Annotated in this window: 38 protein-coding genes, 3 tRNA genes and 1 pseudogene; 18 read left to right on the top strand and 24 right to left on the bottom strand. The window is 67.4% G+C overall.

The genetic code is table 11. The features are described from left to right. Window positions 1–113 precede the first annotated feature (113 nt). From HMPREF3113_RS15295 to HMPREF3113_RS15285, 3 genes are all read right to left on the bottom strand, one after another. A tRNA-His gene (locus tag HMPREF3113_RS15295) sits at window positions 114–190 on the bottom strand. A 35-nt stretch (window positions 191–225) separates the two neighbouring features. After that, a tRNA-Arg gene (locus tag HMPREF3113_RS15290) sits at window positions 226–302 on the bottom strand. A 45-nt stretch (window positions 303–347) separates the two neighbouring features. Next, window positions 348–424: transfer RNA gene (locus HMPREF3113_RS15285), tRNA-Pro, on the bottom strand. A gap of 179 nt (window positions 425–603) precedes the next feature. On the opposite strand from HMPREF3113_RS15285, the gene HMPREF3113_RS15280 reads away from it, so the two are divergent. Further along, window positions 604–1,362, top strand: a complete 759-nt coding sequence (locus tag HMPREF3113_RS15280; RefSeq protein ID WP_070426714.1) for a Bax inhibitor-1/YccA family protein — start codon at window positions 604–606, stop codon at window positions 1,360–1,362. Between the two features lie 98 nt (window positions 1,363–1,460). Here the strand turns inward: HMPREF3113_RS15280 and HMPREF3113_RS15275 are convergent, their stop codons facing one another. The 6 genes from HMPREF3113_RS15275 to grxC all read right to left on the bottom strand — a co-directional run bounded on the left by HMPREF3113_RS15275 (window position 1,461) and on the right by grxC (window position 5,993). Continuing rightward, window positions 1,461–2,369 (bottom strand): LysR family transcriptional regulator, encoded by a 909-nt coding sequence (locus HMPREF3113_RS15275; RefSeq protein WP_070473760.1) that lies wholly within the window; start codon window positions 2,367–2,369, stop codon window positions 1,461–1,463. A gap of 57 nt (window positions 2,370–2,426) precedes the next feature. Then, the gene (locus HMPREF3113_RS15270; protein WP_019185809.1) at window positions 2,427–3,170 is read right to left on the bottom strand and encodes a cysteine hydrolase family protein; all 744 of its coding nucleotides are present in this window, start codon (window positions 3,168–3,170) and stop codon (window positions 2,427–2,429) included. A gap of 159 nt (window positions 3,171–3,329) precedes the next feature. Continuing rightward, a complete protein-coding gene (locus tag HMPREF3113_RS15265) occupies window positions 3,330–3,758 on the bottom strand; it encodes a hypothetical protein (RefSeq protein ID WP_070473758.1) in 429 nt (142 codons plus the stop codon). 132 nt (window positions 3,759–3,890) lie between these two features. Beyond that, the gene (locus HMPREF3113_RS15260; RefSeq protein ID WP_019185811.1) at window positions 3,891–4,898 is read right to left on the bottom strand and encodes an isocitrate dehydrogenase; all 1,008 of its coding nucleotides are present in this window, start codon (window positions 4,896–4,898) and stop codon (window positions 3,891–3,893) included. A gap of 406 nt (window positions 4,899–5,304) precedes the next feature. Next, window positions 5,305–5,697, bottom strand: coding sequence for a carboxymuconolactone decarboxylase family protein (locus tag HMPREF3113_RS15255; RefSeq protein WP_019185812.1), 393 nt, complete (start codon window positions 5,695–5,697; stop codon window positions 5,305–5,307). Then, window positions 5,694–5,993, bottom strand: a complete 300-nt coding sequence (gene grxC / locus HMPREF3113_RS15250; protein WP_070473756.1) for a glutaredoxin 3 — start codon at window positions 5,991–5,993, stop codon at window positions 5,694–5,696. The genes HMPREF3113_RS15255 and grxC overlap by 4 nt, the downstream gene beginning before the upstream one ends. Window positions 5,994–6,134: 141 nt before the next feature. Here grxC and HMPREF3113_RS15245 point away from each other — a divergent pair. From HMPREF3113_RS15245 to HMPREF3113_RS15200, 10 genes and pseudogenes are all read left to right on the top strand, one after another. Further along, window positions 6,135–7,775 (top strand): annotated as a pseudogene (locus HMPREF3113_RS15245) (M48 family metalloprotease). A gap of 132 nt (window positions 7,776–7,907) precedes the next feature. Next, on the top strand, window positions 7,908–8,597 hold the full coding sequence (gene phoB, locus HMPREF3113_RS15240; protein ID WP_019185815.1) for a phosphate regulon transcriptional regulator PhoB: 690 nt from the start codon (window positions 7,908–7,910) through the stop codon (window positions 8,595–8,597). 98 nt (window positions 8,598–8,695) lie between these two features. After that, complete coding sequence (gene phoR, locus HMPREF3113_RS15235) at window positions 8,696–10,036, top strand: phosphate regulon sensor histidine kinase PhoR (RefSeq protein WP_070473754.1); 1,341 nt, start codon at window positions 8,696–8,698, stop codon at window positions 10,034–10,036. Next, window positions 10,033–12,114: a polyphosphate kinase 1 gene (gene ppk1, locus HMPREF3113_RS15230; protein ID WP_019185817.1), complete on the top strand. Its 2,082-nt coding sequence runs from the start codon at window positions 10,033–10,035 to the stop codon at window positions 12,112–12,114. Before phoR ends, ppk1 begins: the two co-directional genes overlap by 4 nt. A gap of 122 nt (window positions 12,115–12,236) precedes the next feature. Continuing rightward, window positions 12,237–13,763, top strand: coding sequence for an exopolyphosphatase (ppx, locus tag HMPREF3113_RS15225; RefSeq protein WP_070473752.1), 1,527 nt, complete (start codon window positions 12,237–12,239; stop codon window positions 13,761–13,763). Window positions 13,764–13,993: 230 nt separating this feature from the next. Beyond that, complete coding sequence (locus HMPREF3113_RS15220; RefSeq protein ID WP_070473750.1) at window positions 13,994–16,903, top strand: TonB-dependent receptor plug domain-containing protein; 2,910 nt, start codon at window positions 13,994–13,996, stop codon at window positions 16,901–16,903. A 147-nt stretch (window positions 16,904–17,050) separates the two neighbouring features. Further along, entirely contained in the window at window positions 17,051–18,190 is a 1,140-nt protein-coding gene (locus HMPREF3113_RS15215; protein WP_019185820.1) for a glycosyltransferase family 4 protein, read from the top strand. Beyond that, window positions 18,171–18,704: a phosphatase PAP2 family protein gene (locus HMPREF3113_RS15210; RefSeq protein ID WP_019185821.1), complete on the top strand. Its 534-nt coding sequence runs from the start codon at window positions 18,171–18,173 to the stop codon at window positions 18,702–18,704. The genes HMPREF3113_RS15215 and HMPREF3113_RS15210 overlap by 20 nt, the downstream gene beginning before the upstream one ends. A gap of 85 nt (window positions 18,705–18,789) precedes the next feature. After that, a complete protein-coding gene (gene lpxH, locus HMPREF3113_RS15205) occupies window positions 18,790–19,533 on the top strand; it encodes a UDP-2,3-diacylglucosamine diphosphatase (RefSeq protein WP_046272389.1) in 744 nt (247 codons plus the stop codon). Between the two features lie 87 nt (window positions 19,534–19,620). Then, window positions 19,621–21,108 carry a phospholipase effector Tle1 domain-containing protein gene (locus HMPREF3113_RS15200; RefSeq protein WP_070473747.1) on the top strand — a complete coding sequence of 496 codons (1,488 nt, stop codon included), beginning with the start codon at window positions 19,621–19,623 and terminating at the stop codon, window positions 21,106–21,108. Here the strand turns inward: HMPREF3113_RS15200 and HMPREF3113_RS15195 are convergent. The 7 genes from HMPREF3113_RS15195 to HMPREF3113_RS15165 all read right to left on the bottom strand — a co-directional run bounded on the left by HMPREF3113_RS15195 (window position 21,081) and on the right by HMPREF3113_RS15165 (window position 29,777). Continuing rightward, on the bottom strand, window positions 21,081–21,941 hold the full coding sequence (locus HMPREF3113_RS15195; RefSeq protein WP_046272391.1) for a ferritin-like domain-containing protein: 861 nt from the start codon (window positions 21,939–21,941) through the stop codon (window positions 21,081–21,083). The genes HMPREF3113_RS15200 and HMPREF3113_RS15195 overlap by 28 nt on opposite strands. Before the next feature lie 9 nt (window positions 21,942–21,950). Continuing rightward, the gene (gene purF / locus HMPREF3113_RS15190) at window positions 21,951–23,417 is read right to left on the bottom strand and encodes an amidophosphoribosyltransferase (RefSeq protein WP_019185825.1); all 1,467 of its coding nucleotides are present in this window, start codon (window positions 23,415–23,417) and stop codon (window positions 21,951–21,953) included. Between the two features lie 30 nt (window positions 23,418–23,447). Next, window positions 23,448–24,179, bottom strand: a complete 732-nt coding sequence (locus HMPREF3113_RS15185) for a CvpA family protein (protein WP_019185826.1) — start codon at window positions 24,177–24,179, stop codon at window positions 23,448–23,450. Window positions 24,180–24,237: 58 nt separating this feature from the next. Next, window positions 24,238–25,266: an SPOR domain-containing protein gene (locus HMPREF3113_RS15180; protein ID WP_019185827.1), complete on the bottom strand. Its 1,029-nt coding sequence runs from the start codon at window positions 25,264–25,266 to the stop codon at window positions 24,238–24,240. Window positions 25,267–25,364: 98 nt separating this feature from the next. After that, the gene (gene folC / locus HMPREF3113_RS15175; RefSeq protein WP_070473745.1) at window positions 25,365–26,642 is read right to left on the bottom strand and encodes a bifunctional tetrahydrofolate synthase/dihydrofolate synthase; all 1,278 of its coding nucleotides are present in this window, start codon (window positions 26,640–26,642) and stop codon (window positions 25,365–25,367) included. Window positions 26,643–26,693: 51 nt separating this feature from the next. Next, window positions 26,694–27,338: a histidine phosphatase family protein gene (locus HMPREF3113_RS15170; protein ID WP_019185829.1), complete on the bottom strand. Its 645-nt coding sequence runs from the start codon at window positions 27,336–27,338 to the stop codon at window positions 26,694–26,696. Between the two features lie 276 nt (window positions 27,339–27,614). Further along, entirely contained in the window at window positions 27,615–29,777 is a 2,163-nt protein-coding gene (locus HMPREF3113_RS15165) for a S46 family peptidase (RefSeq protein ID WP_070473743.1), read from the bottom strand. Window positions 29,778–29,997: 220 nt separating this feature from the next. Here HMPREF3113_RS15165 and tdh point away from each other — a divergent pair, with 220 nt between their 5' ends. Next, the gene (gene tdh, locus HMPREF3113_RS15160; RefSeq protein WP_026070190.1) at window positions 29,998–31,020 is read left to right on the top strand and encodes an L-threonine 3-dehydrogenase; all 1,023 of its coding nucleotides are present in this window, start codon (window positions 29,998–30,000) and stop codon (window positions 31,018–31,020) included. 187 nt (window positions 31,021–31,207) lie between these two features. Here tdh and HMPREF3113_RS15155 read toward each other — a convergent pair whose 3' ends face one another. Beyond that, window positions 31,208–31,909 (bottom strand): TorF family putative porin, encoded by a 702-nt coding sequence (locus HMPREF3113_RS15155; RefSeq protein WP_019185832.1) that lies wholly within the window; start codon window positions 31,907–31,909, stop codon window positions 31,208–31,210. A gap of 193 nt (window positions 31,910–32,102) precedes the next feature. On the opposite strand from HMPREF3113_RS15155, the gene kbl reads away from it, so the two are divergent. Further along, the gene (gene kbl / locus HMPREF3113_RS15150; protein ID WP_070473741.1) at window positions 32,103–33,314 is read left to right on the top strand and encodes a glycine C-acetyltransferase; all 1,212 of its coding nucleotides are present in this window, start codon (window positions 32,103–32,105) and stop codon (window positions 33,312–33,314) included. 250 nt (window positions 33,315–33,564) lie between these two features. On the opposite strand, the gene HMPREF3113_RS15145 is transcribed toward kbl, so the two are convergent. The 4 genes from HMPREF3113_RS15145 to HMPREF3113_RS15130 form a co-directional block, all read right to left on the bottom strand. Next, complete coding sequence (locus HMPREF3113_RS15145) at window positions 33,565–33,909, bottom strand: hypothetical protein (RefSeq protein WP_019185834.1); 345 nt, start codon at window positions 33,907–33,909, stop codon at window positions 33,565–33,567. Window positions 33,910–34,000: 91 nt separating this feature from the next. Next, the gene (locus tag HMPREF3113_RS15140; protein ID WP_070473739.1) at window positions 34,001–34,852 is read right to left on the bottom strand and encodes a pseudouridine synthase; all 852 of its coding nucleotides are present in this window, start codon (window positions 34,850–34,852) and stop codon (window positions 34,001–34,003) included. Between the two features lie 19 nt (window positions 34,853–34,871). Next, window positions 34,872–35,381 carry a hypothetical protein gene (locus tag HMPREF3113_RS15135; protein ID WP_019185836.1) on the bottom strand — a complete coding sequence of 170 codons (510 nt, stop codon included), beginning with the start codon at window positions 35,379–35,381 and terminating at the stop codon, window positions 34,872–34,874. A 190-nt stretch (window positions 35,382–35,571) separates the two neighbouring features. Then, window positions 35,572–36,663 (bottom strand): OmpA family protein, encoded by a 1,092-nt coding sequence (locus HMPREF3113_RS15130; RefSeq protein WP_019185837.1) that lies wholly within the window; start codon window positions 36,661–36,663, stop codon window positions 35,572–35,574. Between the two features lie 372 nt (window positions 36,664–37,035). On the opposite strand from HMPREF3113_RS15130, the gene HMPREF3113_RS15125 reads away from it, so the two are divergent. The 5 genes from HMPREF3113_RS15125 (at window position 37,036) to HMPREF3113_RS15105 (ending at window position 42,385) form a co-directional block, all read left to right on the top strand. Next, window positions 37,036–38,061, top strand: a complete 1,026-nt coding sequence (locus tag HMPREF3113_RS15125) for a zinc-binding alcohol dehydrogenase family protein (RefSeq protein WP_019185839.1) — start codon at window positions 37,036–37,038, stop codon at window positions 38,059–38,061. Window positions 38,062–38,159: 98 nt separating this feature from the next. Continuing rightward, complete coding sequence (locus HMPREF3113_RS15120; RefSeq protein WP_070473737.1) at window positions 38,160–38,771, top strand: membrane protein YczE; 612 nt, start codon at window positions 38,160–38,162, stop codon at window positions 38,769–38,771. Between the two features lie 105 nt (window positions 38,772–38,876). Then, window positions 38,877–40,910, top strand: a complete 2,034-nt coding sequence (locus HMPREF3113_RS15115; RefSeq protein WP_070473735.1) for an NADPH-dependent 2,4-dienoyl-CoA reductase — start codon at window positions 38,877–38,879, stop codon at window positions 40,908–40,910. A gap of 315 nt (window positions 40,911–41,225) precedes the next feature. Next, window positions 41,226–41,684 carry a cell wall hydrolase gene (locus HMPREF3113_RS15110; protein ID WP_070473733.1) on the top strand — a complete coding sequence of 153 codons (459 nt, stop codon included), beginning with the start codon at window positions 41,226–41,228 and terminating at the stop codon, window positions 41,682–41,684. 89 nt (window positions 41,685–41,773) lie between these two features. Then, window positions 41,774–42,385, top strand: coding sequence for a glutathione S-transferase family protein (locus HMPREF3113_RS15105; RefSeq protein ID WP_070473731.1), 612 nt, complete (start codon window positions 41,774–41,776; stop codon window positions 42,383–42,385). A 79-nt stretch (window positions 42,386–42,464) separates the two neighbouring features. On the opposite strand, the gene HMPREF3113_RS15100 is transcribed toward HMPREF3113_RS15105, so the two are convergent. The 3 genes from HMPREF3113_RS15100 to prpE all read right to left on the bottom strand — a co-directional run bounded on the left by HMPREF3113_RS15100 (window position 42,465) and on the right by prpE (window position 46,276). Then, window positions 42,465–43,526 (bottom strand): suppressor of fused domain protein, encoded by a 1,062-nt coding sequence (locus HMPREF3113_RS15100; RefSeq protein WP_070473729.1) that lies wholly within the window; start codon window positions 43,524–43,526, stop codon window positions 42,465–42,467. 72 nt (window positions 43,527–43,598) lie between these two features. After that, a complete protein-coding gene (locus HMPREF3113_RS15095) occupies window positions 43,599–44,093 on the bottom strand; it encodes a hypothetical protein (protein WP_070473727.1) in 495 nt (164 codons plus the stop codon). A gap of 305 nt (window positions 44,094–44,398) precedes the next feature. After that, window positions 44,399–46,276, bottom strand: a complete 1,878-nt coding sequence (gene prpE / locus HMPREF3113_RS15090; protein ID WP_070473725.1) for a propionate--CoA ligase — start codon at window positions 46,274–46,276, stop codon at window positions 44,399–44,401. Window positions 46,277–46,391 lie beyond the last annotated feature (115 nt).

The following is a 46,391-nucleotide window of genomic DNA, read 5'->3' as shown; positions in this document are numbered from 1 at the left end:
GTCAACTGCTCTACCAACTGAGCTAACAGCCCTGAAAAACTCAGGCGCACATTGTAGCGTGTGTGCTGCCTTTTGCAACCCTGATTCACTTTCGATGAACCAGTTTTAATCAGTGGGGTGGCTGAGGGGACTCGAACCCCCGACCACCGGAATCACAATCCGGAACTCTAACCAACTGAGCTACAGCCACCACTGAAAACCTTGCTTCCTACCGCTTGCACCGAATGGCGCGCCCGACAGGAATCGAACCTGTAACCGCCGGCTTAGAAGGCCGGTGCTCTATCCAGTTGAGCTACGGGCGCTCGATCCGGATTGTCGCATTCCAATCCCGGTTTGAGCAGCGGGCTTGGTCGGGGTAGAGGGATTCGAACCCCCGACATCCTGCTCCCAAAGCAGGCGCGCTACCAGACTGCGCTATACCCCGGCGGTTTGTTTCCCTCCGGGGTTCCCCCCGAAAGAGCCGCCTATTGTGGGAATCGGCGTGGCATCTGTCAACGGTTTTCACACATCAATTCACCTGTCGCCATTGGCGAGGGTCGCTTCGGCTATGCTCGGGTCAGTGGCCGGATGGCCAGCCCCCCTACCCCATCAAGGAGATTGGCAATGCGCAGCGGCAATCCCGCACTTTCCGAGTCGACCTTCCTCGACCTGGCCAGCGGCTCGGTCGTGGCCCGCCCCGACCAGGCGATGACCATCAACGGCACCGTCAACAAGACCGGCATCCTGTTGCTGCTCACCGTGCTGACGGCCGCGTTCGCGTGGAGCCAGTCGGTCGATGCCTATGGGCAGGTGTCCTCCAGCGCGATGATGTACACCATCGGCGGCGCGGTGGGCGGGCTGATCCTGGCACTCGTCACCGTGTTCAAGAAGGAATGGTCGCCCGTCACTGCGCCGATGTATGCCCTGGTGGAAGGCTTCTTCCTCGGTGCGATCTCGGCCGTGTTCAACATGAAGTTCCCAGGCATCGTGTTCCAGGCGGTGCTGCTGACCTTCGGCACCCTGTTCGCGCTGCTGATGCTGTACCGCAGTGGCGTGATCAAGGTCACCGAGAAGTTCAAGATGGGCGTGTTCGCCGCCACCGGTGGCATCGCGCTGGTGTACCTGGCCTCCTTCGTGCTGAGCTTCTTCAACATCAACGTGCCGGTGATCCACGATGCCAGCCTGCTGGGCATCGCCTTCAGCCTGTTCGTGGTGGCGGTGGCCGCGCTGAACCTGGTGCTGGATTTCGACTTCATCGAAACCGGTGCCGCCGCACACGCCCCGAAGTACATGGAGTGGTACGGCGCGTTCGGCCTGATGGTCACGCTGGTGTGGTTGTACGTGGAATTCCTGCGCCTGCTCTCCAAGATCCAGCAGCGCTGAGCCACTGGCCAGGCAAGCATCAGGGGCGCCTTCGGGCGCCCTTTTTCATGCGCCCGCATGGCGCCCGGCAAGCTCCGGCCGGAGCGCCTGGCAGGGTACTAGGCCGCCGCGCCGGCTTGCCCTGCGTAATGCGCAGCCAGATGCTCCACCAGCGCGCGCACCTTTGGCGCCAGCGAACGTGCGTGCGGATACAGCGCGAAGTAGCGGCGCTGCCCGGCATGCCAGCCGGGCAACACATGGATCAGGCGACCGGCGCGCAGATCGTCCTGCACGGTCAACGCGGTGAACAGGCTGATGCCCATGCCGGCCCGCACTGCGGCATAGAGGGCGGGCGTGGCGTCCACGCGCAGCCGTTGGCCGGCCTCCACGCTGGCCTGCGCGCCCCGCGGGCCCTGCAGGTGCCAAGCGGTACTGGCCGCGCCGGGCTGGAACGCCAGCAGCGTGTGCGCCGGAAGGTCCGCCACCTGGCGCGGCAGGGCGTGCCGGGCCAGGTAAGCCGGTGCGGCCACCAGGATGCGCGGGCAGCACGCCAGCTCGCGGGCCACCAGTTGGCTGTCAGGCAGGCTGGCGGCAATGCGAAGCGCCATGTCGAAGCCACCCCCGACCACGTCCACCAGCTGGTCGTTGGCCGACAGATCCAGGCTTACCTGCGGATAGCGGGCCAGGAACCCCGGCAGCCACTGCGGCAATTCCTGGCTGGCCACCACCTGCGGCACGCTGATGCGCAGGCGCCCGCTCGGCGCTGCCTGGCCCGCGCGGGCGCGGTCGTCGGCCAGCTCCAGCCGCTCAAGCAGGGCTACGGCATCGCGGTAATAGTCGCGCCCGGCCTCGGTCAGCGACAGCCGCCGGGTGGTGCGATCGAGCAACCGGACCTGCAGGTGCTCTTCCAGCTGCCGCAGTTGCCGCGACAGGGAGGAGTGGGTGGTTCCCTGCCGCTCTGCGGCCGCACTGAAGCTGCCGGCCTCGACGATGGCGCGCAGCGCGCGCAGGGCGGCGAAGTGATCCATCGGCAGTCAGCTCCAGGCGAGTGGCAGGACCCGCCGGATGCGGGCCTGCCCAGCTTATCAAGCGCCCTCGCCCGCCTCGCGGACCGGCAGGGCCAGGATCGCGTCGGTGGCCATGACATCGCCGAATGCATCCTCGATCTGCGCCAGGGACGCCTCGTGCAGTGCGCGGTGGCCGATGCGCGTGCCGTCGGCCAGGTCGAGGTCGCGACTGGCGCTGGCATCGGACGCCACGAGGACACGGTAGCCGCGCGGCGCGGCAGCCGCGTCGCGGGCGGCCCCGACGACGCAGGCATGGGTCTGCAGGCCGGTGATGATCAACGTGTCGATGCCGGCCTGCTTGAGCACCGTATCCAGCGCCGCAGCCGAGGCGCCGGCGAACACACTGACGTTGTCCTTCTGGATGACGGTTTCGCCACTGCGCGGCTGCATGTCGCGATGGAAGGCGACGTTGACACTCCCCTGCGCGAACAGCGGCGCGCCCGCCGGCAGCACATGCTGCACGTGGATGACGCGGATGCCGTGGGCATCGGCGAAGTCGACCACGCGGCGGGTCTGGCGCAGTGCGGCCATGCCGTCGGGAATGACCATGCGGCCGCCGGCGAAACCTGGCGCGGCACGGGCATCGAAGTATTCGTTCTGGAAGTCGATCACCAGCACCGCGGTCTTCGCTGCGTCGAGCGAGGCGGGCACCGGGGCACCCGCCATGTGGCGGATGGTGGGATGGGACGGTTCAGCGGCAACAACCGGAGCGGTGGCAGCCATGCCGATCAGGCTGGCCAGGCCGAAGGCCGTGAGGTTCATGGGACGACTCCTGTGCGATGGAAAGTGGGCACAGGATGCGAGGCGGATGGCGCACGAACCAGCCATGGATTGACACATGATCTGTGCAGATTTCGAACCGACCGTTCGTGTGGAGTCGCGCCAGGCGCGACTGCTTTTCGTTGGGGCGCCCGTAAACGATCAGCCGCGCAGGGCTCGACTCGACGACGCCAGCGTGACGCCATTGAGCCGCACGATCACCGCGTCCTTTCGCCCTGGCACCACGTCGGCAGCGTTGCTGCCAGCGCGCACGGCACGTTCCAGGCCCGCCGGGTACTTCACCGGCACCCCTGCGAGGGTCTGCACATGCGCTGCCCCATCCTTGCCCCTGATGATGAACTCCGCGCAGGCGCCCTCCAGCCGGTACACCGGCGCCCCCGCCGGATATTCGATCAACTGCAGCGCGCGCGCTTCGCTGTGCCGCAGGTTGCGGATGGAGACCCCATGCGTCCGCAGGCGACGCAACGCGCGCTGCGAACGGGACCAGGGCCAGCAGAAGACGAAGTAGATGCCTACGCCAATCGCATAGACGGCAACAGCCGCCACCACCCACACAGCCGCATCAGGCATCTGCAAAAATCCTGTCGGTGAAAAGCCGCACTTTAAAACGCAGACGGGCCGTACAAGGACGGCCCGTCTTCAACAATGCGCAGCGTTGCCTGGCTACCGCCTGGGACAGCATCCAGCAAGAGCGCCGGCCGCTTACAGGCGGCTGGCGATGGCCTGGGCGAAGCCCATGGTGTTGCCGGTGCCACCCAGGTCGCCGGTCAGCGAATCCTTGGCTTCCAGCGTGGCCACGATGGCCTTGCGCAGGCGCTCGGCGTTTTCGACCTGGCCGACATGGTCCAGCATCTGTGCGGCGGCCAGCAGCAGCGCGCACGGATTGGCCTTGCCCTGGCCGGCGATGTCCGGCGCGGTGCCGTGCACGGCTTCGAAGATCGCCGCGTTCTCACCGATGTTGGCGCCCGGGGCCAGGCCCAGGCCGCCGACCAGACCGGCACACAGGTCGGAGATGATGTCGCCGAACAGGTTGGTGGTCACGATCACATCGAACTGTTCCGGACGCATCACCAGCTGCATGCAGCAGTTGTCGACGATCATTTCTTGGAACTCGATGTCCGGGTACTTGGCGGCCACTTCACGCGCCACGGCCAGGAACAGGCCCGAGGTCGACTTGATGATGTTGGCCTTGTGCACGGCGGTGACCTTCTTGCGGCCGGTGCTGCGGGCCAGCTCGAAGGCGTAGCGCACGATGCGCTCGGAGCCCTTGCGGGTGATGCGGGTGCCGGAGAAGGCGGTCTCGCCATCGGCCGACACTTCCTGGCCTTCGGCCAGGTACGCGCCTTCGGTGTTCTCACGGACGGTGATCAGGTCCACGCCGTCGCCGAAACGCGACTTGGTGTTCGGGAAGGACACCGCCGGACGCACGTTGGCGTACAGGTCGAAGTGGCGACGCAGGCTGACGTTGATCGAGGTGAAGCCACCACCGACCGGCGTGGTCAGCGGGCTCTTCAGCGCGATCTTGTTGCGTGCGATCGATTCCAGCGTGGCCGCCGGCATCAGATCGCCGTGCTTCTCCAGCGCGACCAGGCCCGCGTCGGCGTCTTCATATTCAAAGCCGGTGTCCAGCTTGCCGAGCACGAACAGGGTAGCGTCCATGATCTCCGGGCCGATGCCGTCACCGCGGATGACCGTGATTTTCTGCGTCATTGATGTGTATTCCGAACCGAGGGGGGAGCGCCATCCGTGAGGTGCGCGAAGCGCGGGCGCAAGGGAAGTTTCATCGGCAATTATGCCTTACCCGCCCGATGGACCCCAAATGGGCCATTGGTCTTAGGCGGGCAAGGCAGCATTGCCCGCGCATTCCCCCTCCCCCCGCGCCGTTGGCGCGCCGCCATCAACCGAAGGGGGCTGTGCTCAAGACACGCGATCGGTAGTGCCGGCCGCTGGCCGGCAACCAGGGGTGGGCTGAACGACGGGGTAGCCACCGACCGTTGGTCGGTGGAACGGGATCTAGAACATGAACAGCGCACTGCCGGGCGCCGATATCGTCGGGGCGCCCAAGCAGCCGACCAACGGTCGGCTCTACCTCGGTGGGGCCGGGTCGGCCCCGACCTCAATGCTCGTGAACGGCCGGCGCTTCGGCGCCGCCTTCGAGCTGGTCCAGGAAATCGACCGCGCGGCGCAGGTGCGGGATCACGATCGAGCCGCCGACCACCAGGCCGACCGAGAAGGTCTCGAAGAACTCCTCACGGGTCACGCCGGCGTCCTTGCACTGGGCCACGTGGTAGCTGATGCAGTCATCGCAGCGCAGCACCATCGAGGCGACCAGGCCCAGCAGCTCCTTGGTCTTCACATCCAGCGCGCCGGCCTGGTAGGTCTGGGTGTCCAGCGCGAAGAAGCGGCGCACGACCTGGTTGGGTTCGCCCAGGATGCGCTGATTCATGCGCTGGCGGAACTCGGTGAATTCGGCGATACGGTCCTTGCTGCCGTCGTCGGCCGCGCTCATGCCGGGTCCTGCCCGGCCAGCAACGGCTCCAGCTTGCCAGCACCGTGCAGCGCCATCATGTCGTCGTAGCCGCCCACATGGACCTCGCCGACGAAGATCTGCGGCACGCTGGTGCGGCGGGTCTTGGCCATCATCTTCTCGCGCTCGACAGGGTCCAGGTCGATCCGGACCTCCGTCCAGTCGCGGCCCTTGCTCTTCAGGAAGTTCTTGGCGGCCACGCAGTACGGGCACACCGCGGTCGAGTAGATGGTGATGGCGGGAGCGCCACCGGGGGTGGAAACAGCATCTTGGCTCACGGGAAACTCCACAGCGGAACGTTGGTCTGTATATGGTAGCGGTCCGCTGGATTTTCCACGTCACCGTCGCAACACTGTGGTTTAACTGCAGGTTGCACTGGCCCTGTCACGCTGTCGTCCGCCTTCCCCCAGGAGCTCCGTTTGCGCCCTCTGCTGCTCTCTGCCGCCTTGACCCTGGCCCTGGCCGTACCGCTGGCCGGGGCCCAGGAAAGCAAGCTGCCGGACATCGGTTCTTCGGCCGGCGAGCTGCTGACCCCGGCACGGCAGGCCGAATACGGCGGGATGATGCTGCGCGAACTGCGCAACTATGGGTACCTGCTCGATGACCCGCTGGTCGATGACTGGCTGCAGACCATGGGCGCCCGGCTGGGCTCCAACAGCGCCCAGCCACGCCAGTCCTACACCTTCTTCATGCTCAAGGACCGGCAGATCAATGCCTTCGCGACCCTGGGCGGTTACATCGGGGTCAATGCGGGCCTGGTACTGACCGCCGAGCGCGAGGACGAGGTCGCCGCGGTGCTGTCCCACGAAATCGCCCACGTCACCCAGCAGCACGTGCTGCGCGGCGTCGAGCGCGCACAGCGCGACCAGATCCCGATCCTGCTCGGCATGCTTGCCGCGATCGTGGCCGCGCAGCAGGCCGGCGGCAACTCCTCCGGTGACGCCACCATGGCCGCGATCACTTCGGGCATGGGGCTGATGCAGCAGCGCCAGATCAATTACACCCGCTCCAACGAATCCGAGGCCGACCGCCTGGGCATCCGCACCCTGGCCCGCAGCGGCTATGACGTGGATGCCATGGCCGGCTTCTTCGAGCGCATGTCCGCCTCGATGCGTGGCAACCAGGGGGGCTACAGCGTCCCGGACTTCCTGCAGACCCACCCGGTCACCACCACCCGCATCAGCGAGGCCAAGGCCCGCGCCGAACAGATGAAGAAAGACACGGTGCTGCTGACCACCGAGGTGCCCGGCGGCGTCCGGCAGGAACGGGTGAACCCGTCCGACCCGGCGTTGTCCGATCCGCTGGTGCGGCGGAGCAACCCGTTGCTGCCGGCCTCGATGCAGATTTCGGTCAACTCGCTCAGCCGCGGCAGCACCGGTCAGTTCGAATAGGCGCGCGAGCGGCTGCGGGTGCTCAGCGCCGACACCCCGGGCGATGTCATCCGCGAATACGAAAGCCTGCAGCGCGCGCAGAAGAACGGGCTGACCGAACCACAGCGCTACGGGCTGGCCCTGGGCCGGCTGCGCAACAGTGCCGCCGCGCAGGCCAGCCGCGACCTGGCCGAGCTGCTGCGCGACCACCCGGACAACGTCTGGGTGGCACTGGCGCTGGGCGAGGCGGAGTCGCGCAGCGGCCAGCAGGCCCAGGCCAACGCCCGTTTCGAGACCCTGATGCGCCAGCACCCCGGCAGCCGCCCGGTCGCGTTGACCTACGCCACCATCCTCAATGAACAGGGCGGGCGCGAGGCCGGCCAGCGCGCGCAGGCGATGCTGCGCCCGATGCTGTCGCAAAGCGGCAATGATCCGGTCTTCCAGCAGCGCTTCGCCCGCGCCAGCGAATTGGCCGGGGATACCACCCGGGCCAGCGAGGCCTATGCCGAGGCGGCCTTCCTCAGCGGCCGGCCGGAGCAGGCCCTGATCCAGCTGCAGGCCCTGAAGCGGCAACCGGATCTGGACTACGTGGGCCGGGCCCGGGTCGATGCCCGGATCGAGAGCATCACCCCGACCGTGCTGGAAATGCGCCGCCAAGGCATCGACGACCCGGAACTGGACCGCCGCTGAGGCGCCGTTCAAGGGGTCGGGATGACGGTGGGATGGCGGTCAACGACGGGAACGGCCCCCTCGTCACAAACCTGTCATGAAACCGTAGTCTACTGGGCTCAATCCCGATCTGATGAGCAATACGGTGGGCACGTGCAGAAACGCATCCTGATCGTCGATGACGAACCCGCGATCCGCGAAATGGTCGCCTTTGCCCTGCGCAAGGGCGACTATGACCCGATCCATGCCGGCGACGCCCGCGAGGCGCAGACCGCCATCGCCGACCGCGTTCCGGACCTGATCCTGCTGGACTGGATGCTTCCGGGCACCAGCGGCCTGGACCTGGCCCGGCGCTGGCGCAAAGAAGCCCTCACCCGCGAGGTGCCGATCATCATGCTGACCGCGCGCGGGGAAGAGAACGACCGCGTCGGTGGCCTGGAGGCCGGTGTCGACGACTACGTGGTCAAGCCGTTCTCGGCGCGCGAACTGCTGGCCCGCATCCGTGCGGTCATGCGCCGTGCCCGCGACGATGACGAAGACGGCAGCGTGGCGGTCGGCACGATCCGCATCGACGGCGCCGCGCACCGCGTCTTCGCCGGCGACCAGCCGGTGCCGATCGGTCCGACCGAATACCGGCTGCTGCATTTCTTCATGACCCACCCTGAGCGCGTGTACACCCGTGCCCAGCTGCTGGATCACGTGTGGGGCGGCAGCGTGTACGTGGAGGAGCGCACCATCGATGTGCACATCCGCCGCCTGCGCAAGACGCTGGAGCCGTTCGGCGCGGAGAACATGGTGCAGACCGTGCGCGGCGCCGGCTACCGGTTCTCGACCTCGACCTGAGTCTCGTCGGGCCGGGACCTGGCGCGCATGCCTGGTTCCGGCCACTCCTGCTATAACCTTGGATCGAGTCCGAGGACCGCACCTTCTGCGAGACCGCAATGCCGCGCCACATCCGTTCTGCCTGGTTGAAAACGCTGGCCACCCTCGCCGCCCTGCTGCTCGCGGCCGGCTTGCTGGGCCTGGCAGTGGGACATGTGTGGATGTGCATCGCACTGGCCTCCATCGGCGCGCTGGCCTGGCATTACTGGCGCCTGCGCCGGGTGCTGCGTGGGCTCACCGCGCGCCATCGCTGGGACATGGGCGACGGCACCGGCGTGTGGAACGAGCTGGACCGCCTGCTCTACCGCAATCAGTGGGAAATGCGCACACGCAAGCGCCGCCTGCTCGACATGCTGCGCAGTTATCGCGCCGCCGCCGCGGCACTGCCCGATGCCGTGGTGGTGGTGGACCGCAACAGCCAGCGCGTGCAGTGGTTCAACGAAGCGGCCACCTCGCTGCTCGGCCTGCATCATCCAGGCGATCTCGGCGAGGCGCTGGTCGAACGCCTGCAGCCGATGCCGCTGGCCCACTGGCTGGCCGGTGGCCGCAATGCCGAACCCATCCTGGACGTGCCCTCGCCGGTCGATCCGGCGATCCGCCTCAACCTGCGCCTGATTCCCTACTCGCCGGACTACTGGCTGCTGATCGCGCGAGACGTCAGCAAGCTGCTGCGGCTGGAACAGGTCCGCCGCGACTTCGTGGCCAACGTTTCGCATGAACTGCGCACGCCACTGACCGTGGTGCATGGCTACCTGGACATGATGGACCCGGAGGACTTCCCCGGCACCGGCCCGATGCTGGAGGAAATGCGCAAGCAGTCCCAGCGCATGGCGCAGCTGGTCGAAGACCTGCTCACCCTGTCGCGGCTGGAATCGCAGGAGCACACCGAAGCTGAGGCCGTGGCGATGACGCCGATGCTGGCCACGCTGCGCCGTGAAGCCGAAGCGCACAGCCAGGGCCGCCACCAGATCAGCATCATCGATACGGCCGGAGTGGACCTGCAGGGCTCCAACAAGGAACTGCACAGCGCGTTCTCCAACCTGGTCACCAATGCCGTGCGCTACACCCCGGCCGGTGGCCGCGTGGAAGTGGAGTTCGCCCGCGAAGGGGATGGCGTGGTGCTGTCGGTGCGTGACACCGGCTACGGCATCCCGGCCAACCATCTGCCGCGCCTGACCGAACGCTTCTACCGGGTGTCCAGCAGCCGCTCGCGCGAGAGCGGCGGCACCGGCCTGGGGCTGTCGATCGTCAAACACATTCTGGGGCTGCACCATGCCCGCCTGGACATCCAGAGCGAAGTCGGCAAGGGCAGCACGTTCTCCTGCCATTTCGATGCCGACCAGGTGCGTGCGCGCTCCGAGGTCGCCTCCCTTCCTTCCGCCGAAGACTTTTCCGCATGAGTACTCCTGTTCCCGTCGCCGTACCCGTGGACGGCGATCTGCTGCGCGACCCGGCGCTGTACATCAACCGTGAACTGTCGCAGCTGGATTTCAATTTCCGCGTGCTGGCCCAGGCCATGGACCCGCAGGTGCCGCTGCTGGAGCGCCTGCGCTTCATGTGCATCTCCTGCACCAACCTGGACGAGTTCTTCGAGATCCGCGCCGCCGCCGTGCGCCATGCGCAGGAGTTCGGCCTGCCGCCGGCGCCGGATGGCATGACGCCGCAGGCGATCCTCAATGCGATCCACGACCGCGCCGCACAGCTGGTGGACCAGCAGTACCGCTGCTGGAACGAAACGCTGCGCCCGGCGCTGCACGAGGCAGGCATCGACGTACTCGGCCGGCACTCCTGGAACCACCGGCAGAAACGCTGGCTGCGCGCGTATTTCCGCAACGAGATCATGCCGGTGCTGTCCCCGCTCGGCCTGGATCCCTCGCACCCGTTCCCGAAGATCCTCAACAAATCGCTAAACATCGTGGTGGTGCTCAAGGGCACCGACGCGTTTGGCCGCGCCGGGCACCTGGCGATCGTGCGTGCACCGCGCTCGCTGCCACGCATCATCCAGCTGCCGGAGCAACTCGGCGGCCCGCAGACCTTCGTGTTCCTGTCCTCGGTGCTGTCGACCTTCGTCGATGAGATGTTCCCGGGCATGGAAGTCCAGGGGGCCTACCAGTTCCGCGTGACCCGCAATTCCGAGCTGGTGGTGGACGAGGAAGAGGTCGAGAACCTCGCCCTGGCGTTGCGCGATGAACTGGTCGACCGTGGCTACCGCCCGGCAGTCCGGCTGGAGATCGCGCAGGACTGCCCGCGCGACATCGTGCGCACCCTGCTGCAGAACTTCGGGCTGACCGAAAACGCGGTCTACCGTATCGACGGCCCGGTCAACCTCAACCGCGTGATCCAGCTGTACGACGTGATCCAGCGGCCGGAACTGAAGTACCCCGCCCTGAGCCCGCGCACGCTGCGCGACAGCGACGGGATCTTCGAGATCGTCGCGCGCCGGGACGTGCTGCTGCACCACCCCTTCGATGCGTTCACCGCCGTGCTGGATGTGATCAAGCAGGCCGCGGTCGACCCCAACGTGCTGGCGATCAAGCAGACCCTGTACCGCACCGGCAAGGATTCGCTGATCGTCGATGCGCTGATCCAGGCCGCACGCAACGGCAAGGACGTCACCGTGGTGGTCGAACTGCGCGCGCGCTTCGACGAAGAAGCCAACCTTGGCCTCGCCGACCGCCTGCAGGAAGCCGGCGTGCAGGTCGTCTACGGCGTGGTCGGGTTCAAGACCCATGCCAAGATGCTGCTGATCGTGCGTCGCGAAGGCCGCAAGCTGCGCCGTTACGTGCACCTGGGCACCGGCAACTACCACAGCGGCACCGCACGCGCGTACACCGACCTGAGCCTGATCACCGCCGATGCGGACATCGGCAACGATGTGCATCTGCTGTTCCAGCAGTTGTCCGGGCTGGCGCCGCGGATGAAGCTCAAGCGCCTGCTGCAGTCGCCCTTCACCCTGCACCCGGGCCTGCTGCAGCGGATCGAGCGCGAAACGCGGCTGGCTGCGAGCGGGCGCCCCGGGCGGATCATCGCCAAGATGAACGCCCTCAACGAACCGCAGATGATCCGCGCGCTGTATGCCGCTTCGCAGGCCGGCGTGCAGATCGACCTGATCGTGCGCGGCGCCTGCACCCTGCGCCCCGGGGTGCCCGGCGTCTCGGACAACATCCGGGTGCGCTCGATCGTAGGCCGTTTCCTGGAGCACAGCCGGGTCTACTGGTTCGGCAATGACGGCGCCTCGGAGCTGTTCTGCGCCAGCGCGGACTGGCTGGAACGCAACCTGCTGCGCCGGGTCGAGACCTGTTTCCCGATCCTGGACCCGGAGCTGGCGCGCAAGGTCTACCGCGATGTGCTGCAGAACTACCTCGACGACAACCTCAACGCCTGGGAGCTGCAGGCCGACGGCGGCTACATCAAGTGCACGCCGGGCCATGACGAGCCGCCGCATGCGGCGCAGATGGCCTTGCTGCAGGGTCTGTAGGTACCGACCGTTGGTCGGTACGCGGTCATTGCCTGCCCCTTCGATGCGACCGGTCGTCGCAGCCTGCCCATGTGAAGGGCGCGCGGTGACTTCGCGACCCACCGTTCGGCTAACATTCGCAAATGCCGCATACCTCCACGACACCGCCCGCCCTGCAGGATGGCGACCTGCTCGCCGCCATCGACCTGGGATCCAACAGCTTCCACATGGTCATCGCGCGATACACCCTCGGGCAGTTGCGGGTGGTCGACCGCCTGCGCGAGACCGTACGCATGGCCGACGGCCTGGATGGCAAGGGCGGCCTGTCCGCCGAAGCCCGCCAGCGCGCGCTGGAATGCCTGGCCCGGTTCGGCCAGCGCATCCGCGCGATCCCCTCGGTGCGGGTCCGCGCCCTGGCCACCAATACGGTCCGCCAGCTGCGCTCGCCGCAGGCCTTCCTGATGCCGGCCGAAACCGCGCTCGGGCATGCCATCGAAGTGGTCAGCGGCCGCGAGGAGGCGCGCCTGATCTACCTGGGCGTGGCCCATGCGCAGCCGCCCAAGCCGGACCAGCGCCGGCTGGTGATCGACATCGGTGGCGGCTCCACGGAGTTCATCATCGGCCAGGGCATGCAGACCCTGGAGCGCGAAAGCCTGCAGGCCGGCTGCATCGCCAGCACGCGGCGCTTCTTCCCCGGCGGCAAGCTGAGCAAGAAGCGCTGGAAGGACGCACTGACCGAGATCGGCGCGGAGTTCCAGCAGTTCGCCAACAAGTACCGCGCGCTGGGCTGGCACGAAGCGCTGGGCTCGTCGGGCACGCACAAGGCGATCAGCGAAATCTGCGCCACCATGAAGCTCAGCAAGGGCGCGATCACCGCCGAGGCTTTGCCGCAGCTGCGTGATGAGCTGCTCAAGGCCAAGCGCATCGAGGACATCAATCTGCCGGGGCTGTCCGCCGATCGCCGCCCGATCATCGCCGGCGGCATCCTGGTGCTCGAGGCGGCCTTCCAGGCGCTGGGGCTGCAGAAGCTGCTGGTGAGCAAGGCGGCGATGCGCGAAGGCATCCTGTACGACATCCTCGGCCGCGCCAGCGAGAACGACCTGCGCGACGAGTCGGTCGCGGCCCTGACCCAGCGCTACGGCATCGATACCGTCCAGGCCGATCGCGTGGAGAACACCGCGATGAACCTGCTGGCCCAGGTCGAGGAAAGCTGGCAGCTGGACCCGGACGATGCGCGCATGCTCGGCTGGTCCGCGCGCCTGCACGAGCTTGGCCTGATGATCGCGCACAGCGGTTACCACGTGCATGGCAGCTACGTGCTGGAGAACTCGGACATCGCCGGCTTCTCGCGGCAGGAACAGCAGCTGCTCGCCGCGCTCGTGCGCAGCCATCGCCGCAATATTTCCAAGTCCGCCTTCGATGCGCTGCCCGAGCGTCTGCTGCAACCGGCACGGCGCATGACCGCCCTGTTGCGCCTGGCAGTGCTGCTCAACCGCGCGCACGAAGACACGGCGATGCCGAAGCTGGAATTGACCGCCGAGGACGCGCGCCTGTCGTTGATCCTGCCGCAGGCGTACATCGATGCGCGTCCGCTGCTGCGTGCGGACCTGATCGGGGAAACCGAAGGCATGGCCGGGCTCGGTGTGCAGTTCCGCCCCTTTGTTGCCTGACGCTTTCTACCCGCTTCCAAACGTGCGTCTGCAGCAATTCGTGGACTGAATTCGCAGAACGCACGGCCCATGACGTATTTGTGAGAACGCCCTCACATGTCCTTCATGAACGCTTAACGAATCGATCTACTCTCGGGACACCGGCCTTCATTGGGCTGGATTTTTGAAGAAGGCGGTACTTGGGTCCGCCGACTTCTTGGACGTCGTTCCGATTAGAGAGAGAGTCGATCATGTCTTCATCCACTACCCCGCTGGGGCAGGCGATCCGCCTGGCCCTGGTCGCCGGCACCGCTGGCCTGGCTTCCACCGCCGTCCTCGCCCAGGACGCCACCCCGACCACCCTGGATCGCATCGAGATCACCGGCTCGCGCATCCGCCAGGTCGATGTCGAGTCCGCCCAGCCGGTGCTCGCGATCAGCCGCGCCGACATCGAGCGGCAGGGCTTCAGTTCAGTTGCCGACATCCTGCAGAACCTGACCGCGGTCGGCAGCCCGGCGCTGAGCCGCTCCAACGTGCTCGCTGCCGGCGAAAATGCCGGCGGCACCTACATCGACATGCGCAACCTGGGCGCGCAACGCACTCTGGTGCTGATCAACGGCAAGCGTCTGGGCATCAATACCGGCGGCTACCAGGACATCTCCAGCGTGCCGGTCTCGGCGATCGAACGCATGGAGGTGCTGAAGGATGGCGCCTCGGCGATCTATGGCTCGGACGCGATGGCCGGCGTGATCAACATCATCACCCGCAGCAACGTCAGCGGCGTGACCGCCAACGTCTACCAGGGCCAGTACAGCCAAGGCGATGGCGCGCGCACCAGTGTCGATGTGGTGGCCGGCTGGTCCAACGACCGCGCCTCGCTGACCTTCTCGGCCGAGCACACCGAAGAGAAGGGCGTCTGGGCACGCAACCGCTGGTTCAGCGAATTCCCGAACACCACCCGCCACCCCGGCGACAACTGGACCCAGCTCAGCCAGTGGGGCCAGATCACTGGCCTGAGGGGCCCGGGCTGCACCGCCGCGGCGGGCTGCAATTATTCGCTGGATCGCGGCGCCGACCCGACCAACCCGGCCAACTACCATCTCAGCGATCTGACCCCGTTCACCGGTGATGTCAGCAACGCACAGGAGCAGATGCACCTGATCTCGCCGCTCAAGCGCGATTCGCTGTTCCTCGATGGCCGCCTGGACCTGACCGATGACATCCGCCTGACCACCCAGCTGGGCTACAACAAGCGCACATCCACGCGCCAGGTGGCCGGCTATCCGCTGCAGTCCGCCACCGCCGGTATCGGGCGGATGTCGGCCGACAGCTGGTTCAATCCGTTCGGCAACCACCACGGCTATGACACCCCCACCGACATCGCCTGGAACCGCCGCGCCTGGGAGGTTCCGCGGGTCAGCACCAGCGAGCTGACCACCTGGCGCGCCGTGGCCGCGCTGGAAGGCAGCTTCGAGGTGGGCGAGCGGTACTTCGATTGGGAAGTGGGCTACCAGTACAACCGCAGCGAACTGCTGCAGCGGTCGACCGGCAATCTGCACAAGGAACGGGTCAAGAACGCGGTCGGCCCGTCGTATTACAACGAGGCCACCGGCAAGGTGGAATGTGGCGTCCCGGGCGCACCGATCGCGGGCTGCATGCCGTGGAACCCGCTGGCGCCGTATGGCAGCAACGACCCCAATGGGCTGAGCGGCAACCAGGCCCTGATCGACCATCTGTTCCCGCCGGAAATCACGCGCGGCAAGACCACCACCCGCAATGCGTTCGCCAGCATCGCCGGTACGGTGATGACCCTGCCGGCCGGTGATCTGGGCTTCGCCTTCGGCGTGGAAACGCGCAAGGAGGCCGGTGAGTTCATCCCCGATGCGCTGGCCCAGAGCGGTGCCACCACCAACCTGGCCGCCGGCCCGACCGGGGGCGGCTACAAGGTCAATGAGGCCTACCTGGAGCTGAGCGTGCCGATCCTGGCCGACCTGCCGGGTGCGCGCGAGCTGAGCCTGAGCGCCGCCACCCGCCACTCGGACTACAGCACCTTCGGCACCACCCTCAACAGCAAGTTCGGCTTCAAGTGGAAGCCGATCGAGCAGTTGCTGGTGCGCGGCACGTGGGCGCAGGGCTTCCGCGCGCCGACCATCTCCGATCTGTATGGCGGCGGTTCGGAAACCTTCACCACCGGCTACCGTGACCCCTGCGACACCGTCTACGGGGCCTCGGCCAGCAGTGCCGAGGTGCGCGCCCGGTGCGCCGCCGACATCGCCAATGCCGACGCCTACCGCCAGCTGCGCCAGGGCGGCGTGCCGATCACCAGCAGCAGCGACCAGACCCCGGTGCCGTTCACCAACGGCTCCAACCCCGACCTGCAGCCGGAAACCTCGACCAGCCGCACGCTGGGCCTGGTCTGGAGCCCGTCCTTCGTGCCCCACCTCAACGTGGCGCTGGACTGGTGGAAGGTCCGCATCGACAACACCATCGTCAACGATCACCCCAACGACATGCTGCGCGACTGCTATGAGCAGGGCATCACCTCGCGCTGCAGCGGCTTCACCCGCGATCCGGTCACCGGCATCGTGGACCAGTTGACGTACGGCAGGCGCAACTCCGGTTTCCTGGAAACCGAAGGCTACGACCTGGAGCTGAGCCACCACCTGGATACCCGCCATGGCAAGTTGAGCACGGGATGGACGACGACCTATGTCAGTTCCTACCTCGAGCGCACCACCAACGACGCTGATGTGGTGCCCGAAACGAAAAACGGCATCGGCAGCGGCTTCCGCGTGCGCTCCAACCTGACCCTGGGCTGGGACGTGGGCAACTTCGGCGCCAGCTGGACCGCCCGCTACTACTCCGGCGTCAAGGAACGCTGCATCAACGCACGAGCCCGACCGGACGAGTGCTCCGACCCCGGCGTGCAGGCCCCGTGGTATGCCGGCTCGCGTGACTACAACGAGCGCGGCTCGGTCACCTTCCACGACGTGCAGTTCCGCTACTCCCTGCCGTGGGACGCCACCGTCTCGGTCGGTGCCAACAACGTGTTCGAGAAGTACGGCCCGATCATGTACACCCAGCCGAACTCGACGTTCTCGTACTACGGCGGTTACGACATCGGCCGCTTCCTGTACATGAAGTACCAGCAGCGTTTCTGATCGCCGCCCGGTAACCTCGCTTGATCACCACGGCCCTTCGGGGCCGTGGTGTTTTTCTGCCGGCGTGCGCGTCATGCCGGCGTCATACGGCGGTCATGTCGGCTACATCGCCCGGCCCCAGCATGCGTGGCATACCGGAGGCCCGCCATGCGCTATGCCATCGTCACCGAAACCTATCCCCCGGAAGTCAACGGCGTCGCCCTGACCGTGCAGGGCCTGGAACTGGGGCTGCGTGCCGCCGGCCACCAGGTGGATCTGGTCCGGCCCCGGCAACCGTCCGATGTGGACAACGCCGAAGGCACCGTCCTGGTCACCGGCGCCAACCTGCCGCGCTACCCCGGCCTGCGTTTCGGCCTGCCCGCGCCCGCCCGGTTGAGCCGCCAGTGGCAGCAGCAGCGGCCGGACGCGATCTACATCGCCACGGAAGGCCCACTGGGCTGGTCGGCACTGCGCACCGCGCGACGCCTCGGCATTCCGGTCGCGACCGGCTTCCATACCCGCTTTGACGAATACCTGCCCGACTACGGCGTGGCCTGGCTGCAGGCCGCCGCGCTGCGCTGGATGCGCCGCTTCCACAACCAGGCCGATGCGACGCTGGTGCCGACCCAGGAGCTGCAGCAGTTCCTCGGCGAGCAGGGCTTCGACCGCGTCCGTCTGCTGGCGCGCGCGGTGGACAGCAGCCAGTTCGAACCCGAGCGGCGCGACCCGGCGCTGCGTGAGGAATGGGGCATCGACGGCAACGGATTCGCGGCGATCCATGTCGGCCGCATCGCCCCGGAGAAAAATCTCGGGCTGGCGGTCAAAGCGTTCCGCCGCCTGCAGCAGGTACGCCCGAAGGCGCGCTTTATCTTCGTCGGCGATGGCCCAGCGCGCGCCAGGCTGGCCCACGACAACCCGGACTTCATCTTCTGCGGCGTGCAGCGCGGCGACGCGCTGGCGCGGCATTTCGCCAGCGGCGATCTGTTCCTGTTCCCCAGCCGCAGCGAGACCTTCGGCAACGTGACCCTTGAAGCCATGGCCAGCGGACTGGCCACGGTCGCCTTCGACTACGGCGCCGCCCGCGAATACCTGCGTACCGATGAGAACGGCATCGCCGTAAGTGACGACAGCGAGTTTGTGACCGCCGCCGTGCAGCTGGCCGGCGACGATACGTTGCGCCACCGGCTCGGCCGTAACGCCGCCACGGCGATGAAGCGCCTGCATCCGCAGCACGTGGTCGCCGAGTTCGATGCGCTGCTCTCTGAACTGGCCCACGCCCGGAGGGCACATGCCGACCACGCCGCTTGACGCCCTGCGTGGCCGCGAAACGCGCTGGTGCCGCCGCGCCAACCACTATTGCCGGCACCGCCGGATCCGCCATGCCTTCGCGGTGATCAGCCGCCTGGGTGATGGCGCCTTCTGGTACGCACTGATGGGTGCGCTGGTGCTGCTGGATGGCTTGGACGGCCTGCGCGCCTCGCTGCACATGGCCGCCACCGGCTTGATGGCCCTGCTGCTGTACAAAGGCCTCAAACGCTGGACGCGACGCCCGCGGCCCTACGCCGCCGACCTGCGCATCCGCGCTTGGGTGGCGCCGCTGGACGAGTTCAGTTTCCCGTCCGGGCACACCCTGCACGCGGTGTCCTTCACGATCGTGGCACTGGCCTATTATCCGTGGCTGGCCCCGGTGCTGGTGCCCTTTACGATGCTGATCGGGCTGTCGCGGGTCGTGCTGGGGCTGCATTACCCCAGCGATGTGCTGGCCGCGACCGGGATTGCCGCCCTGCTGGCGGCGGCCAGCCTGCAGTGGCTGCCGCTGTAGCGGCCATGGCCGTGCTGCGTTGACGCAGCCAGGCGCTTCACCCTGCAGCGATGCCTCGCCCGTGATCCCGTTTTACAATGCGGGCATGACCACGCTGTTCATCTCCGATCTGCACCTGGACCCGAGTCGTCCAGCCATCACCGACCTGTTCCTGGCGTTCCTGCGCGATGAAGCGATGCAGGCCGATGCCCTGTACATCCTGGGCGATCTGTTCGAAGCCTGGATCGGCGATGACACGCCCTCCCCGGCCGCCGATGCGGTCGCGGTCGCGCTGCATGCCGTGGCCGACGCCGGCGTGCCGGTGTACTTCATCCGAGGCAACCGCGATTTCCTGGTCGGCGAGGACTATGCGCGCCGCGCGGGATTCACGATCCTGCCCGACCCGAGTGTGATCGATCTGTACGGCCGCCCGGTACTGCTGCAGCATGGCGACCTGCTGTGCACCGACGACATCGCTTACCAGCAGTTCCGCGCACAGACCCGCGACCCGGTGTTCCAGGCGCAGTTCCTGTCGCAGCCGCTGGCCGCGCGCATTGCCTTCGCGCAGAAGGCCCGCGATGCCAGCCAGGCGCGCCAGTCGGAAATGAAGCAGGGGGACCGTGCCCAGTTCGAGACCGTCACCGATGTCGCGCCGGCAGAAGTGGACGCCACCTTCGGCCGCTACGGCGTGGACACCATGATCCACGGCCATACCCACCGCCCCGCCATCCATGCGCTGCAGGCCGGGGGCCGCGATTGCACGCGTATCGTGCTGGGCGACTGGTACGAACAGGGCTCGGTGCTGCGCGTCACCCCGGACGGCTGGACCCTGGATTCGCTGGCGAGCTGACGCCGGCAGCGGCCCTGCCTGCCGTGCTGTTCCGGCGCGGGGCTTCCGCGCTACCTTAGCCGGGCATCCTCGGGGAACAGGGACGATATGGCGGTGGCAGCTACCCAACCGACGACGGCGCCGACGGTGTCGCTGCACATCGGCCTGTTCTTCGACGGCACCCGCAACAACGCCGACAACCTGCAGCGCGCCTCGCGCCCGCCCGGTGCCACCACGCCTGCGCCGCGCCCGCCTGCGGTGGTCGCCGATGATGCCTCGCCGTACCAGAGCCGCTTGACCAGCAGTTACAGCAACGGCCTGACCAACATCGCGCGGCTGCACGCCTTGTACCCGGACCATCGGCAGCTGCCGCCGGCCGGAAGCACCCTCGCGCTGTCGATCTACATCGAAGGCGTGGGCACGCGTACCGGCGAGGAAGACGACCTGATGGGGCTGGCGTTCGGCATCGGACGCACCGGCGTACGCGCCAAACGACGGCGCGCGCTGGAGCAGCTGCTGCCGGAGGCGCTGCGCCAGCTGGCCCGCGCGCAGCCCGGTCATACCCTGGGCAGCGTGCGGGTGGATCTGTTCGGTTATTCGCGTGGCGCGGCCAGTGCACGCGACGTGGTGAACGTGCTCAATGCGCCCGCCGGTGCCGCGTGGCTGCGCGAACAGCTGGTGCGCTCGGGCTGGGCGCTGGCGCCGGCATTCCCCGCCACCGCGCGGCCGGTACGCTTCGTGGGGCTGCTCGATACCGTGGTGGCGATCGGCCGCCAGCACCGCGATGAGATGCCGGCGCTCGCGCTGCGCCCCGGCTGTGCGGACAAGGTGGTGCAGCTGGTCGCCCGCGATGAACACCGCGAGCATTTCGCGCTCACCAGCGTGGCGCCCGAGCACGAAGAGATCGCCCTGCCGGGCGTGCACGCCAACATTGGCGGCGGCTACGACCAGCGTATCGAAGGGCCCAAGCTGCTCAGCCGGCCCCAGGGTCAGCTGCTGCGCGGTACCGGGCTGGCGCCAGGCGCGGTGCCGCCGCTGGCACTGCTGCGCGCGAGCACGGTCTACCGCACCGCGCAGGCAACCTGCCGCCGCTGGCAGCGCACGCTCGGCCTGGGCGATGACGCGATCTGGGTCGATGTCTGGCACCAGTGGCAGCAGCAGCGCATCGCCGGCAGCCGCAGCGTGCTGCCGCAACTCACCCTGCGTGGGTACGCGGCGGTCGTCCTGCGCCGCGAGATCGATGCGCGCTACCAGTTCATCGCGTTGCGGCTGCTGCACCAGCGCGCCGCCGGGGCGGGCGTGGCGTGGACGACCTCGCCCGATCAGCTGCCTGCGCTGGCGTTGCCGATGGAACTGCAACCGATCGCAGCGCGGCTGCTGGCCGGCCAGCCGCTGGACGCCGCGCAGGAGCTGCTGCTGCGCCAGCGCTACCTGATGCAGTCAGCACATTGGAACTTCGATGCATTGGGCGATACCGCGCTGCTCTACGCCGCCGATGAAGGCACCCGGGAGTTGCCGTATCGACCCGGGCCAGGCCTGTTCTACGTCAACCGGCCGACCGCGAGCGGTCAGCGCGTGGTGCTGGCCAACACCTGACCGCGCAGCTCGGTCTGTTCGATCAGCTCGGCCAGTTCTTCCTCATCAAAGCCAGCCAGCAGGCGCGCTTCGAGATTGAACGGGCCATAGAGATAGCCGCCGGCGTATTCCTTCAGCAGCGCCATGAACCGCGGTCGCGGCTCGACGTTTTCACGCGTGCAGTACCAGCGGTACCAGCGCGAGCCGGCGGCCACGTGCGCCACTTCTTCGCGCAGGATGATCTCCAGCACATCGGCGGTGGCATGGTCGCCACCGGCACGCAGCTTCACGATCATCCCCGGGGTGACATCCAGCCCGCGCGCTTCGAGCACGCGCGGCACCAGCGCCATGCGCGCCAGCCCGTCGTGCGCGGTCTTCTCGCACATTTCCCACAGGCCGTTGTGTGCGTCGAAATCGCCGTACGCATAGCCATTGGCCTGCAGCCGATCGTGCAGCAGCATGAAGTGGCGCGATTCGTCATCGGCCACACTGACCCAGTCGGCATGGAACGACGTCGGCAGGCCGCGGAATCGGTACACCGCATCCCAGGCCAGATCGATCGCATTGAGTTCGATATGCGCGATGGCATGCACGAACGCGGCACGCCCCTCCACGCTGCCCAGGCCACGCCGCGGCAGATCGCGCGGGTGGACCAGCGTCGGCCTGGCCGGGCGCCCCGGCATCCGGATCGGCGCCGGTGGCGGCGCATCGGCCGGTGCCTTCAGGCGACCGGCGCGGAACTGCACGGCATAGTGCTGGGTCAAGGCAACCTTGCGCAGCGGATCCGGCTCGGCCAGGCACTGCTGCGCGGCCTGCAGCAGATCGCCGGCCGCGCTGTCCAACACATCACTCATGCCCGGCCCTCAGGCGCGACGCTTGTGCTTGGCATCGTCCGAACGCAGCTGCTGGATGCGCTCGAAATAGCCCGGCTCGATCCCGGTCGGGTAGACGCCGTTGAAGCACGAGGAATCGAACGACTTCAGCTCCGGATTGCCTTCGCTCACCGCCGCTTCCATGTCCTCGATGTCCTGGTAGATCAGCCAGTCGCAGCCCAGGTGCTTCTCGATTTCCTCGATGCTGCGATTGTGCGCGACCAGTTCTTCGGCCGCCGGCATGTCGATGCCGTAGATGTTCGGATAGCGCACCGGCGGCGCGGCGCTGGCCAGGTAGACCTTGCGGGCACCGGCGTCGCGCGCCATCTGCACGATCTGCTGGCTGGTGGTGCCGCGCACGATCGAGTCATCCACCAGCAGCACCACGCGGTTGCGGAACTCCAGGTGGATCGGGTTGAGCTTGCGGCGCACCGACTTCACGCGCTCGCCCTGGCCCGGCATGATGAAGGTGCGGCCGATGTAGCGGTTCTTGATGAAGCCTTCGCGGTACTTCACCCCGAGGGTGTTGGAGATCTCCAGCGCGGCATCGCGCGAGGTATCCGGGATCGGGATGATGGTGTCGATGTCGTGGTCCGGGCGCAGGCGCAGGATCTTCTCGCCCAGCTTGATGCCCATGCGCATGCGCGCCTTGTGCACCGACACGTTGTCGATCATCGAATCCGGGCGCGCGAAGTACACGTACTCGAAGATACACGGGCTGTGCTCGACCGGCTCGGCGCAGACTTCGGAGAACAGCTCGCCGCGCGCGGTGATGACCAGCGCTTCACCCGGGCGCACGTCGCGCACGCGCTGGAAGCCGAGCACGTCCAGGGCGGCCGATTCGGAGGCCACGATGTATTCATCGCCTTCGGCGTGGGCGCGCTTGCCCAGTACCAGCGGGCGGATGCCATGCGGATCGCGGAAGGCCACCAGGCCCAGGCCCAGCACCACGCTGATCACCGCATAGCCACCCTTGACCCGGCGGTGCACGGCGGCCACGGCGCGGATCGCCGCTTCCGGGGTCAGCTGGCGCTGCGCGTCCAGTTCGAAGGCGAACACGTTCAGCAGCACTTCGCTGTCCGAATCGGTGTTGACGTTGCGGCGGTCCTGCTCGAACACCTGCTGGCGCAGGGCTTCGGTATTGATCAGGTTGCCGTTGTGGGCCAGCGCGATGCCGTACGGCGAGTTCACGTAGAACGGCTGCGCCTCGTCCATGCCTTCCGAACCGGCGGTGGGATAGCGCACGTGCGCGATGCCGACGCGGCCTTCCAGCGTGGACATCCGCTTGGCATCGAACACATCACGCACCAGGCCATTGGCCTTCTGCACGCGCAGGCGGGTGCCATCGGCGGTGGCGATGCCGGCCGCGTCCTGGCCACGATGCTGGAGGACGGTCAGGCCGTCATACAACTGCCCGGCGACGTTCTGGTTGCCGACGATTCCGACGATGCCACACATGGTGCGAGTTCTCCGCTGGGCTGCGCCCATCTACAGTGAAGGTGGCCGTGCCTGGCCGGGGGTACCGTTCCGTGCCGGAGCGGTGTCGTCCGGACGCGGGTGCGCCGGCTCGATATTGACTGGCAGTGTGGAAGCCGGCCCGCGCGCCGCAGCGTCGGCAGGTGCCGTCTCCCTCCCCTCGTCAACGGGACGCGGCCATCCGCGCCCTGCCACTACCTCGCCAAGGACGCCATTATCGCCTGTCGCGAGCGGCTTGCCCAAATCCATCGTCGGCAGTTGCGGCAGATTCACCTCCGGCAACGCCATCTCGGGCAGCTGCGCCTGCATCCAGCGCACGCCCGGCTGCAGCAGCGGGCGCACCTGCGAAGTCTGCCAGGCCGGCTCCTGCGGCAACGGTGTGAAGGCGGCCAGCATCAGCAGCACGCAGCCCAGGAAGGCGCCCCGGACCAGGCCCAGCGCGCCGCCCAGCACGCGGTCGGCGCCCGTCAGGCAGGTGACCTTCACGGCGGCCTTGATCAGCATGCCGATCAGGCCCACCGCGATCATGACGATCAGGAACACCCCCAGATAGCCGGCAACATAGTGGCCGGTGCCCGGTTCCAGGGGGGCGGCCCACCAGTGCGCCGCGTCGTTGCCGAACAGGAATGCGGCCCAGCCGGCCAGCAGCCAGGACAGCGTGCCGACCACGATCCCGACGAAGCCGCGCATCAGCCCCAGCAGGACCGAGGCGCCGATCAGGACCAGCAGGACGATGTCGATCATGCCGTCAGGCCGCGCGGCAGGCGCCGTCCAGCAGCTGCGGGGCGGCGCAGGTCAGGCATCAGGGATGCGGGCGGACCATGCCGGCCACGCCGACCTTGGCGGCGACCTGGGCCTTGAGGTTCTCGGCATCGGCGCGGTTGGCGACCGGCCCGACGCGGACCCGGTTGAGGGTGCCCTTGTCGGTGCGGACCTGCTCCACGAAGGCGCTGAAGCCGGCGGCGCGGACTTTGTCGCGCAGCGCGTTGGCTTCGGTGGCCTGGCCAAAGGCACCCAGCTGCACGGCGAAGCCGACACTGCTGGCCGCCGGGGCCGCCGGGGCAGCAGGCGCCGCAGCGGCAGCTTCGGGCTTGGGTGCCGGTGCCGGCTTGGGTTCGGGCTTGGGCGCGGCCGGCTTCGGTTCCGGCTTGGCGGCCGCGACCGGTTCGGCCGGCAGGGATTCGGTTTTCACCGTGTTGCCCGATGGCGCGGCGGCGGCGCTGGAGGCCGGCGGTGCAGCCGAGGGAGTCGGTGCGGTGGCGGCCGGGGTCGCGGCAACCGCGGTGGCCGCGCGCGCATCGAGGGTGATCACCTCGGCCTTGACATCGTTGCGCACCTTGACCGCCTGCAGGCGGCCCGCTTCGGCCAGCGCGCGGTCGGCGTAGGGGCCCACGCGCACGCGCCAGGCCTGGCGACCGTTGATCGTGGCCGGCTCGCGGAAGCCCGCCAGCTGGGCACTCTTCAACGAGGCGATGACGCGGTCGGCATCGGCTTCGCTGGCGTAGGCGCCAAAGCTCACGGCGTAGTTGCCGGCGGCGACGGCCGGCGAGGTATCGGCCGGGGCCGGATCGGCGGCGACGGCAGCGCTGTCGGCCAGCGGCTGGGTGGTCGATGCGCCGCTCTGCAGGCCGGTGGCACCACCGGTCGGTGCGACCAGCGGCAGCTCGCGGGTTTCGAACTGACCGTCCGATGGCGCGGCCGGTGCGCTGATCGGCACGTTGGCGACACCACTGTCAGGTGCGGGACCCTTGACCAGCATGGGCAGGAAAATCACGGCCAACGCCACCAGGACGATGGCACCAATCAGTCGCTGTTTCAGAGGAGTATCCACGTGAAGGCAGGCAGGCGGCGCGGCGGAATGCCACGGCGATTATACGGGTGCGCGCGTGTGCGGCGGCTGATGCGGCTGAACGGCACCGCAAAGCGCCCTCAGGCGCCGGGGTCGAGCGTCTGCAGCGCCTGTGCGGCGGTATGGAAGGAGCCGAACACCAGCACGCGGTCGCCGGCGTTGGCCTGCGTCACGGCATGCTGCAGTGCCTCCACGACGGTCGCGTGCGGCGTTGCGGCGGCCGCAGCCGTACCAGCCAGGCGTGCCTGCAGTTCCGCGGCACTCTGCGCACGCGCGCCCTCCAGGCCGGCCAGATGCCACTGCTGGACCTGATCGGCCAAGGCATCCACCACACCGGCAGCATCCTTGTCCTGCAGGGCAGCGAACACGGCGATGGTGCTGCCGGTGACGGGACTGGCCTTCAGCGCCGCCGCCAGCTCACGGGCGGCCTGCGGGTTGTGGCCGACATCGACCAGCACCTCCACACCATCACGATCGAAGGATTGCAGGCGGCCACGGATGCGCGCGGCCGCCACGCCCTCGATGAAGGCGGTGCGCGGCAGCGGGCGATCCAGGGCACGCAGCGCGGCAATCGCGGTGGCGGCATTGGCGCGCTGGATCGGGCCACGCAGGGCCGGGTGCGGCAGTTCAAGCCGGAAGCCGACATCACGCCAGCGCCAGCGTTCGCCATCGATGGCCTCGGCGAAGAAGTCGCTGCCGCCGCGGATGGCATTGGCCCCGAGCAGGTAGGCGCGCGCGAGCACGCTCGAGGGCGGATCGATTTCGCCCAGGATGACCGGCTTCCAGCCCCGGATGATGCCGGCCTTCTCGGTGCCGATCGCTTCGCGGTCCTCGCCCAGCCAATCGCTGTGATCGATGTCTACGGTGGTGATCACCGCCACGTCGCCATCGACGATGTTCACCGCATCCAGGCGCCCGCCGAGGCCGACTTCAAGCACGGCCAGATCCAGCCCGGCCTGTGCGAACAGATGCAGCGCGGCCAGGGTGCCGTACTCGAAATAGGTGAGCGTGGTATCGCCGCGCGCGTCTTCGATGGCGTTGAAGGCGGCCATCAGTTCGTCATCGCTGGCGTCTTGCCCATCGATGCGCACACGCTCGTTGTAGCGCAGCAGGTGCGGGGAGGTGTACGCGCCGACCTTCCAGCCGGCCGCACGGGCGATCGCCTCGATGAAGGCAACCGTGGAGCCCTTGCCGTTGGTGCCCCCGACCACGATGCTGCGCTCGGCCGGTGCGCCCAGCCCCATCGCCTGCGCCACGGTACGCACCCGGTCCAGCCCCATGTCGATGGTGGCGGAGTGCTGCTGCTCGATGTAGCCGAGCCAGTCGGAGAGGGTCTGCGGGCGGGCGGTGGTGGTCATGGTCGTTGGATCGGAATCGTTGGGGCGGACGGCAGGATGGGACGCAGTGCGTTACAGCGCGCGGTGCTTGGCTTCGCCGAAGAACGGCGTGTGGTGGGCACAATCGTTGAGGCGGACCACTTCCAGTTGGTCCAGGTCGGGCCCTTCGAGCAGGTTGAGGGTGGTCGGTGCCTGGCGGAAGGTCCACAGCCGCGAGATCGGCAGGCCGAGGATGCGGCACAGGATCACGCGGTTGACGGCGTCGTGGGCGACCACCAGCAGGGTGTCATGCTCGCCGAGGCCTTCGGCGGCACGGGCCAGGCCGCGCCAGCTGCGCTCGAGCACCAGGCGCAGCGATTCGCCGCCGGGCATCAGCACGGTATCCGGCTCTTCGCGCCAGGCGCGCAGGCGGGAGGGATCCTTCTCGTGGATTTCGCTGGCCAGCAGGCCCTCCCATTCGCCGTGGGCGATTTCCTGCAGGTCCGGCTCGGTCAGCAGCATCGGGGCACGCTCGGCGCCAAGGGCGAGCTGGGCGGTCAGCTGGGCACGCACAAGCGGTGAGGCGACGGCGCGGGTGATGTCGACCGAGTTGAGGCGTTCCCCCAAGGCCTTGGCCTGGGCTTCGCCGATCGGCGACAACGGGATATCGATCTGGCCTTGGTAGCGGCCTTCGGCATTCCACGGCGTTTCGCCGTGACGGGCAAGCAGGATGCGCATGCGGACAAGGGGTCCTTGGGGGGAGGAGGTTGCGGCGTTTCGTTCACGTCCTGTGAAACCACACCGAACAGGGATCATACCCGGTCGCGGCGGTGAAGCTGTGCGGCGCTTTGCGCTTCGTTGCGTGCGGGCATGCTGGCTTGCTGGCCTACCCTGCCCGGCCCAGGCCGGCGCGCCCCCACGGGGGAAAACAAGACGCCGCGGGCTTGACTGTACGTCGCACATAAAAAAACCCCGCAGATTTCGCTGCGGGGTCATCGAAACCGACGTGTCGGCTTACTTGCTGAGGTTCAGTTCCTTCAGCAGCTGCGGCGCCGGCGCCACTTCCTGCATGATCCACTGCATGTAACGGCTGTCCACGGCAATCATGCGGGTCATCACCGGATCGAACACCCAGTTGGAGCTCACCGATTCCCAGTTGCCGTCGAAGGCGAGGCCGACCAGCTTGCCGTTGGCATCGAGCACCGGCGAACCGGAGTTGCCACCGGTGATGTCCAGGTTGGACAGGAAGTTCACCGGCACCGAGCCGATGCGCTTGTCTTCCAGGCCGCCATAGCGCTTGGCCTTGACCGCTTCCAGCAGCGCCTTGGGCGAATCGAACGGGTCTTCGCCGGTTTCCTTCGCCGCCACGCCTTCCAGGGTAGTGAACGGGGTGTAGTTCACGCCGTCCTTGCCGTAGCCCATGACGTTGCCGAAGGTGATGCGCAGCGACAGGTTGGCGTCCGGATAGACGAACTCGCCCTTGCTCTTCTTGTAGTCGGCCACGGCCTGCAGGTACAGCGGGCGCGATACCAGCGACTCGCCTTCGCGGGTCTTCTTCTGCTCTTCCTGCTGCAGCAGCGCCGGCATCACCGCGACCGCGTACTGGATCGCCGGGTCGGTGCTGGCTTCGAAGGCGGCACGGTCGGCCTTGAACCACTTCAGGCGCTCATCCAGGCTGCCCAGCTTGGTGCCCGAGAGCTTGCCGACCAGGCCATCCACGGCGGCCTTGTCGCTGCCGGCCAGCCACTGGTTGAGCACCTCGTTGCTGCGCTGCGCGGCCGGCAGGGCCACGTACTGGCTCAGCCAGTAGGTCTGCAGCTGCTGGTCCATGCGCGGCACGTAACGGCGGTCCATCTGCTTCAGGCCGCCTTCGATCGAGGGCAGGTCACGTTCCTGGTAGCCGACCTCACGCTCGGCATCGGCCTTGCTGCGTTCGATCGACAGGCGGTACAGGGTGATCGCCGAGCCCACTGCGGAGGTGCTGTTGAACTGGCTGACGAACAGGTCGCGCTCACGCGTGGCCTTGCTGGTGTCCAGGTGCTGGATCAGCTGCGCATGTGCGGCCAGGGCCGGCTTGCCGGCGGCACCGCGCTTCTTCAGCCAGGCCAGCACGGCGGCTTCTTCGGCCTGCTTCTGGCCGGCCGCGTCGATGCGCTTGAAGCCTTCCAACTGGCCCGCGTAGTTCTTGGCCACGTTGTTCATGCTGGCCGCGGTGGCGGCGTACTTCACCTTGACGTCCGGGTCGGCCTTGCCGGCCTCGTCGATCATCTTCAGCACCGCGTTGTAGTGGCGCGCGATGGTCGGGTAGGTCCAGCTGGCGGTTTCATTGAACTCGCCGGCCAGGGCGTAGCGGTTGGTGCGCCCCGGGTAGCCGGCCACCATCACGAAGTCGTCGGCGCCCAGCGGCTGGTCGGCGAACGTCAGGAAGTGCTTGGGCTGGTAAGGCACGTTGTCGGCCGAGAAGGCGGCCGGCTTGCCGTCCTTGCCCACGTAGGCGCGGTAGAACGAGAAATCGCCGGTGTGGCGCGGCCACATCCAGTTGTCGATGTCGCCACCGAACTTGCCGACGCTGCCCGGGGGCGCGTAGACCAGGCGCACGTCCTTGATTTCCATGTTGCGGAACAGGCGGTAGGTGTTGCCGCCGGAGAAGCTGTACAGGCGGCAGCGGAAGCCGGCATCGGCTTCACAGGCGGCCGTCTGGGCCTTGTCGAAGGCCTCCAGCGCGCGGGTCCGGGCCAGCGGGTTCTTGCCGGCGGCGGCGATGGCGGCCTTGGCCTGGTCGGTGACGTCGGTGATCTGGTCCAGCACGAACACGCGGGCGTTCGGGCCGGCGCTCAGTTCGTCCTTCAGGGTCGGGGCGTTGAAGCCGTCCTTGATCAGGTTCTTCTCGGCCGTCGAATTCAGCTGGATCGCACCGTAGGCGCAGTGGTGGTTGGTGACCACCAGGCCCTGCGGGGAGACGAAGCTGGCGGTGCAGCCGCCCAATGCCACGACCGCGCCCATCGGGTCGCCGGTCAGGTTGGAGATCTGCTCCGGGGACAGCTTCAGGCCGGCCTGCTTGAGCGGGCCGGCGATTTCCGGCAGCTGCTGCGGCACCCACATGCCTTCAGCGGCATGGGCGACCTGGACCAGCCCAAGGCTGGCGACGACGGAGAAGGCAAGCAGGTTCGAGCGCATTGAGCAGCCCCTGGTGAAAGAACCGCCGATTCTAGCCCAGCCGCTGCCCCGGCCCGAAGCCGGGTAGAGCCGACCCATGGTCGGCTGGCCGCACACAGTGCGGCCATGATGGGCATGGCCACCGCCCAGCCCACCCGCGCTGCAACATGGGAAAAACGCCAGCGGCTCTATAATCCGCGTTTTCCCCCAGATGAGTTCCACCCCGATGGCGCAGCAAACAATGAAGGCCCTGGTCAAACGCGAAGCCGCCAAGGGCATCTGGCTGGAAGAGGTTCCGGTCCCCACCCCCGGTCCGAACCAGGTCCTGATCAAGCTGGAAAAGACCGCCATCTGCGGCACCGACCTGCACATCTACCTGTGGGACGAGTGGAGCCAGCGCACGATCAAGCCGGGCCTGACCATCGGCCACGAGTTCGTCGGCCGCATCGCCGAGATCGGCCCGGGCGTGACCGGTTATGAAATCGGCCAGCGCGTCTCGGCCGAAGGCCACATCGTCTGCGGCCATTGCCGCAACTGCCGCGGCGGCCGCCAGCACCTGTGCCCGAACACCGTGGGCATCGGCGTCAACGTCAACGGCGCCTTCGCCGAATACATGGTGATGCCGGCCAGCAACCTGTGGCCGATCCCGGACCAGATCCCGTCCGAGCTGGCCGCCTTCTTCGATCCGTACGGCAACGCCGCGCACTGCGCGCTGGAGTTCAACGTGATCGGCGAGGACGTGCTGATCACCGGCGCCGGCCCGATCGGCATCATCGCCGCGGGCATCTGCAAGCACATCGGCGCGCGCAACGTGGTGGTCACCGACGTCAACGATTTCCGCCTGAAGCTGGCCGCCGACATGGGCGCCACCCGCGTGGTCAACGTGTCCAACACCTCGCTCAAGGACGTGATGAAGGAGCTGCACATGGAGGGCTTCGACGTGGGCCTGGAAATGAGCGGCAACCCGCGCGCGTTCAACGACATGCTCGACTGCATGTACCACGGCGGCAAGATCGCCATGCTCGGCATCATGCCCAAGGGCGCGGGCTGCGACTGGGACAAGATCATCTTCAAGGGCCTGACCGTGCAGGGCATCTACGGCCGCAAGATGTACGAGACCTGGTACAAGATGACCCAGCTGGTGCTGTCCGGCTTCCCGCTGGGCAAGGTGATGACCCACCAGCTGCCGATCGATGAGTTCCAGAAGGGCTTCGACCTGATGGAACAGGGCAAGGCCGGCAAGGTGGTGTTGAGCTGGAATTGATCACCTGCGCCTTCGGCACAGATGATCAATGGTCCAATCCACCGTATTCCCGCGCCGTTGGCGCGCCCCCTTGAACAAGAAGGGGGCGGCGCTCCAGCAGGGGTTCCGGTGTGAGACCCACAGTGAAAAGGCGCCCATCCGGGCGCCTTTTCTGGTTCGCGAGGTGGTCGGCGGTGTCGGGCGCCGGTTACTGCCCGATGCCGACCGTGAACACCACGCGGCTGTCGGCCAGCTTGCCGGAGTTGTCGCGGCCGTTGCCGTCGGTGCCGTAGTAGCCCAGGCCGAGATTGAACAGGCCGAACTGGCGGCTGACGCCGACGTTCCAGTCGGTGTAATCCTTGGAGATGCCTTCTTCGAAGGTGCTGCGGCCGACGTTGGCGCTCAACGTGAAGTCCTGCGGCAGCGCCCACTCGCCACCCACGGCGTAGTACCACGCATCGGTGCCCGAATTGAACACGTCGTTGGTGTAGGTCACGGTCAGGCTGTACTGCTTGGCGAAGGTGGTCTTGGTGATGAACTCGTTGTACGCCAGTTCGCTGGAACCCGGGTAGGTGTAGCGGTTCAGCAGCAGGTCCAGGTTGACGGTGTCGGTCACGTCGAAGGCGTAGCCGATCAGGTAGTCGACCTCGGCATCCGGGCCGCCATCGCCAAAGTCCACGCCCGAGCCCCAGACACCGGCGTACAGGCCGACCGGCGAGGTATAGGTGAAACCGGCCTGGATCGTCGGATCTTCATCGGTCTGGGAGACACCGCGGAACACGTAGTCCGACACGCCGGTCACGTTCCAGCTGAAGGGAGAGGCGGCCTCGTCCTGGGCACTGGCGGCAAACGGGGCAAGCAGGGCGGCGCAGAGCACAACGGCGGCGGTACAGCGCGTGGCGTGGTTCATGCGGGGTCTCTCCAGACGTGGGGGTGGGCGGAACGGTGCGGTTTACAGTTTTTTAACCTGATTGATATTGCGATGCAACAATCACGTCTGCAACGGTTCCCCGCCGGCCCCGGCGCGATCGACCGGACGTGCAACCCGGCGGCCGCCTGCGACAGGTAAAATCCCGGGTTTCCCGTGCCGAAGACTGCCTGCCATGACCGACGCCACCACCGCCTCGCTGACCCAGCACTACGTTGAAGAACTCGAGGCGATCCGCGCCCAGGGCCTGTTCAAGTCCGAACGCATCATCACCAGCCCGCAGTCGGCCGAGATCACCCTGGACGACGGCCGTACCGTGCTGAACTTCTGCGCCAACAACTACCTGGGCCTGGCCGACCATCCGGACCTGATCCAGGCGGCCAAGGACGCGCTGGATACCCACGGCTTCGGCATGGCCTCGGTGCGCTTCATCTGCGGCACCCAAGACCTGCACAAGCAGCTGGAAAAGCAGATCGCCGGGTTCTTCGGCAAGCAGGACACCATCCTGTACGCGGCCTGCTTCGATGCCAACGGCGGCCTGTTCGAGCCGCTGCTGGGCGAGCACGATGCGATCATTTCCGATTCGCTCAACCACGCCTCGATCATCGACGGCGTGCGCCTGTGCAAGGCCAAGCGCTTCCGCTACGCCAACTGCGACATGGCCGATCTGGAAGCCCAGCTGCAGGCCGCCGATGCGGCCGGCTGCAAGACCAAGCTGATCACCACCGACGGCGTGTTCTCGATGGACGGCTTCATCGCCCCGCTGGATGAGATCACCGCACTGGCGAAGAAGTACAACGCGCTGGTGCACATCGACGAATGCCATGCCACCGGCTTCCTCGGCCCAACCGGCCGCGGCTCGGCCGAGGTCAAGGGCGTGCTGGAGAAGATCGACATCATCACCGGCACCCTGGGCAAGGCCATGGGCGGCGCACTGGGCGGTTTCACCTGCGCCAGCGCCGAAGTGATCGAGCTGCTGCGCCAGCGCTCGCGCCCGTACCTGTTCTCCAACTCGCTGCCGCCGCACGTGGTCGCCGCCGGCATCAAGGCCTTTGAAATGCTGGCCGCCGCCGACGACCTGCGCAGCACGCTGGCCGAGAACACCGCCTACTTCCGCGAGAAGATGACGGCTGCCGGCTTCGACGTGAAGCCGGGCGTGCACCCGATCAGCCCGGTGATGCTGTACGACGCGCCGCTCGCGCAGAAGTTCGCCGAGCGCCTGCTGGAAGAAGGCATCTACGCGATCGGCTTCTTCTTCCCGGTGGTGCCCAAGGGCCAGGCCCGCATCCGCACCCAGATCAGCGCCGCGCACACGCGTGCGCACCTGGACCGCGCCATCGATGCGTTCACCCGCATCGGCGTCGAGCTGGGCGTGATCAAGGGCTGAGGGCCGCAACCGACCAACGGTCGGCACGGCCGTAGCACCCGCGCATTGCGGAGGTAGAGCCGACCGTTGGTCGGCTGCCTCTCGTCGCAGGTCATGAACCTCCGGCATGGGGGCACGCTTTGCGTGCCTCAGCCGACCAACGGTCGGCTCTACCGTTGGTGGGGGGTGTGGACATCGGATGCGGGGCACGCCTTGCGTGCTCCAGCCGACCGACGGTCGGCTCTACCGTTGGGGTGACGCGCGCGGCGGGTTACTTCTTCTTTTGCTTCTTGTCCTTGGCCTCTTCCTTGCTGGCCACCACCACTGGTGCCGCGACCGGGCCATCCTGGCCGTTGCCCTTGGCCACGCGGATACCGTTGGCCTTCATCCAGGCATCGAACTCGTCGGCACTCATGCGCTTGTCGCCATCGCTCATCAGGAAGCGGTAGCTGCCGCGGCCATCGAGCTCGGGAATCTTGATCTCCACCACCTTGTCGGTCACCGGCGGATCCTGCTTGGCGATCTGTTTGTGTCCGCCGCAGGCGGTCAGCAGCGCGGCCGGCAACAGCAGGCAGGCGCCACGAAACAGGGAACGGTTGAGGGTACTGACGTGCATGGTCTTACTCCCGGTGTTGAACGGAACGTCCCTTCGAAGGCCATCCATTGCCCGGGTCGACTGGCCTGCCACCTGCCGGCAGGCCACAAGGTCACGGTGTCGCCGCGGCGCTGTCGGCCACGGCATGAAGCAGATCCAGATCGTGTTGGCTGAGCTCGCGCCAGGCGCCTTTGCCCAGCTCGCCCAGCGGCAGCTGGCCGATCGCCACGCGTACCAGGCGCAGCACGGTGATGTCCAAGGCGGCCAGCAACCGGCGGATATGCCGGTTGCGGCCCTCCTCCAGCACGATTTCCAGCCAGGCGGTCTTGTCTCCGCTGCGCAGCAGCGTGGCGCGGCGCGCGCGCAGCCATTCGCCCTCGTCCTCGATGCCGGCGCACAACGCCTGCAGCTGCGCGGCGTCGGGGATGGCATCGATCTGGACGTGATAGGTCTTGTCCGGACCGGTGGCCGGATCGGTCAGGCGCGCGGCCCACTGCGGATCATTGCTGAAGAGCAACAGGCCTTCGCTGGCCTTGTCCAAGCGCCCGACCGGCGCAATCCACGGCAGCCCGGCATCGTCGAAGCAGCGGTAGACGGTGTCGCGGCCGCGCTCGTCCTGCGCGGTGGTGACCAGGCCGCGCGGCTTGTTCAACAGCAGGTACACGCGCTTGGGGGCGTCCAGCGGCTGACCATCGACGCGCACGTGGTGGCGGCCGTCGATGATGGGAAATTCGGGGTTGTTGATGACACGGCCATCGACCGTGACCCGGCCCTCGGCGATCCAGCGCGCGGCTTCCGTGCGCGAGCACAGCCCGGCTTTGGACAGTACCCGCGCCAGGCCATGGCGCGGTGCGGTCGGGGTGGCGCTGGAGGCGGTGCTGCGGCTGCCTGTTGCGGGGCTCGCACGCCGCTCGGGGCGGCGTGGTCGGGACGCGTTCGCGGCGGGTGGCCGGCGTGTCGTCATCGTGCTCCGCTCAGGCGGCTTACTTCTTGTCCACCGGCTTGGTCTCAGCCGGGGCTTCGGTGGCGGCGGCCGGGACGGCAGCCGGTACCGGGCGCGCCTTGACCACGCGCACACCGCGCGCCTTCATCCAGGCGTCGAACTCTTCGGCGGTCATGCGCTTGCCGTTCTGGCTCATGTCAAAGCGCCACGGCGTGTTGTCGAACTCGGTCTGCGGCTTGTAGGCGGCCGGATCGTTCGGGTTGATCACCGGTGCGCTGGGGATCGCCTTGGCGATGTTCTGGCAGCCGTCGATGCGCAGGCGCTGCAGCACGCGGTCCAGCGACTGTTCCTGGTCGAAGTTGGAGGTCAGCACGCCGGCAGGCATGCCCAGCTGCACGTTGCGGATGTACAGCTCTTCGGCCACCGGTGCGATCGCGGTGGCTGGCAGCGGCAGCGGTGATGCGCTGACAGGTGCCGAACAGTCCACGGCAGCGTGGGCGGTGGGAACCAGGGCCAGGCCAAGCGCGGCGGCCAGTGCAAAACGCTGCATGGGATGCATCCAGGAAGGGGTCGACGCGGCGAGTTTAACAGCGCCACAACGTCTTTCAAGCGCCACCTTCAATGAATACGGCAACTTGTTGGATTTATTGTTGATTTCTCTGATTCTGGCAAACCAGAGGCAAAAAAAACAGGGCCCGGCAATGCCGGGCCCTGCTGATGAGACTGTACTGCCAGAAGGATTAGTTCTGGACGTTCAGCTCGGTACGACGGTTCTTGGCGCGACCTTCCGGGTTATCCGAACCATCCGGGTTGGTGTTCGGCGCAATCGGGCGGCTCTCGCCGTAACCGATCGGACCGACCAGACGCGAAGCGTCAACGCCGTTCTGGGTCAGGTAGTTGTACACCGAGGTAGCACGACGCTCGGACAGCTTCTGGTTGTAAGCGTCGGTACCCTTGGAATCGGTGTGACCGGCCACTTCAACGCGCAGATCCGGGTAACGCTTCAGGATTTCCGAAGCTTCGCTCAGGATCGCAACCGCGTCCGGACGCAGGTTCGACTTGTCGAAGTCGAAGTTCACGCCCTTCAGATCGATCGACACCGGGACCGGGCAACCGTCCGGACCGATGGTCTGGCCAGGCTGCGAGTTCGGGCACTTGTCGTCGCAGTTGTTGACGCCGTCACCATCGTCATCCAGGTCGGCGCAGCTCGGGGCAACCGGAGCCGGAGCCGGCACGGCAGCAACCGGGGCCGGGCCCAGCGGGATCACGACGCCGACCGAAGCCAGCACGTCGCCGAACCAGTCTTCGCTCGGAGCAGCAACGCTCTGGTCGTCGAAGTCAGCGCGGTAGGCCACTTCGGCACGCACGGCGACGCGCTTTTCGAAGGTGGTCTGCAGACCGACGCCGAGCTTGGCGGCGAAGTTGCCGTCCTTGCGCTCACGCGGACCGTTGGTGTTCAGCGCTGCGTACTCTTCTTCCGACTTCTGGTAGCCCAGACCGAACAGCAGGTACGGGTTCCAGCCGCGGCCTTCCTGGATGAAGTGGCGACGCAGGTCGAGCGAGGCGCCGTACTGGCTCCAGTTCAGATCCTGATTGGCATCGAAGTTCGGGTTCTGGTAGTTCAGCTCGCCGTCCAGCGACCAGTTGGGGCTGATGAACTTACCGAGGCCCAGGGTAACGAACGGAGCGTCGTTGGTCAGACGGTCGCTATCCTGGAAGTTGAAGCCGGCCGAACCGGTCAGGTACCAGCGGTCGTCAAAATCCTGCGCCGATGCAGCCTGGGCGAAAGCCAGACCGCCCAGCAGCGCGGCAGTAAGGATCTTCTTGTTCATTGAGTACAGCTCCTATTTCGGGGGTATGAAACCGGTAGAGGCATGGGCCAGCACTACTGCGTCGTTTTCAGACTGCCGATTCAGCACGCCACCGCCGCGAACATTATGCTCAGGCGAGTGAAGGTGATGTTAACAGTCACGTAACATGTGAAGACGACCGCCAGACCTCTACCGGGTCCAGCTGGTGGCACCCTATACAGGTTGATGAAATTCCGCAAGACCCAGCAATGACAAGGGTTTTGCCTAATTCAGGCGACGTCGCGACACATTTTTCACGTTAGGGTTCAAATCGCGATGGCGCCTTGATTCAGCGCAAAAACAGGGACGGCGTGATCCGTATGATGGGGAGGATTCCCTCGTTCCGGAGCCGACATGAAAGCCGTGGGATTGACCCAGTATCTGCCGATTGAAGACCCCGCCGCGCTGCAGGACGTGAATGTGGCGACACCCGGCGCGCCCCAGGGGCGCGACCTGCTGGTGCGGGTACACGCTGTTTCCGTCAATCCCGTGGATACCAAACAGCGCGCGCCGCGCGCGCAGCACGAAAACCCGCCGCGGATCCTGGGCTACGACGCGGCCGGTGTCGTGGAAGCCGTCGGCCCGGAAGTCAGCGCTTTCGCGCCCGGCGATGAGGTGTATTACGCAGGCGATGTCACCCGCCCCGGTTGCAATGCGCAGTACCAGTGGGTGGATGAGCGCCTGGTCGGGCGCAAACCCACCACGCTGGATTTCGCCGAAGCCGCGGCGTTGCCATTGACCACGCTGACCGCCTGGGAGCTGCTGTTCCAGCGCATGCCGCTGCAGTTCGAAGATCGCCGCCATCGCGGCCAGCATCTGTTGATCATCGGCGGTGCCGGCGGCGTCGGTTCGATGGCGATCCAGCTCGCGCGCCATGCAGGCTTCACCGTGATCGCCACCGCGTCGCGCGAGCAGAGCCGTGCGTGGTGCCTGCAGATGGGCGCCGACCACGTGATCGATCATCGCCAGCCATTGGCGGCGCAGCTGCAGGCGCTGGGGATCACGCAGGTGCAGGTCGCGCTGAACCTGGCCGACACCGACCACTACTGGGACGCGCTGGGCGAACTGCTGGCCCCGCAGGGGCATGTGGGGCTGATCGTCGAACCCCGTGGACCCCTGCGGATCGGCGATCCCTACAAAGCCAAGTGCATTGGCATCCATTGGGAATTCATGTTCGCGCGCTCGCGCTTCCAGACCGCCGACATGATCGAGCAGCACTGCATCCTGGGCCGCGCCGCCAGCCTGATCGACGCCGGTGAGCTGCGCACCACCGCGCACACGCACCTGGGTACGATCAATGCGGCGAACCTGCGCGAGGCGCACCGGCGGCTGGAAGGCGGCGGGGTGATCGGCAAGCTGGTGCTGTCGGGCTGGGCGTAACCGGCGCGGCAACGTGTCAGCGCACATTCGCGGTCATCTGTATCTGTCGGCGCGGCCCGGCGCCGCCTACATTCAGTGGCCCTTCCGGTGACATCGCCATGCCCACTTCCCTGCCCCTGCGCCTGCTGCAACTCCTGCTTGGTCTGTTCCTGTATGGCTTCGGTGCGGCGGTGATGATCCGCGCCGCGATCGGCGTGGCGCCCTGGGATGTGCTTTCGCAGGGCATCGCGCTGCAGACACCGCTCTCCTTCGGCGTGGCCACCAATGTGATCGGCGCGCTGGTGCTGCTGCTGTGGTGGCCGATCCGGCAGAAGCCGGGCCTGGGCACCGTGCTCAACGTGCTGCTGATCGGCCCCAGCGCGCAGTTCGGGCTGTGGCTGCTGCCGGAGCTGCACGGCCTGGCCTGGCAGATCCCCATGTTCCTGTGTGGCCTGCTGCTGGTCGCGCTGGCCACCGGCCTGTACATCGGCGCGCGCTTCGGCCCGGGCCCGCGCGATGGCCTGATGACCGGCCTGCACGCACGCAGCGACTGGCCGATCTGGATCGTGCGCAGCGCGATCGAAGGCACCGTGCTGCTGATCGGCTGGTGGCTGGGCGGCAATGTCGGTGTCGGCACCCTCGCCTTCGCCCTGCTGATCGGCCCGCTGTGCGGCATCACGCTGCCGCTGTTCGGCATCCGCAAGCCCGCCCCGGCAACCGTCACCCCATAACGGGCCTCCGCACCGACCGGCGGTCGGTGCGTGGCAGGACACATTCGCTTGCTCTTCAGGGGCTTTCGCGGCACCCTGCGGGCTTCCGTACGCAAGCGTATCCACATGTCGCCAGCCGCTGAATCCGCCGCCTATCCGCATCTGTTCGCCCCGCTCGACCTGGGTTTCACCCAGCTGCGCAACCGGGTCCTGATGGGGTCCATGCACACCGGTCTGGAAGACCGCGCGCGCGATTTCCCGCGCCTGGCGGCGTATTTCGCCGAGCGGGCGGCCGGCGGCGTCGGCTTGATCGTCACCGGCGGCTTCGCCCCCAACGTGGTCGGCTGGCTCAAGCCGTTCGGCGGCAAGCTCTCCTGGCCGTGGGAGGTGCGACCGCATCGCCAGGGCACCCGGGCCGTGCACGACAACGGCAGCAGGATCTGCCTGCAGCTGCTGCATGCCGGCCGCTACGCCTACCACCCCCTGTCGGTGGCGCCTTCCAAGCTGAAGGCACCGATCAACCCGTTCACCCCGCGGGCGCTGTCCGCGCGCAGCGTGGACCGCCATATCGCCGATTACGCACGCAGCGCGCGGCTGGCCCGCGAGGCCGGCTACGACGGCGTCGAGGTGATGGGCTCGGAAGGCTATCTGATCAACGAATTCATCGCGCCACGCACGAACCAGCGCAACGACCGCTGGGGCGGCGACGCGGCGCAGCGCATGCGCTTTGCGGTGGAGATCGTGCGCCGCATCCGCGAGGCCTGCGGGCCGGACTTCATCATCATCTACCGGCTCTCGCTGGTGGATCTGGTGCCCGACGGCAGCAACTGGGCCGAGATCGTGCAGCAGGCCCAGGCCATCGAGGCGGCGGGCGCGACCCTGATCAACTCCGGCATCGGCTGGCACGAGGCGCGCATCCCCACCATCGCCACCTCGGTGCCGCGCGGCGCCTTCGCCGGGGTCACCGCCAAGCTCAAGCCGCATGTGCGCGTGCCGGTGATCGCCACCAACCGCATCAACATGCCCGACGTGGCCGAGCGCATCCTCGCCGCGGGCGGTGCCGACATGGTTTCGCTGGCGCGGCCGCTGCTGGCCGACCCGCAGTGGGCCAACAAGTCGCGCGCCGGCCGCCCGGAGGCGATCAACACCTGCATCGCCTGCAACCAGGCCTGCCTGGACCACGTGTTCGAGAACAAGACCGCCAGCTGCCTGGTCAACCCGCGCGCCGTGCACGAGACCGAGCTGGTCTACCGCCCGACCACCGCGCCGCGCCGGATTGCCGTGGTCGGTGCCGGCCCGGCCGGGCTGGCCTGCGCGACCGTGGCTGCCGAGCGCGGCCACGCGGTCACGCTGTTCGATGCCGGCAGCGAGATCGGCGGGCAGTTCAACGTCGCCAAGCGCATCCCGGGCAAGGAAGAATTCCACGAGACGCTGCGCTACTTCCGCCACAAGCTGGACGAGACCGGTGTCGATGTGAGGCTGGACACCGTGGCCGACGTGGCCGCGCTGGCCAACTTCGACGAGGTGGTCATCGCCACCGGCATCACCCCGCGCCGGGTCGATTTTCCCGGCGCCGACCATCCCAAGGTGGTCACCTACCTGGACGTGCTGCTCGGCCGGGTCCGGGTGGGCGAGCAGGTCGCGATCATCGGCGCCGGCGGGATCGGCTTCGATGTCGGCGAGTTCCTGGTCCACGAGGGCCCCTCCTCGGCGCTGGACCCGGCACGCTGGATGGCCGAATGGGGCGTGGACCCCAGCTTCGAGGGCCGTGGCGCGCTGGCCAGGCCGGCGCCGGAGCCCCCCGCGCGCAAGGTGTGGCTGCTGCAGCGCAGCCCGGGCAAGCCCGGCGCCCGCCTGGGCAAGACCACCGGCTGGATCCACCGGGCCACGCTCAAGGCCAGGGGCGTGAGCATGCTCGGCGGCGTGGAGTACCTGGGCGTGGACGACAGCGGCCTGCGTATCCGCGTGGAGGGCGAAGAACAACTGCTGCCGGTGAGCCATGTGGTGGTCTGCGCCGGGCAGGAACCGCGCCGTGATCTGCACGCCGCGCTGCAGGCCGCCGGCATCACCGCACAGTTGATCGGCGGTGCCGATGTCGCCGCTGAACTCGATGCCAAGCGCGCGATCAATCAGGGCAGCCGGGTCGCCGCTGCACTCTGAGCCGGGATTGGATCAGGCTCTGATGCCGGTCCGAGCGGACCTGAATACGGGGCTGAACCGCCGATTCAGCCCCACCTCCCAACCTGAATGTCAAGCTTTCGGGTTCAGGATGTATTGGGAAATCCCCCCCTATCGTGCGCCAACTTTCCCGCTCACCACCCAGTTCGAGTGAGCGCGCGGACCCCACGTCTTGTTCGGGTCCGCCCCCGGGCGGCCCCGATGGCCGCCTCCCCATGACGCCAAGTCGTATCCCACGCCCCGTCCGCACGATCGGATGGAACAGCCAGGTGCGGCCCACACGGAGCAAGGAGATTTATGAAACTGGCCTGGATTCTCTGGCTGTCACAGTTGTTGCCGCAGCCTGCCGCCGATTCGTTGTGCCTCAGCACGACCGTCTACCTCGAAGCGCGTGACCAGACCCTGCGCGGCCAGCAAGCCGTCGCGGAAGTGGCTCTGCGCCGGCTGGACAGCGGCCTGTGGGGCGACTCGATGTGCCAGGTGGTGACCGCCCGCAAGCAGTTCGCCCCGACCATCGTCGCGCCCGGCACCCAGCTCGGCAACGCCGATGCCTGGCAGGAAGCGATGACCGTGGTCTTCGATGCCGAGCGCAACTGGGCCCTGCCCGCCGGTGAGCGCAAGGAGATCGTGCCCGGCGCGAGCCACTTCGCCGCCATGGCGATCGCCAACCCGAGCTGGCGCAACGCCTACCAGGTGGCCACCATCGGCGACCACACGTTCTACCGCGTGCAGAAACTCAAGCCGCGCGCGTCGTAACGATCTGTTACGGCGATACCGTTGAGGATGAAGGGCCAGCTCTGGAATAGTGGGCGGCTCACCTTCCACCGATCCGCAACGGAGTTCCCATGAAGCTGTACAGCAAGCCCGGAGCCTGCTCCACCGCCGACCACATCGCCCTGCAGTGGACCGGCCAGCCGTTCGAGGTGGAACTGCTCGACAAGGACACCCTGAAGGCACCGCCGTTCCTGGCCCTCAATCCGGCCGGTTCGGTCCCGGTGGTGGTCGATGGCGATTTCGTGCTGACCCAGAACGCGGCGATCATGGGCTATATCGCCGATACCCACCCGCAGGCCGGCCTGACCGGTGATGGCAGCCCCAAGCAGCGCGCCGAAGCCACCCGCTGGCTGTCCTTCGTCAACTCCGACCTGCACCCGGCGTTCAAGCCGCTGTTCGCGCCGGGCGCCTTCATCGGAGACGACACCCAGTACGACGCGCTCCGCGCCGCCGCCCGCAAGCGCCTGCGTGGCCTGTTCGAGCGCGCCGATGCGCAGCTGGCCGATCGCCCCTGGCTGGCCGGGTTCCGCAGCTTCGCCGACCCCTACTTCTACATCACCCTGCGCTGGGCGGCGGGCGCGAAGATCGACCTGAGCGGCCTGGACAACCTCGCCGCCTTCAAGCAGCGCATGGAGGCTGATACCGGCGTGCAGGCGGTGCTGAAGGCCGAAGGCCTCCTGTAGGGCCACCCCATGGGTGGCTGCAGGCGGTCCGGCCAGAACAGACGCGCCGGCCGGACAAGGAGCCACGCATGGCGTGGCTCTACCCGATCGTACGTACCACAGTGCCCTCGGCATCGCGCAGCTCGCTCGGCTCCACCACTACCTGCAGCGCCGGCCAGCCCGGGATCGCATAGGTCCCGCGGCGTGGCATGACCGTGGCAACCAGCGCCTGCACCGTGGCCGGGGCCAACTGGCAGTCCAGCGCATCGGCGTCGATCACCAGCGCATTGACCGCCGCTGGCGACAGCGTGATCTGCCGATCATTGCCGACCAGCGTCAACGGCTGCCCGAACAGCAACCGCGCTGGCAGCAGCGCGAGCAGCGATTCCACCTGGCGCGCGCCCAGCGTCAGGGTCAACTGCTGCCCAGCGCCCTCGCCCTGCACCGACCAGGCCAGCTTTTCCAGGAACAGATAGGCCGTCTGCGAGCCCTCGCGTGCCGCCCCCTCTGCCACGGCGGCAGCCAGTGCCGGGTCGCCCAGCAGCGAGCCACGCGCGATGTCGGTGATCCACAGCGGCATCCTGGGCAGCAGCGTCTCGAGCACGCCGGTGGTCGACCAGCGCTTCACCGCCTCCATCTCGTCATCGGTCAGCCCGATCACCTGCAGGAACTCCAGCGAACCGTTGGGCGTCTCGCGCGGGGGCAGCTGCGGGTCGCGCATGAAGGCGACGTGCCGCAGCAGCGTATCGGTATCGGCGGCGATCGGCCCGCCCGCGTTGAGGTAGTGGCCCTGCTGGAACACCTTGCCGTTGGCGAACACGTAGCGCGCCAGGTTCTGCAGGAAGTTCATCGCCCACGCTGGTGGCTCGCTGCCCGCTTCGGCGGCCACCCGGAAGCTCAGCTCGAACCCGTAGCCACTGGTGGCCGGATCATCGCTCTCTTTTTCATACAGTTCGGAGAAGCCGTAGCTGACGAAATGCCAGTGCGGCAGCGGCGCATCGTTCCAGTACGCGCTGATGCCGTCCAACGGGTCCTCACCGCCCAGCAGCGAGCGCAGCACCGGGCCGTAATGCTGCGGCGCCTGCACGGGATACACCGCCTTCAACGCCGCATCGATGGCCTCCCAGCCAGGCGCGCCGTCGTCCTCGATCTCATCCACCATCACCGCTCTCCAGCCACAGAATCAGCGCGCATTCTAAACACCGCGCTGGCTGACTGCCGTGGAGGCCTCGGCTCAGGCGACCACGGGATCGGCCTGCACCAGCGCGCGCGTTTCGTCGAGCCAACGGTTGGCCAACGCCGGGCTTTTCGCCTTGCTGATCGCGGCGGCCATGTCCGGCCACAGCGTCTCGAGGCTGCCGGCATCGGTACAGCGCTCCACTTTCAACTGCATGAAATAGCCCTTCAGACCGAGATGCCTGCGCACCGATTCGCTCATCCAGTCGTACAGTCGCTTGTACAGGTCCGGATCCTGCTCGCGTCCGGCGGTCAGGGCCGCAGCGACGACCGGCGCGACACTGCCGCCGACGATCTCGATCAGGCCCTGCGCGGACAACTGCGCGAGCGCGTCCTCCGGTGCACGCAGGCCCGGCAACAGAGCGGTCAGCGCGGTGTCATCGCGCTGACCATCCACCATCAGCAGAATGGAGCGCAGCGACGGCGGCAGGCGCCGTGCACGGTCCTCGATTTCCTGACGGCCAGCGGCCGTCTTGGCATGGATATACGCCATGTGTTCCCCCTCACGTGGTGCATCACCGCGCGTGGCACCCGGACATTCGCCGATGCGTACGCGCCCCCTTGCGATCTTCCAGGCCGATGCGCATCACCGGCCGCGCGTGGCGCGCCGTGTCCCCAGCGCGCGGCGCCGGGCCGGTGAGGCCTGCAACGATCGCCTGCGCAGCTTACCGGAGCGCTCCGCTTGCCGGTAATGCGCTGCAGCATGGTCCTGGGCGGTGGCACGGCAGGCGTTGAAGGCCCGCCCTCGGGGGAAGGCGGGCCGTGGGGACGCGTGGGGCACGCCAGGACGACGGCCGGTCAGTTGCCCAGCGCGCGCCGGATCTCGTCCAGGGCCGCCGGGTCGTCCAGGGTCGACAGATCGCCCGGGTCACGTTCCTCGGCCAGTGCCTGCAGCGAGCGCCGCAGCAGCTTGCCCGAGCGCGTCTTGGGCAGCGCGTTGACGATATGGATGTGCGCCGGCCGTGCGACCGCGCCCAGCGTGCCACTCACCCGCTGCATCATCTCGGCCACCACGGCACTGCCGTCGCCTTGAAGGGCCTGCTTGAGGGTGACGAACACTAGCGGTACCTGGCCCTTGAGTTCATCCTTGACCCCGATCACGGCGGCCTCGGCCACCAGCGGATGGCCGGCGATGCACTCTTCGATCTCGCGCGTGCCCAGGCGGTGCCCGGCCACGTTGATGACATCGTCGGTGCGGCCCAGGATGAAGGTGTAGCCGTCTTCGTCCTGGATCGCCCAGTCCAGCGAGCTGTAGAGCAGTTCCTTGAAGTGGCTGAAATAGCTCTGGATGAAGCGCGCATCGTCCTTCCAGACGGTGCTCATGCAGCCCGGCGGCAGCGGCGGGATCATCACCAGCACGCCCTTCTGCCCCGGCGCGACGGTCTCGCCGGTGTTCTCATCGATGACCTTCATCCGGTAGCCGAGGTTCGGGAAGCCGGGCGAGCCGAAGCGCACCGGTTTCATGTCCACGCCCGGCAGCAGGGTCAGTGCCGGCCAGCCGGTTTCGGTCTGCCAGTAGTTGTCGATGATCGGCTTGCCGAGTGCGTCGTTGATCCAGTGCGCGGTGGGTTCATCGAGCGGTTCACCGGCAAGGAAGACGTACTTCAGCGAGGCCAGATCGTGGCGGCGGATGAAGTCCGCATCGTGCTTCTTGAGCACGCGGATCGCCGTGGGCGAGGAGAACAGCGTGCGCACGCCGTACTGTTCGCACAGCGCCCACCAGATGCCCGGATCGGGACTGGTCGGCAGCCCTTCGTACAGCAGCGAGGTGCAACCGCCGATCAGCGGGCCGTACACGTTGTAGGAGTGCCCGACCGCCCAGCCCACATCCGAGGTGGAGAACATCACCTGGCCGGGCTTGCAATCGAACACGGTCTCCATCGACTGCGCCATCGCCACCGCGTAGCCGCCGACGTCGCGCTGCACGCCCTTGGGCTTGCCCGTGGTGCCGGAGGTATACAGCAGATAGCTGGGCTCGCTGGATTCCAGCCACACCACCGGCACATCCTGGTCGCCCACCTCGGCGCGCAACGCGGCGTAGTCCACGTCGCGGCCGGGCACCTTCGGCTCGGCCGGGTCCAGCCCGCGCGAGACGATCAGCACGTGCGGCGGCGGCGAAGCGGCTTCGGCGCAGGCGGCATCGACCATCGCTTTGTAGGGAATCACTTTGCCACCGCGCTTGCCGGCATCGGCGGCGATCAGCAGCTTGGGTTCGGCGTCGTCGATGCGCAGTGCCAGGTTGTGCGCGGCGAAGCCACCGAACACCACCGAGTGGATGGCACCGATGCGCGCGCAGGCCAGCATCGCGAAGACTGCCTCGGCCATGTTCGGCATGTAGATCACCACGCGATCGCCGCGCTGCACGTCCAGCCGCAGCAGCACGGCGGCGAAGGCATTTACTTCGCGGTGCAGCTCGCGGTAGGTGATCTCGCGGGTGACGCCGGTTTCACTGGAGACCGCGACCAGCGCGAGCTGGTCGGGGCGATCGACCAGATGGCGGTCCACCGCGTTGTAGCAGAGGTTGGTTTCCCCGCCGACGAACCAGCGCCGGAACGGCGGGTTGCTGTAATCGAGGATCTGCTGCGGCGGCGTGTGCCAGTAGATGCGCTGGGCCTCTTCGCCCCAGAACGCCTCGGGTTCATCGACCGAACGTCGATAGACATCTTCGTAACGCATGACAGCCCTCCCAGACAAAGTCATGGGATCGAGCATAGTCCGATGGTGAGGCACGGGCCGTCCGACCTTGGTCGTAGGGCCGATCGGTGGGTCGGGCGCTGGGCCCCCATACCCT

The sequence above is a fragment of the Stenotrophomonas sp. HMSC10F06 genome (assembly GCF_001807865.1).
Classification (GTDB): Bacteria; Pseudomonadota; Gammaproteobacteria; order Xanthomonadales; family Xanthomonadaceae; genus Stenotrophomonas; species Stenotrophomonas bentonitica_A.
Note: the sequence above shows the minus strand (reverse complement) of the source record. Positions and strands in the feature narration are given on the sequence as shown.

Bases quoted from the DNA above. Each gene is read 5' to 3' on its own strand.
- HMPREF3113_RS15280 (WP_070426714.1), top strand. From the start codon at position 604: ATGCGCAGCGGCAATCCCGCACTTTCCGAGTCGACCTTCCTCGACCTG.
- HMPREF3113_RS15140 (WP_070473739.1), bottom strand. From the start codon at position 34,852: ATGACGACACGCCGGCCACCCGCCGCGAACGCGTCCCGACCACGCCGC.
- prpE (WP_070473725.1), bottom strand. From the start codon at position 46,276: ATGCGTTACGAAGATGTCTATCGACGTTCGGTCGATGAACCCGAGGCG.
- HMPREF3113_RS15265 (WP_070473758.1), bottom strand. From the start codon at position 3,758: ATGCCTGATGCGGCTGTGTGGGTGGTGGCGGCTGTTGCCGTCTATGCG.
- HMPREF3113_RS15210 (WP_019185821.1), top strand. From the start codon at position 18,171: ATGCCGACCACGCCGCTTGACGCCCTGCGTGGCCGCGAAACGCGCTGG.
- HMPREF3113_RS15130 (WP_019185837.1), bottom strand. From the start codon at position 36,663: ATGAACAAGAAGATCCTTACTGCCGCGCTGCTGGGCGGTCTGGCTTTC.
- HMPREF3113_RS15200 (WP_070473747.1), top strand. From the start codon at position 19,621: ATGGCGGTGGCAGCTACCCAACCGACGACGGCGCCGACGGTGTCGCTG.
- HMPREF3113_RS15105 (WP_070473731.1), top strand. From the start codon at position 41,774: ATGAAGCTGTACAGCAAGCCCGGAGCCTGCTCCACCGCCGACCACATC.
- HMPREF3113_RS15155 (WP_019185832.1), bottom strand. From the start codon at position 31,909: ATGAACCACGCCACGCGCTGTACCGCCGCCGTTGTGCTCTGCGCCGCC.
- HMPREF3113_RS15270 (WP_019185809.1), bottom strand. From the start codon at position 3,170: ATGAACCTCACGGCCTTCGGCCTGGCCAGCCTGATCGGCATGGCTGCC.
- HMPREF3113_RS15220 (WP_070473750.1), top strand. From the start codon at position 13,994: ATGTCTTCATCCACTACCCCGCTGGGGCAGGCGATCCGCCTGGCCCTG.
- tdh (WP_026070190.1), top strand. From the start codon at position 29,998: ATGAAGGCCCTGGTCAAACGCGAAGCCGCCAAGGGCATCTGGCTGGAA.
- HMPREF3113_RS15125 (WP_019185839.1), top strand. From the start codon at position 37,036: ATGAAAGCCGTGGGATTGACCCAGTATCTGCCGATTGAAGACCCCGCC.
- phoR (WP_070473754.1), top strand. From the start codon at position 8,696: ATGCCGCGCCACATCCGTTCTGCCTGGTTGAAAACGCTGGCCACCCTC.
- HMPREF3113_RS15260 (WP_019185811.1), bottom strand. From the start codon at position 4,898: ATGACGCAGAAAATCACGGTCATCCGCGGTGACGGCATCGGCCCGGAG.
- HMPREF3113_RS15275 (WP_070473760.1), bottom strand. From the start codon at position 2,369: ATGGATCACTTCGCCGCCCTGCGCGCGCTGCGCGCCATCGTCGAGGCC.
- HMPREF3113_RS15185 (WP_019185826.1), bottom strand. From the start codon at position 24,179: ATGATCGACATCGTCCTGCTGGTCCTGATCGGCGCCTCGGTCCTGCTG.
- HMPREF3113_RS15255 (WP_019185812.1), bottom strand. From the start codon at position 5,697: ATGAGCGCGGCCGACGACGGCAGCAAGGACCGTATCGCCGAATTCACC.
- HMPREF3113_RS15120 (WP_070473737.1), top strand. From the start codon at position 38,160: ATGCCCACTTCCCTGCCCCTGCGCCTGCTGCAACTCCTGCTTGGTCTG.
- folC (WP_070473745.1), bottom strand. From the start codon at position 26,642: ATGACCACCACCGCCCGCCCGCAGACCCTCTCCGACTGGCTCGGCTAC.
- HMPREF3113_RS15115 (WP_070473735.1), top strand. From the start codon at position 38,877: ATGTCGCCAGCCGCTGAATCCGCCGCCTATCCGCATCTGTTCGCCCCG.
- HMPREF3113_RS15100 (WP_070473729.1), bottom strand. From the start codon at position 43,526: ATGGTGGATGAGATCGAGGACGACGGCGCGCCTGGCTGGGAGGCCATC.
- ppx (WP_070473752.1), top strand. From the start codon at position 12,237: ATGCCGCATACCTCCACGACACCGCCCGCCCTGCAGGATGGCGACCTG.
- HMPREF3113_RS15110 (WP_070473733.1), top strand. From the start codon at position 41,226: ATGAAACTGGCCTGGATTCTCTGGCTGTCACAGTTGTTGCCGCAGCCT.
- lpxH (WP_046272389.1), top strand. From the start codon at position 18,790: ATGACCACGCTGTTCATCTCCGATCTGCACCTGGACCCGAGTCGTCCA.
- purF (WP_019185825.1), bottom strand. From the start codon at position 23,417: ATGTGTGGCATCGTCGGAATCGTCGGCAACCAGAACGTCGCCGGGCAG.
- HMPREF3113_RS15195 (WP_046272391.1), bottom strand. From the start codon at position 21,941: ATGAGTGATGTGTTGGACAGCGCGGCCGGCGATCTGCTGCAGGCCGCG.
- HMPREF3113_RS15215 (WP_019185820.1), top strand. From the start codon at position 17,051: ATGCGCTATGCCATCGTCACCGAAACCTATCCCCCGGAAGTCAACGGC.
- HMPREF3113_RS15145 (WP_019185834.1), bottom strand. From the start codon at position 33,909: ATGCACGTCAGTACCCTCAACCGTTCCCTGTTTCGTGGCGCCTGCCTG.
- HMPREF3113_RS15095 (WP_070473727.1), bottom strand. From the start codon at position 44,093: ATGGCGTATATCCATGCCAAGACGGCCGCTGGCCGTCAGGAAATCGAG.
- HMPREF3113_RS15165 (WP_070473743.1), bottom strand. From the start codon at position 29,777: ATGCGCTCGAACCTGCTTGCCTTCTCCGTCGTCGCCAGCCTTGGGCTG.
- kbl (WP_070473741.1), top strand. From the start codon at position 32,103: ATGACCGACGCCACCACCGCCTCGCTGACCCAGCACTACGTTGAAGAA.
- ppk1 (WP_019185817.1), top strand. From the start codon at position 10,033: ATGAGTACTCCTGTTCCCGTCGCCGTACCCGTGGACGGCGATCTGCTG.
- HMPREF3113_RS15170 (WP_019185829.1), bottom strand. From the start codon at position 27,338: ATGCGCATCCTGCTTGCCCGTCACGGCGAAACGCCGTGGAATGCCGAA.
- HMPREF3113_RS15135 (WP_019185836.1), bottom strand. From the start codon at position 35,381: ATGCAGCGTTTTGCACTGGCCGCCGCGCTTGGCCTGGCCCTGGTTCCC.